The organism is uncultured Algibacter sp. (assembly GCF_947495925.1).
Taxonomy (GTDB): Bacteria; Bacteroidota; Bacteroidia; order Flavobacteriales; family Flavobacteriaceae; genus Algibacter_E.
Window position 1 is genome coordinate 634,387 of the sequence record NZ_CANMAU010000001.1, and the last position, 57,671, is coordinate 692,057.

The 57,671-nt window shown below is 33.7% G+C and carries 38 protein-coding genes (2 of these 38 only partly in view); 21 read left to right on the forward strand and 17 right to left on the reverse strand.

Translation table 11 applies throughout. The features are described from left to right. Window positions 1-69, reverse strand: partial view of a MoxR family ATPase gene (locus Q0857_RS02795; protein WP_298532168.1) — the 5' end (the start) only. It extends 933 nt beyond the left edge of the window; 69 of the gene's 1,002 nt are visible here — the first part of the coding sequence; the start codon lies at window positions 67-69; the stop codon falls past the left edge of the window. Between the two features lie 259 nt (window positions 70-328). On the opposite strand from Q0857_RS02795, the gene Q0857_RS02800 reads away from it, so the two are divergent. Both Q0857_RS02800 and Q0857_RS02805 read left to right on the forward strand, forming a co-directional pair. Next, window positions 329-1,078, forward strand: a complete 750-nt coding sequence (locus tag Q0857_RS02800) for an SDR family NAD(P)-dependent oxidoreductase (RefSeq protein WP_298531804.1) — start codon at window positions 329-331, stop codon at window positions 1,076-1,078. Between the two features lie 22 nt (window positions 1,079-1,100). Beyond that, window positions 1,101-2,234: an ATP-binding protein gene (locus Q0857_RS02805; RefSeq protein WP_298531807.1), complete on the forward strand. Its 1,134-nt coding sequence runs from the start codon at window positions 1,101-1,103 to the stop codon at window positions 2,232-2,234. 149 nt (window positions 2,235-2,383) lie between these two features. Here the strand turns inward: Q0857_RS02805 and Q0857_RS02810 are convergent, their stop codons facing one another. The 3 genes from Q0857_RS02810 to Q0857_RS02820 all read right to left on the reverse strand — a co-directional run bounded on the left by Q0857_RS02810 (window position 2,384) and on the right by Q0857_RS02820 (window position 6,631). Then, window positions 2,384-3,574: a DUF1501 domain-containing protein gene (locus tag Q0857_RS02810; RefSeq protein ID WP_298531809.1), complete on the reverse strand. Its 1,191-nt coding sequence runs from the start codon at window positions 3,572-3,574 to the stop codon at window positions 2,384-2,386. A gap of 2 nt (window positions 3,575-3,576) precedes the next feature. Then, window positions 3,577-4,953 carry a DUF1800 domain-containing protein gene (locus Q0857_RS02815; protein ID WP_298531812.1) on the reverse strand — a complete coding sequence of 459 codons (1,377 nt, stop codon included), beginning with the start codon at window positions 4,951-4,953 and terminating at the stop codon, window positions 3,577-3,579. Between the two features lie 124 nt (window positions 4,954-5,077). After that, the gene (locus Q0857_RS02820; protein WP_298531815.1) at window positions 5,078-6,631 is read right to left on the reverse strand and encodes an aldehyde dehydrogenase family protein; all 1,554 of its coding nucleotides are present in this window, start codon (window positions 6,629-6,631) and stop codon (window positions 5,078-5,080) included. A gap of 123 nt (window positions 6,632-6,754) precedes the next feature. On the opposite strand from Q0857_RS02820, the gene Q0857_RS02825 reads away from it, so the two are divergent. After that, the gene (locus Q0857_RS02825; protein ID WP_298531818.1) at window positions 6,755-7,795 is read left to right on the forward strand and encodes an isoaspartyl peptidase/L-asparaginase family protein; all 1,041 of its coding nucleotides are present in this window, start codon (window positions 6,755-6,757) and stop codon (window positions 7,793-7,795) included. 64 nt (window positions 7,796-7,859) lie between these two features. Here Q0857_RS02825 and Q0857_RS02830 read toward each other — a convergent pair whose 3' ends face one another. Then, the gene (locus tag Q0857_RS02830) at window positions 7,860-8,351 is read right to left on the reverse strand and encodes a CAP domain-containing protein (protein ID WP_298531820.1); all 492 of its coding nucleotides are present in this window, start codon (window positions 8,349-8,351) and stop codon (window positions 7,860-7,862) included. Window positions 8,352-8,623: 272 nt separating this feature from the next. Between Q0857_RS02830 and Q0857_RS02835 the strand changes: the two genes are divergently transcribed. After that, window positions 8,624-14,200: an Ig-like domain-containing alpha-2-macroglobulin family protein gene (locus Q0857_RS02835; RefSeq protein ID WP_298531823.1), complete on the forward strand. Its 5,577-nt coding sequence runs from the start codon at window positions 8,624-8,626 to the stop codon at window positions 14,198-14,200. A 70-nt stretch (window positions 14,201-14,270) separates the two neighbouring features. Then, complete coding sequence (locus tag Q0857_RS02840; RefSeq protein WP_298531826.1) at window positions 14,271-14,576, forward strand: hypothetical protein; 306 nt, start codon at window positions 14,271-14,273, stop codon at window positions 14,574-14,576. Window positions 14,577-15,011: 435 nt separating this feature from the next. Here Q0857_RS02840 and Q0857_RS02845 read toward each other — a convergent pair whose 3' ends face one another. Beyond that, window positions 15,012-16,901, reverse strand: coding sequence for a T9SS type B sorting domain-containing protein (locus Q0857_RS02845; protein ID WP_298531829.1), 1,890 nt, complete (start codon window positions 16,899-16,901; stop codon window positions 15,012-15,014). 113 nt (window positions 16,902-17,014) lie between these two features. Between Q0857_RS02845 and pbpC the strand changes: the two genes are divergently transcribed. Next, entirely contained in the window at window positions 17,015-19,366 is a 2,352-nt protein-coding gene (gene pbpC, locus Q0857_RS02850) for a penicillin-binding protein 1C (RefSeq protein WP_298531832.1), read from the forward strand. Here the strand turns inward: pbpC and Q0857_RS02855 are convergent, their stop codons facing one another. Genes Q0857_RS02855 through Q0857_RS02865 form a run of 3 tightly spaced genes read right to left on the reverse strand, consistent with a single transcriptional unit; the run spans window position 19,367 to window position 21,245 of the window. Then, window positions 19,367-20,176: an endonuclease/exonuclease/phosphatase family protein gene (locus Q0857_RS02855; RefSeq protein WP_298531835.1), complete on the reverse strand. Its 810-nt coding sequence runs from the start codon at window positions 20,174-20,176 to the stop codon at window positions 19,367-19,369. Between the two features lie 51 nt (window positions 20,177-20,227). Next, window positions 20,228-20,761 (reverse strand): YciI family protein, encoded by a 534-nt coding sequence (locus Q0857_RS02860; protein WP_298531838.1) that lies wholly within the window; start codon window positions 20,759-20,761, stop codon window positions 20,228-20,230. 10 nt (window positions 20,762-20,771) lie between these two features. Next, window positions 20,772-21,245 (reverse strand): CYTH domain-containing protein, encoded by a 474-nt coding sequence (locus tag Q0857_RS02865; RefSeq protein WP_298532171.1) that lies wholly within the window; start codon window positions 21,243-21,245, stop codon window positions 20,772-20,774. Between the two features lie 67 nt (window positions 21,246-21,312). Between Q0857_RS02865 and dinB the strand changes: the two genes are divergently transcribed. Beyond that, on the forward strand, window positions 21,313-22,413 hold the full coding sequence (gene dinB, locus Q0857_RS02870) for a DNA polymerase IV (protein WP_298531841.1): 1,101 nt from the start codon (window positions 21,313-21,315) through the stop codon (window positions 22,411-22,413). Between the two features lie 17 nt (window positions 22,414-22,430). Here the strand turns inward: dinB and Q0857_RS02875 are convergent, their stop codons facing one another. Further along, a complete protein-coding gene (locus tag Q0857_RS02875) occupies window positions 22,431-25,007 on the reverse strand; it encodes a glycoside hydrolase family 3 C-terminal domain-containing protein (protein ID WP_298531845.1) in 2,577 nt (858 codons plus the stop codon). A 252-nt stretch (window positions 25,008-25,259) separates the two neighbouring features. Here Q0857_RS02875 and Q0857_RS02880 point away from each other — a divergent pair, with 252 nt between their 5' ends. Continuing rightward, window positions 25,260-26,432: a helix-turn-helix domain-containing protein gene (locus tag Q0857_RS02880; protein WP_298531848.1), complete on the forward strand. Its 1,173-nt coding sequence runs from the start codon at window positions 25,260-25,262 to the stop codon at window positions 26,430-26,432. 151 nt (window positions 26,433-26,583) lie between these two features. On the opposite strand, the gene pyk is transcribed toward Q0857_RS02880, so the two are convergent. The 5 genes from pyk to Q0857_RS02905 form a co-directional block, all read right to left on the reverse strand. Then, window positions 26,584-28,026, reverse strand: coding sequence for a pyruvate kinase (gene pyk, locus Q0857_RS02885; RefSeq protein ID WP_298531849.1), 1,443 nt, complete (start codon window positions 28,024-28,026; stop codon window positions 26,584-26,586). Further along, window positions 28,026-28,511: an IPExxxVDY family protein gene (locus tag Q0857_RS02890; RefSeq protein ID WP_298531852.1), complete on the reverse strand. Its 486-nt coding sequence runs from the start codon at window positions 28,509-28,511 to the stop codon at window positions 28,026-28,028. The genes pyk and Q0857_RS02890 overlap by 1 nt, the downstream gene beginning before the upstream one ends. A 121-nt stretch (window positions 28,512-28,632) precedes the next feature. Next, complete coding sequence (gene rnc, locus Q0857_RS02895; protein ID WP_298531855.1) at window positions 28,633-29,373, reverse strand: ribonuclease III; 741 nt, start codon at window positions 29,371-29,373, stop codon at window positions 28,633-28,635. A 98-nt stretch (window positions 29,374-29,471) separates the two neighbouring features. After that, complete coding sequence (gene fabF, locus Q0857_RS02900; RefSeq protein ID WP_298531858.1) at window positions 29,472-30,722, reverse strand: beta-ketoacyl-ACP synthase II; 1,251 nt, start codon at window positions 30,720-30,722, stop codon at window positions 29,472-29,474. 23 nt (window positions 30,723-30,745) lie between these two features. Then, window positions 30,746-30,979 (reverse strand): acyl carrier protein, encoded by a 234-nt coding sequence (locus Q0857_RS02905; RefSeq protein ID WP_008269813.1) that lies wholly within the window; start codon window positions 30,977-30,979, stop codon window positions 30,746-30,748. A 188-nt stretch (window positions 30,980-31,167) separates the two neighbouring features. Between Q0857_RS02905 and Q0857_RS02910 the strand changes: the two genes are divergently transcribed. The 4 genes from Q0857_RS02910 to Q0857_RS02925 all read left to right on the forward strand — a co-directional run bounded on the left by Q0857_RS02910 (window position 31,168) and on the right by Q0857_RS02925 (window position 35,400). Beyond that, on the forward strand, window positions 31,168-31,734 hold the full coding sequence (locus tag Q0857_RS02910; protein ID WP_298531861.1) for a phosphoribosylglycinamide formyltransferase: 567 nt from the start codon (window positions 31,168-31,170) through the stop codon (window positions 31,732-31,734). Further along, entirely contained in the window at window positions 31,727-32,368 is a 642-nt protein-coding gene (locus Q0857_RS02915) for a ribonuclease H family protein (RefSeq protein WP_298531863.1), read from the forward strand. The genes Q0857_RS02910 and Q0857_RS02915 overlap by 8 nt, the downstream gene beginning before the upstream one ends. A 101-nt stretch (window positions 32,369-32,469) precedes the next feature. Beyond that, window positions 32,470-33,396: a PfkB family carbohydrate kinase gene (locus Q0857_RS02920; protein WP_298531866.1), complete on the forward strand. Its 927-nt coding sequence runs from the start codon at window positions 32,470-32,472 to the stop codon at window positions 33,394-33,396. Between the two features lie 105 nt (window positions 33,397-33,501). Then, window positions 33,502-35,400, forward strand: a complete 1,899-nt coding sequence (locus Q0857_RS02925; protein WP_298531868.1) for an amidophosphoribosyltransferase — start codon at window positions 33,502-33,504, stop codon at window positions 35,398-35,400. Window positions 35,401-35,893: 493 nt separating this feature from the next. Here Q0857_RS02925 and Q0857_RS02930 read toward each other — a convergent pair whose 3' ends face one another. After that, window positions 35,894-36,502 carry a superoxide dismutase gene (locus Q0857_RS02930; RefSeq protein WP_298531872.1) on the reverse strand — a complete coding sequence of 203 codons (609 nt, stop codon included), beginning with the start codon at window positions 36,500-36,502 and terminating at the stop codon, window positions 35,894-35,896. A 122-nt stretch (window positions 36,503-36,624) separates the two neighbouring features. On the opposite strand from Q0857_RS02930, the gene Q0857_RS02935 reads away from it, so the two are divergent. From Q0857_RS02935 to Q0857_RS02950, 4 genes are all read left to right on the forward strand, one after another. Continuing rightward, window positions 36,625-39,762 carry an exodeoxyribonuclease V subunit beta gene (locus tag Q0857_RS02935; RefSeq protein WP_298531873.1) on the forward strand — a complete coding sequence of 1,046 codons (3,138 nt, stop codon included), beginning with the start codon at window positions 36,625-36,627 and terminating at the stop codon, window positions 39,760-39,762. A 277-nt stretch (window positions 39,763-40,039) separates the two neighbouring features. Next, window positions 40,040-41,392, forward strand: a complete 1,353-nt coding sequence (locus Q0857_RS02940) for an OmpA family protein (RefSeq protein ID WP_298531876.1) — start codon at window positions 40,040-40,042, stop codon at window positions 41,390-41,392. 77 nt (window positions 41,393-41,469) lie between these two features. After that, on the forward strand, window positions 41,470-44,223 hold the full coding sequence (locus Q0857_RS02945) for a PD-(D/E)XK nuclease family protein (protein WP_298531879.1): 2,754 nt from the start codon (window positions 41,470-41,472) through the stop codon (window positions 44,221-44,223). A 1-nt stretch (window position 44,224) separates the two neighbouring features. After that, the gene (locus Q0857_RS02950; protein WP_298531882.1) at window positions 44,225-45,067 is read left to right on the forward strand and encodes an alpha/beta fold hydrolase; all 843 of its coding nucleotides are present in this window, start codon (window positions 44,225-44,227) and stop codon (window positions 45,065-45,067) included. A gap of 1 nt (window position 45,068) precedes the next feature. Here Q0857_RS02950 and Q0857_RS02955 read toward each other — a convergent pair whose 3' ends face one another. Continuing rightward, window positions 45,069-48,161 carry a glycoside hydrolase family 2 TIM barrel-domain containing protein gene (locus tag Q0857_RS02955; protein ID WP_298531884.1) on the reverse strand — a complete coding sequence of 1,031 codons (3,093 nt, stop codon included), beginning with the start codon at window positions 48,159-48,161 and terminating at the stop codon, window positions 45,069-45,071. Between the two features lie 218 nt (window positions 48,162-48,379). On the opposite strand from Q0857_RS02955, the gene Q0857_RS02960 reads away from it, so the two are divergent. The 5 genes from Q0857_RS02960 to Q0857_RS02980 all read left to right on the forward strand — a co-directional run. After that, a complete protein-coding gene (locus Q0857_RS02960) occupies window positions 48,380-49,396 on the forward strand; it encodes a GntR family transcriptional regulator (protein ID WP_298531887.1) in 1,017 nt (338 codons plus the stop codon). Between the two features lie 175 nt (window positions 49,397-49,571). Beyond that, window positions 49,572-52,586 (forward strand): TonB-dependent receptor, encoded by a 3,015-nt coding sequence (locus Q0857_RS02965; protein WP_298531890.1) that lies wholly within the window; start codon window positions 49,572-49,574, stop codon window positions 52,584-52,586. Window positions 52,587-52,595: 9 nt separating this feature from the next. Further along, the gene (locus tag Q0857_RS02970) at window positions 52,596-54,188 is read left to right on the forward strand and encodes a RagB/SusD family nutrient uptake outer membrane protein (protein WP_298531893.1); all 1,593 of its coding nucleotides are present in this window, start codon (window positions 52,596-52,598) and stop codon (window positions 54,186-54,188) included. Between the two features lie 152 nt (window positions 54,189-54,340). Beyond that, entirely contained in the window at window positions 54,341-56,110 is a 1,770-nt protein-coding gene (locus Q0857_RS02975; protein ID WP_298531896.1) for a glycoside hydrolase family 36 protein, read from the forward strand. A gap of 6 nt (window positions 56,111-56,116) precedes the next feature. Next, a protein-coding gene (locus Q0857_RS02980; RefSeq protein WP_298531897.1) for a solute:sodium symporter family transporter crosses the window boundary here: on the forward strand, window positions 56,117-57,671 show its 5' portion. It continues 101 nt past the right edge of the window; the window shows 1,555 of its 1,656 coding nt (coding positions 1-1,555); its start codon is at window positions 56,117-56,119; its stop codon lies off the right edge, out of view.

The window sequence follows — 57,671 nt, forward strand, 5'->3', positions numbered from 1 at the left end:
TACAAAAGCACTTTCCTTTTCAATTTTCTCGTTAATCGACTTGATATCAATTGTACCTGTTTCTTCCATCATTTTTTATTTTATTAAAAGCCCGAATATACAGTCCTTATTTGAGCATTGCAAATTGTTAAAATTTTTATTGTAATGATGTTAAAAATTGGTTAAAAATATTAAGAAGCCTCAATAGGAATCACATTTAACAAATCATTATTATAAGTTTATCTTAAATGCCCCATGATTAATTAATAATTTTAAAAAGAGCTTCGACTTCCAATTCCTTTTGAGTAGTTTTATAGAGTATTAGTTTATTCATCTCTAAACTTAAAATATGAAAGAAACGGCATTAATTACTGGAGCCACCAGCGGTATTGGAGAAGCAACAGCTTATGAATTTGCAAAGCAAGGCATTCATCTCGTGTTATGTGGGAGACGCTTAGAAAGACTAAACACTATAAAAGCTGCTTTAAATCGCCTTACCAAAGTGCACATCCTTAATTTTGATATTAGAGATAAAGAAGAAACACTAATAGCAATAAAATCCCTTCCGAAGGAATTCAAGTGTATTGATATACTAATTAATAATGCAGGGAATGCTCATGGTTTAGACCCTATTGAAGATGGCAGTATTGATGACTGGGATGCCATGATGGATATTAATGTAAAAGGTTTGCTTTATGTTAGCAAGGCTATTATTCCTCAAATGACTAAACGAAAATCTGGGCATATTATTAATATCGGGTCATCGGCAGGTAAGGAAGTTTACCCAAAAGGTAATGTATATTGCGCTAGTAAGCATGCTGTTCTAGCCTTAACCGAGGGTATGCGTATTGATTTAAATCCATATGGTATAAAAGTAGGAGCGGTTAGTCCGGGATTAGTAGAAACTGAGTTTTCAAAAGTACGTTTTAAAGGTGATGCTAAGGCAGACTTAGCTTATCAAGGCTATAAAGCTTTAGAAGCTAAAGACATTGCTGAAATTATATATTTTGTTGTTTCTAGACCTTACCATGTTAATATTGCCGATTTGCTAGTATTTCCAACCGCACAGGCCAACAGTGTTACATTAAAAAAATTATAAATAAATGTACTAGGGCTTCCCAATGATTAATAAACGTCTACTTATAAAACACCTACTTGCTCATAATGATGAGAACAGTTTTTATGATAAAAAACGTAAAATTAACATTAGCCATAAAGAGGGAAAAGCGAAATTTTTAAAACATGTCTGTGCACTTTCTAATAGCAATCCAAAAAACAACTCCTATATTGTTATTGGAGTTGAAGATACCGATAATAATATAATTGGCGTTGATTTTTTTGATGATAGTAAAATTCAAAACCTGATAAATGCTTATTTAAGCCATCCTCCCATTGTACAGTATGAAAACATTCCTTTTCCACATTTACCAGATGATAAGGTAGTTGGATTAGTAACCATACGTCCAATAGAAGAATTAACCTCATTAAGAAAAAACATTTGGAAATATTATGGCGGTTCCGTTTTTCTTAGAGATGGTAGCATGAGTATGCCTAAAGTTTTCGATATTAAAATTAAAGATGTTAATTCTAAAATCGTAGAGGCTATAGAAAAGCACGCTCAAAATAATATTGAACATACACTTAACGGCGTGTTTGATTTTATGAATAACCGGAAAGACTACAACGCAAAGTACAAAGTATTTAAAGAGTATTTTGTGGTCTGTTGGGCAGGACAAAAAAAAATAGTTAAAGAGAACACCTTTTATTCTAGAGTGGATATTGAATTAATTAATGAACAGGTTCGACTATTCTTTTCAGCATTAGATGAAGTATCCATTGACTACAATGAAAATAGTTTCAAAATAATTGAATACGTGAATTTGGGCCTTCAAGGCTCTAATAAATACTATGAATTAGAGGAGACTAATATCACTTTTGAAGATAATGCCCAGTATAATATTGAAACTAAGCTATTATTTGAAGCCCCTCAATTTGACAAAAGAATATTACACCATATTTATAATAGCAACAATGCAATTCTTGAAAAACTAAAAAAAGGACTATCTCTTACAGAAACGGAAGAACAAGATTTAAAAAACCTTCCTGTAACCTATTTAATTTGCTATTTAAACTTATTCCATGATGCTTTAAGTAAACTAAACGAAGCTAAATCCCATCTAAAACACTATAATACTGAGACTTATAAGCTATACAAAGAAGCTCTTCGAATTTTAAGAAAAGTGAAATACAGTTAACATATGTTAATAAATTTAACTTTAAATTAACCTTAAGGACATCTACTTACAAAGAAATAGATTACATTTGCACTGCTATTAATCTTTTTTAGATATAAACCTTGTCTCTTAATTGAGTTTTCAATTTTGGTCAAGGTTTTTTTTATGTCTTAAATAAAGTCTAGTTGGTTAAAAGATTTATTTAAAATAGTTTGGTCATCTATATCCAGCCATTTATTCAATACTGTGGCATAAATCGTTCTAAAATCTATTTCAAATTTCAAATCACCATTATCATCCAAATTACTCAAACTTGGAGCTTGGTTATATAATCCTTGCTTCTTCAAATGACTGCCTATTACAAAAACATTATTAGCCGTACCGTGGTCTGTCCCTACATTTGCATTTTGTTTTACACGTCTACCAAATTCAGAAAAAGTCAATACTAATGTATCTTTAAAAGAATGATTAGCTTTTAAATCTTCTACAAAACTCTCGATACCATCGGCATATGTTTTCAACAAACGTTTTTGTGTATTTAATTGATTTACATGCGTATCAAAACCTCCTAAAGAGGTGTAAAAAACTTTTGTATCTAATCCAGAATTTATAAACTGAGCAACTGTTTTTAGCTGTTTCCCAAATTTATTATCTGGATATTGCTGTAATGATGTTGCTGTTTTACTAGTCTCATAAATATACTTAGCTGAAGATTGCGCCTCGATCATTGTTTTGTATAAATACCCCAAATTGTGTTCACTTAAATGAGCATCATTTTGATGTCTGCTTATATTTTTAAAATATGGATCCTTTGATAAATTATGAAGAATCGCAGGATTTTGGGTGGCAATGCCATTAAACCTCTCTCCCTTTAGTGCTAACGATAAACTTTCATCTACTTCAATAGCAGAATAAGGTTGTTTTCCATAATGATCTAGGTAACGGCCTAACCAACCACTTTGCGAGAATTTATCAGAATCGGTAACTGTTTGCCAAATATCCATAGACCTGAAATGCGAACGCACCGGATTCGGGTAACCCACGTTATTTATTATAGACAAATACCCATTATCGTATAAGCGCTTTAAAGGAGTTAAGCTAGGATGTAAACCTAATTCATCATTTAGTCTTATCATTTGATTTTTAGGTATCGCTAAAGTAGGGCGCTCTTTGTAATACAAATCATTCCTAAAAGGCACCACTGTATTTAGCCCATCGTTACCTCCTGATAACTGAATAATTACCAAACGTTTAAATCCCAAATCGCTACTCGCTACTTGCTCAAAAGCCTTAACAAAGCTAGGAACAAAAAACAAACTACTTGCGAGCGACGACTGCTTTAAAAATTTTCTTCTATCCATAATTAACACATTTGATATTCTGGTAAGGACATAAGCTGAACACAGTATTCTCGTTTTGATACCTTATCTAAGGTCTTTAAATAATCGGCTGTCCTTTTACTTATTTTACAGCATAGCACATGTTCAGGTAAGTCTTCAATGTCAACATGAGTATAGGTTTTATTAAAACTATCCCATTTAACTTGAGTTTTAAACCGTTTCCCATATTGTTTTTTAAAAGCTTGCTTCTTTATAATCATCTGGTCTGAAGTACCGTTTTTTGCTTTTGATATATAGGCATCATTCAATAGTATTGATGGTAACTTTAAGCGTAAAACAATGGTATTGCTATCAATCCAACTTTTACCACCTTTCCAACCCGCTACATTTGGTGGGTTTAATAATATTTGTCCCAATTGTTTTTGAATAAATAATAATTGCTTTTCATTTTCAAAAGTAATTGGCACAAGCTTTTTCATTCCTACCAAATACTCAATAGGCGATTTAATTTTAGATCCTATATTTTCTTCATGATAAAACCAATCAGACATAAAAACAAATCTCATTAATTTTTCAATGTTATAATCTTCGTAAAAAACCTCCACCATTTTTTTAACATGGTTTTTATTCAAATTATCATTCACAAAATAACGGTATACTTTTTCACATATAAACTGCGCACATTGCTTTTGTTCTAGAATAATATCAATAATATCATCACCACTAAAGTTACCCGTTTTACCAAAAAAAGTTTTAATAGTTTCATCATGTTGACGCTTTCTAAAAACGAAAACGCCTTTTGAATTATGGCTATATCCAGTAAAGGCTTTCGCACTTTCTTTAATATCATTTTCAGAGTAATGTCCTTCTCCCAGCGTGAATAATTCCATAAGTTCCCTAGCAAAATTTTCATTGGGTTTTAACTTTCTATTCTGTTTGGTATTTAGATATTTTGTCATTGCTGCTTCTTTAGACATGTTTTTAACAAAATCGCTAAAGTTCCCCAAAGCATTTTCACGAAGCATGTTATTAAAGTTTTGAATATAAATGACATTGTTGTCTTCACAAACGAAAACATTTGCCCAAAACAACGTCATCTTCTCTCGCAGCATAGCTCTTGAAGAGGTTAATTGATCTATCCATTTTACATTCAATTCAATTATTTTCGCTCTACTTAGCTTTTGAACTTTTCTTCTGCTTTCAGGAGATAATTTCTCCTCATTTTTGATGACAGCAATAATTTCCGAAGTATCAACATCAAGACGCATTGTTTGTTTTGAATTGTCAAACAATTGATTTACTATTTCTTTTCTAGTTTTTTTGGAAAACTCTCTTAATTCGTCTGGAGAGGCTCCAAATCCTGACCTCCAATATAAATGCTGAACGTTATTGCGATTCATAAGAAATAATATTTGACGTGTGATTTTAGACCATCTAGAATCAAAAAGGTTTAACCACGGGTATATTTAAGGCAAAAAAACCGTTTCAAATTACGAAACGGTTTTTCAATAACACTTAACAGCTCTATAAATCAAACTTTATACCCTGAGCCAAGGGCAATTCTGTGGTATAATTGATAGTATTTGTTTGTCTTCTCATATAAACTTTCCAAGCATCAGATCCAGATTCACGACCTCCACCAGTTTCTTTTTCACCCCCAAAGGCCCCTCCAATTTCAGCGCCAGAAGTTCCAATATTTACATTGGCAATACCACAATCGCTTCCAGCGTGGGATAGAAATTGTTCGGCTTCTCTCAAATTATTTGTCATAATTGCAGAAGATAGTCCTTGTGCCACCTCATTTTGAATGGCTATTGCATTTTCAATTGGACCTGTATATTTCAATAAATAAAGAACTGGAGCAAAAGTTTCATGTTGTACAATTTCAAAATCAGGTTTAGCCTCAGCAATGGCAGGTTTGACATAACAACCGCTTTCATAACCTAGCCCCGAAAGCACACCGCCTTCAACTATAATATTTCCGCCTTCCTGTACGACCTTTTCTAAAGCTTCAGTATACATCTTAACGGCATCCGTATCAATTAAAGGACCTACATGATTGTTTTCGTCTAACGGGTTACCAATTCGCAATTGTTTATAAGCATCAACAAGAGCATTTTTAACTTTATCATAAACAGACTCATGAATAATTAATCGACGTGTTGATGTACAACGTTGACCCGCAGTTCCTACAGCACCAAATACCGCACCGATTATGGTCATTTTTATATCCGCATCGGGTGTCACGATAATAGCGTTATTCCCTCCTAGTTCCAAAAGAGATTTTCCTAATCGTCCTGCCACTTCTTTTGCCACAATTTTACCCATTCTAGTAGAACCAGTTGCCGAGATTAATGGCACTCGGGTATCTTTTGTCATCAACTCACCAACTTTATAATCGCCATTTATTAAACAAGAAATACCTTCTGGTAAATTATTTTCAGCAAAAACCTCGGCAGCAATATTTTGACAAGCCACACCACACATTGGTGTTTTTTCAGAAGGTTTCCAAATGCAAACATCTCCACAAATCCATGCTAGCGCAGTATTCCAAGCCCAAACAGCAACAGGAAAATTAAAAGCAGAAATAATACCAACAACACCAAATGGATGGTACTGCTCATACATACGGTGCCCTGGGCGCTCAGAGTGCATGGTTAAACCGTGAAGTTGACGGGATAACCCAACTGCAAAATCGCAGATATCAATCATTTCTTGAACTTCTCCAAGCCCTTCTTGATAGCTTTTACCCATTTCATAAGAAACCAGTTTACCTAGAGCCTCTTTTTTTTCGCGCAACTTATCACCAAACTGACGTACAATTTCTCCACGTTGCGGGGCCGGCATTACTCGCCATACTTGAAATGCAGAAGTTGCAGCAGTCATAACCTTTTTATAATCTGCTTGAGTTGTTGTTTTTACTTTGCCAATTAATTGTCCGTCAACAGGGGAAAAAGACTCAATAATTTCGCCTCCAGAAAAATTATTTGAGCCTGTTGAAGTGCCTTCATTTATAGCTTGAACTCCTAAAATTTGAAGTGCTTCATCTATACCAAAGTTAAGCGCTACTGTACTCATAAATTATTGATTCATTAGATATTTTAACATTATTTGCGAATATAATAATTAAAACTGGTATTTATTAAAATTAACCAATTATAAAATCATTAACTTTAAAGTCAAATTAAATCTATTATTCTCATGGATAAGCTTTTATATTTCATTGCAGTTTTAGTGATTTTCTCATCATGCCAAAATGAACAAAAAACAAAATCTGCATCTACAGAAAAAATACCAGAAGAAGCTAAGTTCTCAATCGTTATCCATGGAGGAGCAGGAACAATAAAAAAAGAAAACATATCAGCAGAGCGTGAAGCAGATTATCGCAAAAAATTAGAAGAAGCAATAAAAGTTGGCTATACCATATTGAAAAACGGAGGTTCGAGTCTAGACGCCGTTGAAAAAACCATTAATGTTTTAGAAGATTCTCCTCTTTTTAATGCTGGTAGAGGAGCGGTACTAACTTATGAAGGCATCAATGAACATGACGCATCCATTATGGATGGAAATAGTTTAAATGCAGGAGCTTCTGCTGGAACAAGAATAGTAAAAAACCCAATTGGTTTAGCCCGTGAAGTGATGGATAATTCACCTCATGTTATGCTTTCAGGAAGAGGTGCAGAAACCTTTGCGCGTAAACAAGGTTTAAAAGTCGTTGAACCAAATTACTTTTTTACGGACAGCAAAAAGAAAGCTTTAGAACGTACTCAAGCCTCAGAAAAAAATAAAACAGTATCATTTTATGACTCAGATATAAAAGACTCTAAATTTGGAACTGTGGGTTGCGTTGCTTTAGATAAAAATGGGAATCTAGCAGCGGGAACCTCAACTGGAGGTATGACAAATAAACGCTGGGGACGTATTGGGGATTCGCCAATAATTGGGGCTGGAACCTATGCAAACAATAAAACTTGTGCGATATCAAGCACTGGTTGGGGCGAATTTTTTATAAGAGGTATGGTTGCTTATGATATTTCTGCTCTTATGGAATACAAAGGCCTATCTTTAAAAGAAGCAGCAAAACTTGTTATTCACAAAAAACTACCTGAATTGGGTGGTGATGGTGGTATTATTGCTGTAGATAGCCAAGGTAACATGGCCATGGAATTCAATACATCAGGCATGTTTAGAGCTACCATGAGCAACAAAGAGAAACTATATATTGGAATGTTTAAAGATTAGTTTATTCAATAATAAACGGGCTTATAATAATATATAGTGCAAAAAAACTAAAAGTTACACCCTCCTATTTTCTTAAAAACAATTGGGTGTAGTAGTATTGTCCAGCATCATTTTTAAGAGCGCTAATTCCAACATGCGTAAAATCTCCTTCTATATTCTTTTTATGTCCACTGCTATTTAACCAAGCTTCCATAACCTTTTCGGCAGTATTATATTTGTAAGCTACATTTTCACCAACTTTATTTGCTTTTTCCTCGTCAAAAAGACGCTCAAACCTTTCATCAGAATTATCATGACTCAGTTTCCCCTGATCAATCATAAATAACGTATGATCCTTAGCTAGTGATGCCGCAAATGAATTTGAAGCTAAAGCTGACTTTCCAATACTTTCTCTGTGTGTATTTACCAATTGAAGTATTTGAGCTTCTATGTTTACAGCATCTTCATTATTAGCTTCCTCCGGAATAGAAGTCTCATCCTTTGAACATGATATGCCAGAAATAATAACTGCAAAACATACCAAAAACATACGTGTTTTTAAATAAGCGGTTTTCATACTTTTAGATTTTGGGTGGTCAAATATACATCTATTTTTTTAAAATATGGATTTTAACGTTTATTTTAAACCTTTTACCGATTAAAATAAGCTTAACTAAACTTTCATTGCCTACCCGTTTACTAACTATTTTACTTCTTCAAAACAAGAAGATTAAGACTAATTTAACATATCTCAAAAGCCTAAGTATCAAATTTTGAACGTACATTTATTAACGAGAAACAACCTACATTTCTTTTTATCAGTTTACAATTTATCTAAATCCGAAGTCGATGTCCATTAAAAATCTCCTAGCATTTGTTTTTCTTGTTTCACTAGCCACATCTTGCCAAAAAAAAACCATAACTCCTGATAACCTATTCAAGTTTAGAGATTATATAAGTTATACCACCTCTGGAATCACTTCTGTAGCAAAACCTATTCAAATTAATTTGGCCAATGATGTAGACGTTTGGGAAATAGGTGAAGAGATTACCGATAACGTGGTTTCCATAAAACCTCATGTTGAAGGTAAATTAACTACTACCAATAAGCACACGCTTATTTTTACACCTGATGAATATCTTGAACCAGATACAGAATATACGGTTACTGTAAAATTGAAAGATATTTATAAAAATATGCCCGATGGTTTTAAAGATTACACCTTCCAGTTTAAAACCATTAAACCTAGTTTTAATATTGAAACCAACCATTTACAATCGTATAGTAAAAATTGGCAATATCTTGGAGGCATTATAAAATCAGCGGATGTAATTACACTAGAAGAAGCAAAAACCCTTATTGAAGCTTCTCAAAACGGTGAAAAATTAGCCTTAGTTTTTAATGAAACCAACACAAGTTCCTCGTATTTTGAATTTAAAATTGATAGCATTCATAGGAAAATTGAAGATGATAAAATCTTAGTAACATGGAACGGCAAGGTAATTAGGGCTGAAAACGAAGGCGAAAACACGGTATTAATTCCTGGGATAAACCATTTTACGATTATTGAAACTGATGTTATACAATCCCCAGAGCAACATCTCTCCATCAACTTTTCAGATCCGCTTAAAAAACAGCAAAATTTTGATGGTTTAGTATCTATTCAAAATGTAAAAAACCAAAAATACGTGGTGGATGGCAATGTGTTAAAAGTTTATCCAGACACTAAATTGGTAGGTAGTGTTCAAGTTGATGTATTTCAAGGCATAAAAAATGCTGAAGGCTATAAGTTAAAGAAGTCTTTTTCTGAAACTATCGCTTTTGAAGACCTAAAACCACAAGTTAAACTAATGAGCAACGGAACAATTCTTCCAAATTCGAAAGAACTAAAATTCAATTTTGAAGCCGTTAATTTAAGCGCCGTTGATGTTCGAGTAATTAAGATTTTTGAAGATAATGTGCTTCAATTTCTTCAAGATAACAACTTAAATAGCAACAATAAATACGATATAAAAAAGGTAGGTCGTCGCATTGCGAAACAAACAATTCAGTTACAAACATCAGCAGAAAATACTGGAAAATGGAAAGCCTATAGCATCGATTTATCTAAGTTCTTTAAAGCAGATATAGATGCTATTTACAGAGTAGAATTAAGTTTTGATAAACGTTATTCTTTGTACGATTGTGAGGCTAACACAGGCATTTCTAACTCTGAAAATGATGATTACGACGACTATTATTACGAGGAACATTATTCTGAAGGCGATTATTCAGCTGCCGAAAGTGAAGATGAAGACTTACGCGAAGAACAATATTGGGACAATCTAATTTACAGGTATAAAAACTACACTTACAACTGGCGCGAAGAACAAAACCCCTGTCATGATGCCTATTATAATGAGCATAAAATTATATCTCAAAATTTATTAGCCTCCAACTTAGGGGTTATCGCAAAGCGAAGCGCAAATAACTCATACTATTTTGCGGTAACTAATATTTTAAATACTGAGCCAGAATCTAATGCCAAAGTTACACTGTATAATTTCCAGCAACAGGAATTAGCTAGTAAAGTTACAGATACAGAAGGGCTCATAACAATTGATACCGATAAACATGCAAACTTCGCCATTGTATCAAAAGGTAATAGCGCCACATATGTAAAACTACAAGATGGAAATTCGCTATCATTAAGTAAGTTTGACGTATCAGGACATCGCTTACAACGTGGCTTAAAAGGTTATTTATATGGCGAACGCGGTGTTTGGCGACCAGGAGACACCTTACATTTAACTTTTATCTTGAATGATAATGCGAATCCGCTTCCAAAACGTCACCCTATAAAACTTGAAATTACAGATCCTAACGGAAAACCGGTTTACAAAAATGTAACCGCCGATAACCTCAACAATTTCTACAAATTCACAGTACCAACATCTACAGAAGATAAAACAGGAAATTACAACGCCAAGGTTTCTGTTGGTGGTGCAACCTTTTATAAGGGTTTAAAAATTGAAACCGTTAAACCTAATCGTTTAAAAATTAAGGTTGATTTTGAAAATGAAATACTTTCAAATAATGAAACATTAAAAGGCGATTTAGATGTAAAATGGCTTCATGGAGCACCTGGTAAAAATTTAAAAGCTGAAATAAAAGCCAAATTTAGTAGTGCTTTTACTGCTTTTGAAAACTATAAAGAATATACATTCAATGACCCGACACGTAAATTTCAAACTGAGGAAATTAACATATTTAAAGGTAAAGTAAATGAAGTAGGTTTAGCCAAGATCAATAAAACACTAAATGTTGGCAAAAATGCTCCTGGAATGTTAAACGTTCAGTTTTTAGTGAGAGCTTTTGAAAATGGTGGTGATTTCTCCATGGATGCATTTACTAAAAAATATGCACCTTACAACTCTTTTATTGGGTTGCGTTCTCCAAAAGGTAATGCGTATGATTCTTATTTTACAGATGAAAAACAAACTTTTGATGTAGTTGTAGTTAATGAAAACGGAAAACCTTTAAAACGCAATAACCTAGAAGTAAAAATTTATAAAGTTGAATGGCGTTGGTGGTGGAATTCCTCTTATGATGATTTAGCGAGTTATGTTTCTAGCAATTATCACAGACCCTACAAATCTTTAAAAATGAATACCGATGCTAACGGAAAAGCCAACTTTAGTATCAATATTCCAGACGATGCTCGAGGAAGATATTTAATACGCGTAGTTGATCCTGTTAGCGGTCATGCTACTGGACGCACCGCTTATTTTTATAAAACCTGGTGGCAAAAAGCACCATCTAGTGATAAAGAAGCCGCTAAAATGTTAGTGTTTTCAGCAGATAAAGAAAAGTACAACGTGGGCGAAACTGCTAAAGTAACGTTTGCTTCAGGTAGTGAAGGTCGTGCTTTAGTTAGTATTGAAAATGGCACTGAAGTGCTAGATTACAAGTGGGTGAAAACCACAAAGGGACAAACTACTGTTGATATTCCAATTGGCATGGAAATGGCGCCAAATGTATTTGTAAACATTTCGTTATTACAACCCCATGCTATTACTGCCAACGATTTACCAATCAGACTATATGGTGTTATTCCTATTATGGTAGAAGATCCAAATACCAAACTGGAACCGCAATTACAAATGCCAGATAAACTAAAACCAGAACAAACGTTTACCTTAAAAGTGTCTGAAAAAAACAAAAAAGCAATGACATATACCATAGCCATGGTTGAAGAAGGCTTATTAGATTTAACACGTTTTAAAACACCAAATGCATGGAAGGAATTCTATAAACGTGAAGCTTTAGGTGTAAAAACTTGGGATATTTTTGATGATGTTATTGGCGCGTATTCTGGAAGTATAGATCAGGTATTTGCTATTGGTGGTGATGGAAGTGCCGCTGGAGGGAAAAACAAAAAAGCCAACCGTTTTAAACCTGTCGTTACTTATTTAGGCCCTTTTAAACTAGATGCGGGAAAAACAAAAACCCATCAAATAAAATTGCCAAACTATATTGGTTCGGTGCGCATTATGGTTGTTGCAGGAAACAACGATAATGAAGCTTACGGAAGTACAGACAAAGCTGTTGAAGTTAAAAAGCCTCTTATGGTTTTAGCTACGTTGCCGCGGAAATTAAGCCCTGGTGAAAAAGTAACACTTCCTGTAACTGTTTTCGCAATGGAACCAAAAGTGAAAAATGTAAATGTAAGTTTGAAATTAAGCAATGGCATTTCTATTGTTGGAGCAACTTCAAAAGTCTTAAACTTTGCAAGACCAGATGAACAAATGGCGTATTTTGAATTGGATGTAAGTAAAGCCAAAGGCATCAATACTGTCGAAGTAATCGCCACTGGAAACGGGGAAAAATCAACTTACAAAGTAGAATTGGATGTTGAAAACACCAACCCAATAACATCTAAAGCTTTAGACAAAACATTAGCAGGAAATGATTCTACAACTTTAAACTTTTCAACATTTGGTGTTGCAGGAACAAACTCTGCTACTGTTGAGTTTTCAACTTTACCTCCAATGGATTTTAGCAGACGATTACAATATTTAATTCGTTATCCGCATGGGTGTGTTGAGCAAACTACATCAAGTGTATTTCCGCAGTTGTTTTTAGCTGATATTTTCGATTTAACCTCTGAAAAAAAGAAACAAATACAAACCAATATTGAAAATGGTATTAAACGCTTAGGCCATTTTCAAAGAGCTCATGGCGGACTAGGTTATTGGATTGGAGAAGCTAATGCTAACGATTGGGGCACAAGTTATGCAGGGCATTTTATGATTGAAGCAGAAAAGAAAGGCTATGTATTACCGCTAACGTTTAAAAGCAATTGGTTACGATATCAAAAACAAGCGGCCAGAAATTGGCGTCCAAGTTACAGAACCTATAATTCTGATTTAGCGCAAGCCTATCGCTTATACACTTTGGCTTTGACTGGAAATGCAGATTTAGCAAGCATGAATAGACTTAGAGAATTCTCTGAAATTTCAAATGAAGCCAAATGGAGATTAGCTGCAGCCTATGCTTTAGCTGGACAAAAGGAAGCAAGTGATAAGATTTCTCAATCGGCAAATATTAATTTTAAACCGGTACGTTATAATCATTACACGTATGGTTCGGTAGATAGAAATCGTGCGATGGCATTAGAAACCATGGTGTTGACTAAAGATTCTAAAATGCGCCCTCTTGCTAAAGATATTGCCAGAGATTTATCAAGTAACCGTTGGATGAGTACACAAACCACAGCCTATAGTTTATTGGCTATGGCAAAAATGGTAAATGCTAATGGCGGAAAATCTTTAAAGGTGAATTATACCATTAACGGAAAAACAGAAAATATAGATACAAAAAGTGCCATTGCGCAACGCCAAATTTCAGTTATTAATGGCGCTAATACTTTAGTTTTCAAAAATGAAAAAGATAACATTGTTTATGTACGGGTTTTAAATTCTGGAAAACTCCCACTTGGACAAGAATTGGTGGAACAACGTGGTTTAAGCGTTTCTGTTCAATACAAAGATTTAAAAGGCAACAAAATTGATATTTCTAAATTGATGCAAGGACAAGATTTTGTGGCTACAGTTAGTGTAAGTAACCTAAAAAACAGTGCTATAAATGATGTAGCGCTGACTGAAATTTTTCCATCAGGTTGGGAAATTGTAAATACTCGTTTTACAGCATTTGGAAGTAATACCTCTGGAGCATCTGCAAGACATACCGATATTAGAGACGACCGTGTGAATTTCTATTTTGATTTGCCTAAAAAAGGAAAGCATAGTACCAAAACCTTTAATGTGATGCTGAATGCATCATATTTAGGAACATATTATTTACCAGGGATACAAGCAGAAGCCATGTATGATAATGAGTTTTTAGTGAGAACTAAAGGAAAATGGGTTGTGGTTGAGAAGTGATAAATTCCTGCAAAAGCAGGAATCTTAAAATAGAATAAGAAATGATTTAAAAGAAAGTCGAATCGATTGATTGGTTATTATAGCGTTTATTACAATTGCGTTTATTACATACCTCTTTCATGAATTTGGGCATTGGGAGCTGGGTGAAATATTGGGCAATAAAATGACACTACGTTTAAATGGTGTAACGCCACAAAATGGTCAATTTATCAATAAACATCATGAATTATGGTCTGCAATTGGTGGACCCGCTTTTACGATAACACAGGCCTTATTGGCTCTATGGATTACATGGAAAGCGAAATCAAGCATTGCGTATTCTTTTGGTTTCTTTGCTGTTTTTATGCGATTCTTTGGAAAAGCAATCAGATTATGAAATTAAATTTTAAAGAAATAGGATATTACATTGTTTTAGGAGTTTTTGCCTCATTGATGATAATTGGAGTTGATGTACTTCTAATAACCTAAAAAAGATTCTCCAGAGCAAGCCATAATCTCTACTTGATTTTGTCAGAAAAAAACGATAACTTCGTTTAACGTCGGATATAAGTCATTAAAACGACGCATATCCGCGAACTATTAAACGAAACTCTTCAAAAAATAAAACTACTTTCAGATAAAAAATATAGCTAGCAAATAAGCCCGCGTTAGGAATTGCAGCGGCATCCTTTTTGGGAGTTTTAAATACTAAAACTCCCATTTGAAACGTAGTGCTAATTAAACTGAAAAACCCCGAAACAAATTCGGGTCTGCTCCGCAGAAAGATATAGTGTAAAGCCCGACCCCTTTTTCGGGGTAACGCCCAAATAATTTATCTTTTTAAGGTGACGTGCCCTGTAAACTTTTGGCCTTCAATAATTATAACATACCAATAATCACCCGTTGGTAAAAGCTTTCCATTAAAAGTTCCGTTCCATGAAAAAGGTGTGTTTAAGCCATTTTTTAATAGTTTTCCGTATCTATCGAAAATAGTTACTTGAGAAAAGCTGTAAAACTCAATACCATTTAGATTAAAAGTATCGTTTACATTGTCTCCATTTGGAGTAAAGAATTTTGGTATGTAAAAGTGAATATGACGTGTGGTAATAAGCTCTGCACAATCGCGATGTTTAACATAAATTGTGTATTGCCCGCCTTGAACATTAAAAAATGTGGGGTTTGATTGAAAAATATTACCATCTATAGAGTATAAAAAATCGCCTGTATTTAGCGTCTTAACAACAATATTACTTTGATCTGAAATAACACTTTCGATAATGGGGATATCAATTTGTGATAATATAATAGTTTTGGTCACACTGCATAAATCATTGGAAACTATAACAGAATATGTACCCGGTGTTGAAACATCTACATCGTCATTTATACTGCCATTATTCCATAAATACGATGTAACAAGACTTGGGCTTGTAGGGTCTGCCCTTAAAATAATAGTCGTGTTTTCACAAAACAAAAGTGACTCATCTGTAACTTCTGGAGTTTCAAAATATTCGATTTGTAGTGCTGTTCTTGAAATTGATAGGCAACCGGCTTCCATTGTTTCTGCTTCTGCGTAATACATTCCCGAAACATTTGGGTTGTACGATGTGCTATTTGCTAATAATAAATTCCCACCCGTAGCAGCATCATACCAATTCACTCTAACCCCCGCCGGCACTGAGACAGATAATGGTGTTGCATCGTTTTTACAAATCATTAAGTCACCATTGCTTATTGGTGCATCTGGAAAGGGTACCACATTAACTTCATATATTTCTGACGACGAATTACAAGAATTATTGTTCACGTTTACAACATCTTCTGCTACCTTAACTCTATAAAAAGTGGTATTATTTATTGAAGATGTGGTATAACTATGACTTGTTTCTCCAGCGATATCTGTCCAATTAATACCATCTGGACTGTCTTGCCATTGATAAAAATGTGATGAAAAAATACTAAAATCTGGGGTTGCTGTTAGTGTGGTTGCGTAAGGCAATTCGTTTTCACATAAGCTTACTGTATTTGTATTTGATACATCTTCAATTAGTATTGAATCACCACAAGATTTAAAAGCAATATCATCAATTGCCAAATCGTTACCACAACCTCCTGGTGCATTGTTTCTCATTTTTAGTATTACTGATGTTTGCCCAGGTTCTGTTTGAAAAACAAGACCAAAATTTTGCCAATTAGGACTTGAACCTCCTCCAATACTTCCTGTATCTCCACTTACTAAATTTATAGAATCAGTGCTATCCCATATTTCAAACCTTACATTAATCGGAATTCCTGAGCCACATTGTGGTGTATTGTCTCTCATTAAATTAATTAACCACGATGAAAACTCATACGAGGTATTCTCACACAGCCCCGTGATTGGAATTCTAAAAAATTCTCCTGGGGTGAAGTCAGCATTTACAATTAACATTCTTCCATTAGTATCACCGTTTGTATGGTCTTGAATATCATACCAGTTAAAATGAGCTGAGAAATTAGATACTGTGTAAAAGCCATCACCAGGCCTACCATTTGCAAATGTATAAGTTGTACTCCCAGAAGGTAATGACACATCACCTGTTCCTGCTCCGAAATCTTCAATAAAAATAGGATCCCCAGAATTCCCTGAGCAAAAACTTAGTTGTGCATAAGAAATGTTTACGATTAAGCATGAAACAAAAAACGCTATAAAACGTCCCTTTTTAGTAAAATTTACAGCCATAGTTTTCAAAAAAACAAACAACATTATTTTATAAATAATATTAAACTCTATTTTTACATAAAGTTATCTTAAAAAACATCTAAATTAAGGCTAATTATAGTATCTAACAATAGATGCAAAAGTTAAATAATTATATAAAGCAGCATAAATTTAAATTTGTAATTCTAGTATTTATTTTAATTGCCTATGTACTCTGTTTACCCAAGCAACTCTTCAATAATCCAACAGCAACCGTAATAACAAGCAGCAACAATGAATTATTAGGAGCACAAATTGCAAAAGATGGACAATGGAGGTTTCCACATAACGATACAATTCCAGAGAAGTTTAAAACCTGTATTATTCAGTTTGAAGATGAATATTTTTACAAACACCCAGGTTTTAACCCTTTTTCAATCTTTAAGGCGTTAAAAAACAATTTAAAATCTGGAAATATAAAAAGAGGAGGTAGTACTATTACGCAACAAGTCATTAGGTTATCCAGGAAAGGGCAAAAACGAACCTATTTAGAAAAACTTAAGGAACTCATTCTTGCCACACGACTAGAACTAAGAGAATCCAAAGACCACATTTTAAGTTATTATTCTAGTAACGCCCCGTTTGGAGGAAACGTTGTTGGATTAGATGCAGCCTCGTGGCGGTATTTTAACAGAGGTGCTTCTGATTTATCTTGGAGTGAAAGTGCCACTTTAGCTGTATTACCTAATGTGCCTAGTTTAATTTATCCGGGGAAAAATCAAGACCAGCTACTAAAAAAAAGAAATCGTTTACTTAAAAAACTTCTTGATCGACATATTTTAGATAGCCTGACTTATGAATTATCCATTGCAGAAACACTCCCGAAAAAACCTTATGCACTGCCCCAAATTGCTCCTCATTTATTACAAAAAATTTCAAAAACGCATTCTGGAAAACATCTAAAAACCACTATTGATGTAGTGCTTCAAAAGCGAATAAATCAAATCGTAAAACAACATTATAGTCAACTAAGTCAGAACGAAATTTATAACGCAGCAGTTCTGGTTTTAGATGTAAACACAAGGCAAGTATTAGCTTATGTAGGTAATACGCCTACCAACAAAACACACCAGAAAGATGTGGATATTATTAATAAGCCTAGAAGTACTGGCAGTATTTTAAAACCCTTTCTATTTGCAGCTATGCTTGATGCGGGTGAGTTGCTCCCAAACACATTGGTAGCAGATGTCCCAACACAGTTTGGAAACTATAATCCAGAAAATTATAACAAAACCTATGATGGCGCAGTCTCTGCAAGTAAGGCTTTATCAAAGTCTTTAAATGTTCCAGCGGTAAGAATGTTACAAAAGTTTGGTTTGAATAAGTTCCATCAATATTTACATGGTTTAAAATTAAAAGATTTAAAATATGACACCAACCATTACGGCTTGTCATTAATATTAGGAGGTGCCGAAAGTAACTTATGGGATTTATGTAAAAGTTACGCCGCTTTATCTTCAACTTTAAATCATTTTTCTGAAAGCTCAAGCGAATATTTTGCTAATGAGTTTTGTGAACCTTTGTTCTTAAACTCACAAACTCTGGACTTTGGAAAAAAGACGCAAGACAAAACACTTTTTGACGCCGCTTCCATATATTTAACATACGAAAGCTTAAAAGAAGTGAATAGACCAGAAAGTGATGAGAATTGGGAGTTTTTTGACGGCTCAAAACAAATAGCATGGAAAACGGGAACCAGTTTTGGGTTTCGCGATGCTTGGGCCATTGGAACGACAAAAAAACATGTGGTTGGTGTTTGGGTGGGTAATGCTGATGGTGAGGGACGTCCAGGTTTAGTCGGTATACAAGCGGCTGCTCCAATTTTGTTTGAGGTCTTTGATTTACTGCCAAATAGCGAATGGTTCGCAAAACCTTTTGACGAAATGCAAGAAGTTTCTATATGTAAACAAAGTGGACATAGAGCATCATCGAATTGTGAGGACACTCAAGAATCATTTATTCAACTAAATGGATTAAAAACCAAACCGTGTCCATACCATATTTTAGTGCACCTTGACCAAACAGAAACCTACCAAGTAAACGCTTCCTGTGAAAATTTAAATGCTATCAAACATAAACCATGGTTTATACTACCTCCTGTAATGGCTCATTATTACAAATACAAAAACCCCTTTTACAAGACGCTTCCTAAATTTAGAAGCGATTGTATAGTTCAAGAAAATGTTTCAATAGAATTTATTTACCCCAATACAAATAATAATGTGTTTTTACCAAAAGATTTCGATGGTCAAACCAATGACCTTATTTTAAAAATTGCCCATTCAGAACCAGAGAATACCGTGTATTGGTATATGGACGAAATGTATATAGGAAGCACTACAGACGTCCATGAAATGGCCGTAAGGCCAAGTCAAGGAAAACATATGATAACTGTTATTGATGAATTAGGGAATGAGATAAAACGTGCTTTTAAAGTTTCAAAATAATTATTTTCTAATAATCGTTTTAATCATACTATGATCACTTTTGGAAGTACTAACTTTTTCAGATTTGATTATCTCTAAATCTCGAGACACCCAAATCTGATCTAAAGACAAAAGCGGCATTCCCAAAAACCATGTTTCTCTAAAACCATTACCTTTTCTAGAAAAGAAATGCACGTAATTCTCTTTTATTTGCTTCAGAAGAATCGATTCATAAGGTACATTAAAATCCCCTAAAACAACTGTATTTTCTTCTTTTTTAATGATTTTATCTAAAAAACCTATTTCCCAAAATCGTGGAACATCAGTACTTCCACTTACATCTACTGCATAAAAATTAACGCTAGCAGTTTCAAAATTAACTATACTAGTTTTAAAATTGCTTGTTGTGTCTTGTTTGATAATAATTGGGAACTTAGAAAAAACTCGTAATTCTCTTTTAGCTTTATAAAAATACGTCTCCTTTAACTCCTCAAAATCTAAATCAATTGATTCTGTAAGCACCAAAACATCTGGCACACCACCATTTATATCAATTGCATTATTAAAGTCATTTTCCCTTGAGGCATTCCAAAAAACAACTTCTAAGTCCGAATCTTTTTCTTCCGAAAAAAAATTTACTCTAAAACTTCTGCCTAACCAAAGCAACATCAATACGCTAGCAAGTTTCAAATTATACTTTCTAAAATTAAATGCAAATACTGATAGACATAGTATAACAACTATGATTACTGGTAAAGGGAATACATAAAACCACAGAGACGATTCAAAAGAAGAATCTTTAATAAAAAAGTGTAATACTAATAATGCCAAAATTATAGCAACATTAATAATACGACAGGTCCATTTAATAAAACTTAACATTTATCTCAAAGGGAATCCTTTTGCAGCCCACCATGGGTGAATTTCTATCTCCAAACGACCCGCAATAACCATGGGGTCTGCCTTTGCTAAACTATCTGCCATCTTAAGAGTAGGTACATTATAGATAGTAACTCCGCGCAGTTCTCCTTCATCACCAAAAGGACCAGAAATATCGGCATAACCCATTTCATACATTTTTGTTAAATGTTCCATATGTAATTGCTGAAGTTCTGCTGTTTCCTCTTCATTTTGTCCTCTTATAGGTCCTGTTTTTAAAAATGCCATAAAATACTGTTGCATTAAAATGGTATCCTTGGTTTTTTCATCGACATAATCAAAGGTTTTAAACCCTTTACTTGTTAGCTCATCTTTAAGCTGCTTTGAAGTTTTTATCGGTTCAATTTCAGGTACTACAGAATCAACTTCTACAAGGACTTCTTCTATTACGTCTTCGACTGGAACTTCTATTTTAGGTTCATTTTTACAAGAAAAAACTATCAATGCTAATAAAAAAGATGTAATAAGTGTTTTCATAATATCATATTTACGAATTCCAACTAGAGAATGGATGTTTGCTTAATAACGAATTGTAATACTCTGTTTTCCCGGTAACTTCCTCTCCCAACCAATCCGGTTTTTCAAACGTTTCGGTTTCTTTTTCCAATTCCACTTCGGCAACTACTAAACCTGAATTATCGCCAAAAAATTCATCAACTTCAAAAATATGTTTCCCGATTTCAACTTCATACCTAATTTTATCAATTATGGTTGGCTCACAAAGAAACAAGAGTGATTCAGCTTCTTCTATCTCAATCTCTTTTTCCCATTCAAAACGTGATAATCCATCTTTAGATGATTTTCCTTTAACCGTAATAAAACCTAAATTCCCTTTTACTCTTACACGAACCGTTCGGTCTTTATGAGTATTAAGAAACCCCTGAATAATTCTGGTTTCTTTAAATGCCTCCTTTTTAAAGGCATTAGATTTTACTAAAAACTTACGCTCAATTTCTATCATCAATAACTTCAAATTAAGTATTGCGAAAGGTACTAATTAAAACACATTTAATAGTTAAATTTACTGTATGTCTGACAAACTGCACATTCGAAAAATTATTCACGTTGATATGGATGCTTTTTATGCATCTGTTGAGCAAATGGATAATCCAGAATTAAAGGGCAAACCTATTGCCGTGGGTGGTGGCGGAAAACGCGGTGTAGTAAGTGCCGCCAGTTACGAGGCTAGAAAATTTGGAGTTAAAAGCGCTATGGCGGGGAATTTAGCTGCAAAACTATGCCCTGAACTTATTTTTGTAAGACCACATTATGAGAGATATACTCAAATTTCAAAACAGATTCGAAATATTTTTTATGACTATACCGATTTGGTAGAACCCCTATCTCTTGATGAAGCCTATTTAGACGTTACTGAAAACAAAAAAGGAAACCAGAGCGCTTCATTAATTGCTGAAGAGATAAGAACACGTATTTTAAATGAAGTTGGGTTAACCGCTTCTGCAGGTATTTCTATCAATAAGTTTATAGCCAAAATAGCCAGTGATTATAACAAGCCTAACGGGCAAAAAACAGTAAACCCTGAAGAAGTTATTCCGTTTCTAGAAGCTTTAGATATTAGAAAATTTTATGGTGTTGGTAAGGTAACAGCAGAAAAAATGTACCAAAAAGGCATATTTACAGGCTTAGATTTAAAGCAAAAGTCAATAGACTTTTTAGATACTCATTTTGGAAAATCGGGACGCTACTATTATGACATCATTAGAGGCATTCACAATAGTGAGGTGAAACCCAATCGTATTAGAAAAAGCTTAGCTGCTGAGCGTACATTTAGCGAAAATCTCTCTTCTGAAATATTTATGCTTGAAAAGCTAGAGCATATCGCCGAAGAAGTTTCTAAACGATTAGCTAAAAGTAAAATTGCTGGAAAAACGGTAACACTAAAAATAAAGTATAGCGATTTTACCTTACAAACAAGAAGCAAAACTTTACCTTATTTTATAAGTGACAAAAGTGTGATCTTAGAAACCGCAAAAGATTTACTTTATCAAGAAAAATTAAATAATTCTGTTAGGCTACTAGGCATTTCCCTATCTAATTTAAACACAGAAAACAAACCAAAAGAAGAGATAAAGAAAAGTATTAGTGTACAATTAAAATTTAAGTTTTAAAATTACAATACTAACTATTATTCTGATTTAGCTACGATATTATTAATGACAAAAGGTTCTTTATTTCCAGGAGGAATAATTTTTATTGACTTATGATTTACCTCACCTTGTAGAGTTTTAATTTTAAGGCGTACAGGTTTTCCGTACTCTGGTGGAATTGGAATTGTAATAGGCAGCACTAATTGCTTATTACGAATTGTATATGAACCTATTCCAGCTCCTGCCATAGATGTTTCTATAATAGCATCCTTAGTAGAGGAAATAAAATTTAACTCTGCTTTCCATGTGTTTACGTAAAACCCCGGATCGACAAATGTAATTTCATATTCAATCCATGCGCTATCATTTTCTTCATCGCTTTCTGAGGTTTGCATATCTGAATTATCCTTATATAAATAGTCCCAATTTTTTCTGCGGTTTTCATCGTCAGCATTAAAATACCCGCTTTTTTGTCCAACTTTAACCTCAGGAACTACACCTCCTTTTACTTCAATAGTTTTAGTAGTTGAGATATTGTTACTTGAATTACCAACTAAAATTTCAAATTTACCCTCTTCAACCATAAACTGTTTTTCTAAAGTATCGTAATAAGAAAAAGCTTCGTAAGGAAGTTTTATTTTAACTGTTTTTGTCGTTCCTGCTGGCACACTAACACGTATAAACCCTTTCAAAGCCTTCTTTGGGGTTTTCTGAGAAGTTTTAATATCTCGAATATAAACCTGAACAACCTCATCGCCATTCACTGCTCCAACATTCGATATGCTTGCTGAAACTTCTACACTTTCTTGTTTCTTTATTTTTTTACTACTCAGTTTTACGTTTTCAATATTGAAGTCCGTATAGCTTAAACCATATCCGAAAGGGTATAATGGTTCTCCTTCAAAATACATATAAGTGCGTCCGGTTTGTACATTGTAATCATTAAATTCTGGCAAATCACTATCCGATTTAAACCATGTTGAATTCAATTTTCCACCAGGATTAACATCTCCAAACAAAACCTTAGCAAGCGCAGTACCTTGTTCTTGACCATTTGGCCATGTACAGATTATTCCCGGAATATTATCCTGTTCCCATGGTATCGCTGTTGGACCACTGGGTACTAGCACTAATATGATGTTTTTATTTACTGCTTGGACTGCTTTAATAAGTTTATGTTGGTTTCCTGGTAATTTTAATGATTCGCGATCAATATTTTCTGTTGAAGTCGTCTCATCATTTCCAACAACCAATATAACCTGCTCTGATTTTTTAGCCAAAGCCACGGCTTCAGCAATTTTTTTATCATCGTCAGCATTAGCCAACACTTCACAACCTTGGGAGTACCTAACTTGCGCAGAGGTTATCTCTTTTAACCCCGCAAATGGGCTCACTTTACTTTTGGGAAAACCAGAGTAAATACCCATCCAACACCTATCTGCAAAAGGTCCAATAACAGCAATACTCTCCATATCCTTTTTAAGTGGTAGCACATCATCATTCTTCAAAAGTACAATGGCTTCTTCAGCGGCTTTAAGGGCTAATTTTTTATGAGCTTCACATTCCAATACACTAGCTGGAATTTTTGAGTACGGATTGAATGATGGGTCATCAAAATCACCAATCATAAAACGCAAACGCAGTAATCTTCGAATAGAAAAATCCAACTCTTTTTCAGTTAATAGTCCTTGCTCAATCGCTGGTTTAAGTGCATTAACCATTGGTGCCTGTTTTTTGTCATTTCGAAAACACTCCTGATCTATCCCAGCTTTGATAGCCATTGCGGCAGACTCCGTCTGACTTTTAGCATATTTCATATTTATTTCTAAACCTTGAACAGCTGCCCAGTCTGCAATGACGTATCCTTCAAAACCCCATTCCTGTCGTAAAACCTCATTCACCAACCAATTATTTGCAGAACATGGTATGCCATTCAAACCATTTAAGGCCGTCATAATTCCAGTTGCTTCTTCATCCACAATACAACTCTTGTACGCAGGGAAATAGTACTCGTACAAATCTTTTTGATTAATTATCGAATGGTGACTTTCACGACCATTGTCAACATTATTAGCAACATAGTGCTTAACTGTTGTTACTGTTTTTAAATACTTTGGGTCGTTTCCTTGCATTCCACGAACATACATTCCCGCCATTTGCGACATTAAAAACGGGTCTTCACTGTAGCATTCACCATTTCGGCCCCATCTTGGGTCACGTGCCATATTTACCGTTGGGGAAAACATCATCACTTCTTTTTCGCCCATATTTTTTAATGCTCTCGCTTCATTTGATATAGCATTAGCTACATCAAACATTAGGTCAGGATTCCATGTAGTTCCCATAGCTATATTTTGAGGGAACTGGGTACAATTCCAACCTATTATACCATGTAAAGCCTCACCATACCATTCAAAATATGGAATTCCTAATCGCTCAATTTCAGGAATCCTTGAGCCACAATAACTAATTTTTTCATCTAATGTCATTTTCGATAAAAGATCCTCTACACGATCGTCAAGCTTTGCCTTTGGATCTTTCCAGGTTTGCCCATTAACAACTGAAACTCCAAACAGAATGAAAAGAAAATAACAGGTTACTTTTTGCTTTATCATAATTAAGTATTTGCACTATTTTAAAGTGTTAAAACTCCTAGCTTACACTTCAATGTTTATGCAATAATACCCTCTACTCAGGTGAAAAACGTATACAAGTAATGATTTTATGTTACAAAACGGTGACTGCAACCGTTATTTAACCCAAGTAAAAAATGAGTAACCTACTAATTTGCTTGCAAAAATAATTTAGGGAACAATTCTATTATGGAGCCTATATTTTATTGAAAAATCGCAGTATTTTTGTTAAGTATGGCAAATAAAATCGAAAGAGGAGTTATTATGGAGGTGTTAAATCGTATTTGCACACACAACCTATTTTCGAATTCACCCACTCATACCGAATTGTTAACATACCTAGTTGAAAAGACTCTTAATGAAGAGGAATTAAATGAAGTTACCATTGGCAGCGACCTCTATCGCATTGACTATTCAGAGAACAAGCGTAATAGTACCGTTCGCTCTTATATGTATAAGCTTCGCAAGAAACTGACAGAGTATTATAATGAAGCTGGAAAAAATGAGCCTGTTGTATTTGAAATTATAAAAGGACAATACACTATAAGTTTTATACCTATTGCCAAATATGCTAAATCTAGTAATAAAGCTAAAGCATCGGTCATAATTCCGATTAACTATATTAAGGGTATTGGCACTGTTTTGCTACTTACATTAACTACTTTTTTTGTTGTTAAAGTAACTCATAAAAAACCTAGTTTTATATGGAAAAACTATTTTGAAAAGAATGCGCCAAATCTAGTTGTTATTTCCGATCAGTATATGGTTTATGAAAAACTGCCCAATGGGAAAATTTATGGCATTTCATATCCAGAAATCAATAACCATAATGATCTCTTTGAGTACACCCAAAAACATCCTGACAAAAAGCTAAAAACAACTGATTATACATTGATGTCGAAAATGGCACCATATACTGTTAAAACGCTTAGTCATTGGTTTGAATCCTATAAAAACGATTTTCAACTTGAATTAGAAAGCAGGCTGAAGTATGAGGATGTACAAAACCACAATATTCTATTTGTGGGACAATATAAAACTATGAATTTGTCAAAGTCCTTATTTTTAAAAGACAGTAAAGTATTTACGACTTTTAACGATGGGTTTAAATACAAAGGCAATGGTACGGAAAAAGTTTATAACACAAAATTTGGCGATAACCAAAAAGTAGAATATGCCATGGTTTCTTATACTTCTTTGAGTACGGGTAAAAGTGCTTTGTATTTTGTATCGAATAACGACATTGGAGTAATGGCAACAGTCAAAAAGTTTACTGACCAAAATTGGCTAGTGGAATTTAGAAAACAATTACATGGAGAATCAAAGCATTTTAATGCACTATTTGAGGTTAATGGCTTACAACGAAATGATGTTAGCTGTAAATTGGTGGAATTAGAACATCTATAATAATATTGAAAAACATATAAGTATACTACAAATGTAGGTTAGAGATTGACATCTAGTAAAAACAAAAAAACTGCTATAATAGCAGTTTTTTTGTTTACAAGATATAAGGCTAACCCTTATTTAAGTCTAACTATCTTTTATTCTAATTTACTTAGAAATTACAATTTTCTATTTCAGTGACACGCAAGGTATTTACCATACCTTTATCCTTCATTGGCATTGCGGCTAAACTAATAAGCATATCTCCAACATCTAGATACCCTTTTTTACAAGCAATACTGTTTACATCTTCGATCGTTTCGTCTGTACTTACAAATTTATCATAGTAAAAAGCGCTAACCCCCCAAAGCAAACTTAACCTTGTTAGTATACGCCTATTCGATGTAAATACTAAAATATGACATGATGGTCTCCATGCTGAAATTTGAAACGCCGTATATCCGCTATTTGTTAAGGTTGAAATGGCTTTTGCACTAATTTCGTTAGCCATATTAGCAGCGTGATAGCATATTGATTTCGTGATATAACGATTGGTACGAATATGCGGTGGTAATTGTGGTACTTGAATTAATGCCGAATTCTCAACACTTAATAAAATATCAGACATTTGTTTGATAACCTGCACTGGATATTGCCCCACAGAAGTTTCGCCTGAAAGCATTACGGCATCAGCTCCATCCATAACCGAGTTAGCCACATCATTCACCTCTGCTCTGGTTGGTGTTAAACTAGAAATCATAGTTTCCATCATTTGCGTTGCAATGATTACTGGAATTCTCGCCTTTTTAGCACGTAATACCAATTGCTTTTGAATAAGCGGAACTTCTTGTGCTGGTACTTCAACTCCAAGATCACCACGAGCTACCATTAAGCCGTCACAATGCGCAACAATTTTATCTATATTTTCAACCGCTTCTGGTTTTTCTATTTTTGCTACAATTGGAATTTTAGAATCGGAATGTTTTGCAATTAAATCGCGTAATTGCATTAAATCTTCTGCATGACGCACAAACGACAAAGCAATCCAATCCACATTTAAGCTTATCGCAAATATTGCATCTTCAATATCTTTTTCAGTTAATGCTGGCTGTGAAATGTCTGTGTTTGGTAAGTTTACTCCTTTTTTTGATTTTAAAGGTCCGCCTTGAATAACCTTAGCTTTAACTTCAGATTCTTTATCTGTAGAAACTACCTCAAAAATTAACTTTCCATCATCTAAAAGAATACGTTCTCCAGGTTTTGCGTCTTGAGGAAACCTATCATAGGTCATATAAACGCGTTCTTTAGTACCTTCAAAACGTTCTCCAGTAGCAAAAATAATTTCATCACCTGGATTTACGACCACTTCTTCTTTCATGACTCCTACACGAAGTTTTGGCCCTTGTAAATCAGCTAAAATTGCGGCTGTGAATCCATATTCCTCGTTAAGCTCACGAATCATTTTAACACGTTCTGCTACGTCTTGATAGTCAGCATGAGAGAAATTTATTCTAAAAACGTTAGCACCCTCATCAAGCATGCCTTTTAAAACTTCCTTTGAGCTTGTAGCGGGTCCGAGAGTTGCTACTATTTTGGTTTTTTTTGTTGTTGACATTAGTTAAAAATTAAATTGTCCTTAGATTTCAATTTGGTAGAATCAACACTGTAAGTGGTCGCTACTTGCGGAATCTTTGATATACTATCTAAAATATATTTTTCCTTACTAAAGCTAAACTCACTTTCTATTTTTAAAAAATAGTTTACAGTTCTGTGTTCCGGCAATAAATGAAATGTTTTTATTATTTTTTCTTGTGTGTCGAATAACGACTTATAATCTCTGCTTTGAAGCTCTTCTGTCTTACATACATTAGACACTAAACTCCATGTTACTAGTTTTTTACGATCTTCCCATTCATAAATTGAGTAAGACACTTGTCCATCATCAAAGTCTAAATCAGATGCCTTACGAATCAACGAAATACCTAAATTTCTATTTATCAAATAAGCTAAGCGATAATCTTCAAGCCTACAATGTATTGCTATTAAGGTGTATAGCGATTCATCAAAAGTGTCATCTAAAATAAACTTATGAACGGCCATAATTTACAATTAAACTCGGTAAATATAGTACATATATACTAGTGTAGTATCACTTAAGTGGCAATGTTAACATGAAAACCAACTAAAACGTTGTAGTTAATAATTCTATTTCTACGCTATTTCATATCATTTGTGACATCCTGCTTTGGAATGCAAAAAAGGCACGCTTGGAAGCTTTTTCCTCGGCTTTTTTCTTTGAAGTAGCTCTGGCTTTAGCCACTATTTTATCGTCAATTGATAGCTTGACTGAAAAATGCCTGACATCATCATTACCTGTATCTTCATAAACATGATACCCAAACGTTTTCTTTTCTTTTTGGCACCACTCAATAAGCAAACTTTTGTAGCTAATAACCTTACCTTCTAAGGTCTCAATGTCGACATAGGGTATTATTACTCTAGTATCGATAAACTTTTCACAGTATTTATAACCCCTGTCTAAAAAAATAGCCCCAACTAAAGCTTCAAATAAATTACCGTGAATATTATCTCCAAACTGACCAGCAGGTATTTTACTCTCAACCAATTTAATGAGTTTTAAATCTTTACCTAACTCATTTAAATGTTCTCTGCTTACTACTTTAGATCGCATTTTTGTAAGATAGCCTTCATCTCCACTAGGAACTTCAAGATATAAGTGAGATGCGATGACTGAACTCAACATGGCATCTCCTAAAAACTCTAAACGCTCATAGTTAAACGCATTACCTTTACTATCCTTAATATTCATGGAACGGTGCGTAAAAGCTCGCTTATAATACTTTATTTCTTTTGGCTTGAACTGCAGAATTTCAGTTAATTGCATAAAAAAATTCCCGTTGCGTTTAAAACGGGAATTTAATATGTTACGAATGTGTTTCATCTGATAATAAATATTCTATTTCAATGTCAGATGTAATAAACCATGTTTCATTTTACTGTAAAATTTAATTTATCATTATGGTTTACTTCATTCGGGATTTAATCTATTTTTTTGAATATTACACAAGCGTTATGACCGCCAAATCCAAATGTATTACTCATTGCTACTTTTACGTCGCGCTTTTGAGCCTTATTTAAGGTTAAATTTAATTCAGAATCAATGTTTTCATCTACTGTAGTGTGGTTTATTGTTGGAGGTACAATACCATTTTCCATAGCCAATATAACCGAAATAGCTTCAATAGCTCCAGCAGCACCTAAGAGGTGACCTGTCATTGATTTTGTTGAATTAATATTTATGTTCTTGGCATGACTTCCAAATACCTCAGCAATTGCTTTTAACTCTGCAACGTCTCCTAAAGGTGTAGATGTACCATGCGTATTAATATGGTCAACATCTTCTGGGTTTAAACCTGCATTTTCTAAACAATTTTTCATTACTGCTATAACACCAATACCATCTGGATGCGGAGCTGTCATATGATAAGCATCAGAAGATAATCCTCCTCCAATACATTCTGCATATATTTTTGCACCTCTAGCTTTTGCATGTTCGTATTCCTCTAGAACTAAAGCTCCTGCTCCTTCTCCTAATACAAAACCATCTCTGGTAGCATCAAACGGACGAGAAGCTGTTTCTGGACTTTCGTTTCTTGTTGATAATGCATGCATAGCATTAAATCCTCCCATACCAGCAATGGTAACAGCAGCTTCACTTCCTCCTGTAACAACAACATCTGTATGACCTAAACGAATAGAGTTTAGAGCATCAAACATAGCATTAGCAGAAGATGCGCAAGCTGAAACCGTGGTATAATTAGGCCCCATAAAACCATGCTTTATGGAGATGTTTCCTGGCGCAATATCAGCAATCATTTTAGGAATAAAGAACGGGTTAAATCGCGGTGTACCATCGCCTCCAGCAAAGTTTAAAACTTCTTGTTGAAAGGTTTCCAATCCACCAATTCCTGCACCCCAAATAACACCTACACGTAATTTGTTTACCTCATCAAGATTAAGCTTTGAATCGTTAATGGCTTCATCTGCAGCTACCATAGCGTATTGCGCAAATTTATCCATTTTACGAGCCTCTTTTCTATCAAAAAAATCAGTCGCGTTAAAGTTTTTTAATTCGCAAGCGAACTTTGTTTTAAACTTTTCGGTATCATAATATGTTATAGGCGCAGCCCCACTTTTACCACTAATTAAACCTTCCCAATATTCATCTTTGGTATTTCCAATTGGTGTTAAAGCTCCTAATCCTGTGACTACAACTCGCTTTAATTCCATAAAGTATTTGCTTGTTTTTTAGCTTATTTTGCTTCTTCTATATAAGAAATAGCTTGACCAACTGTTGCGATATTTTCAGCTTGATCATCTGGTATTTGAATATCGAATTCTTTTTCGAACTCCATAATTAATTCTACAGTGTCTAAAGAGTCTGCTCCTAAATCGTTTGTGAAGCTAGCTTCTGTAACAACTTCGTTCTCATCTACTCCTAATTTGTCTACGATAATCGCTTTTACTCTTGATGCAATGTCTGACATAATCTTTTAATTTTAAGTTTTAATTAGTTGGCAAAAATAAAAAACTTTATTTTTAAAACACATCTTTAATATAAAAATGTGTTTGTAATTTACTAAAATTACTTTTAAGTATTTATAACTTTGCCTTATAATTGTTAATAATTATTCTTTTTTTTGTTCGAATTAATTTTAACACTATAGTCTGTAAAATGAAACGTATTGTAATTTTTGCGTCCGGAAGCGGAAGTAATGCTGAAAATTTGATTAAGTTTTTTCACAACAGCGATAATGCGTCTGTTATTCAAGTACTATGTAACAATCCTCATGCCAAAGTTTTAGATCGGGCAAAAAAACTTAAAGTTAGCAGCTTAACTTTCAACAGGATAGCGTTTGATGAAACTGATGATGTTCTAAATATTTTAAAAGCCTCAAAACCAGACTTGATTGTTTTAGCTGGTTTTTTATGGAAGTTTCCTGAACATATATTAAATTCATTTCCTTACAAAGTAATTAATGTTCACCCTGCACTTTTACCTAAATTTGGCGGTAAAGGCATGTACGGCATGCATGTGCATGAGGCTGTAGTAGCCAATAATGAGACTGAAACGGGCATTACTATTCATTATGTAAATGAAAATTATGATGAAGGCGCAACAATTTTTCAAGCGAAATGCGCTATAAAACCAACCGATACTGCTGCAGATATTGCAGCTAAGATTCATGAATTAGAGATGGAACATTTCCCAAAGATAGTCGATAACCTGTTGAATGGGTAAAAAGAAAAAAAAATATTATACAGTTTGGAAAGGACATCACACAGGTGTTTTTGAATCTTGGAACGATTGTAAAGCTCAAACAAAAGATTACCAAGGTGCACAATACAAATCGTTTTCAACTTTTGAAGCTGCAAAAAAAGCTCTAAAGGGGAATTATAAAGACTATATAGGTAAAAGCAAAAAATTTACAAGTGAGCTCTCAGACATGCAACTTAAAAAAATAGGGTTGCCAAATTATAATTCTATTTCTGTTGATGCTGCATCAAGTGGCAACCCCGGCGTAATGGAATACAGAGGAGTAGATACAAAAACTAAAAAACAATTGTTTATCCAAGGTCCTTTTCAAGAAGGCACTAATAATATTGGAGAGTTTTTAGCCCTTGTACACGGTTTAGCTATTCTTAAAAAAAACAACAGCAAGCGTATACTTTATACAGACTCCAAAATAGCCATGAGCTGGGTTAGAAAAAAAACATGCAATACAAAATTAGAGCTAAATAATAAAAATAAACCTGTTTTTGATTTGGTCGATCGGGCTATTGACTGGTTAAAAAACAATGACTACAGCACTGTAATAGTAAAATGGGAGACCAAAGCATGGGGTGAAATCCCAGCTGATTTTGGGAGGAAATAGAGACCCAACACTGTAATAATTCCTTTTGTAAACTTGAAAAAATATAATAGAGGTAATCTCTAAAAAGACGTATATTTGCAGAAAATTATCAGGTCTCTTTTATGAGTAAATTAGTTATTGTAGGCACAGTTGCATTTGATGCTATTGAAACGCCTTTTGGTAAAACCGATAAAATATTAGGTGGAGCAGCCACATTTATTGGTCTTGCCGCTTCACATTTTGATGTAGATTCTGTCGCTGTTTCCATTGTTGGAGATGATTTTCCAGAAGAATATTTAAACTTACTATCCGAAAAACACATCGATACCTCTGGCATTGAAGTGGTAAAAGGAGGTAGAACATTTTTTTGGAGTGGACGTTATCATAATGATATGAATACTCGAGACACTTTAGTTACCGAGTTAAATACATTAGCTGATTTTAACCCTGTTGTTCCTGAAAATTATAAAGATGCAGAGGTTGTTATGCTAGGTAACTTGCATCCTTTAGTTCAATCCAGTGTTTTAGATCAGATGTCAAAAAAACCAAAAATGGTTATTTTGGACACAATGAATTTTTGGATGGATTGCGCTTTAGAAGATTTATTGAATGTAATTAAGCGCATAGATGTTATAACTATTAATGACGAAGAGGCAAGACAGTTAACTGGAGAATATTCTTTAGTTGTTGCAGCCAAAAAAATTCATGATATGGGACCTAAATATGTCGTCATCAAAAAAGGTGAACATGGTGCATTACTATTTCATGATGACCAGGTGTTTTATGCACCAGCTTTACCATTAAAAGAAGTTTTTGATCCAACAGGAGCAGGCGATACATTTGCTGGAGGGTTTGCTGGATACTTAGTCAAAACAAACGATTTCTCCTTTGAGAACATGAAAAGTGCTGTTATATATGGATCAACATTAGCATCATTTTGCGTAGAAAAATTTGGAACCGAGCGTATGCAGAATTTAACAAGTGAGCAAGTCCATAAGCGACTGCTGCAGTTTAAGCAACTAACACAATTTGAAATAGAAATAGGATAATCAAGCGCGCTCTAAGGGAGCGCGTTTTTAATTTGAACATTTTTTATTCTCTTGAAAAGGAAATAAAAAAATATAATTAATGAGTAAAGCGAAAACATTTTTAATATGAGTGATGCCTTAAAACACGAATGTGGAATAGCTGTTATTAGACTTTTAAAGCCCTTAGAATACTACAAAAAAAAATACGGCACTGCATTTTATGGTGTAAATAAAATGTACTTAATGATGGAAAAACAGCACAATCGTGGTCAAGATGGTGCTGGACTTGCTAGTATTAAGTTAGACACAAAACCAGGAGAACGTTACATAAGCAGAGTTCGATCTGTAGCACAACAACCTATTCAAGATATTTTTGCTCAAATTAATGACCGTGTTAATAAGGAATTTGAAGAGCACCCAGAATATAAAGACGATGTTGCCGCCCAAAAAAGAAATATCCCTTATATAGGAGAGTTGCTTTTAGGACATGTACGCTATGGTACTTTTGGAAAAAACAGCGTAGAAAGTGTACACCCGTTTTTAAGACAAAACAACTGGATGCACAGAAATCTAATTATGGCTGGAAACTTTAACATGACAAATGTTAAAGAACTTTTTGGCAACCTGATTGAATTAGGGCAGCATCCTAAAGAGTATACCGATACCATAACTATTATGGAGAAAATTGGTCATTTCTTAGATGATGCGGTTAGTAAAATATATAAAGACTTAAAAAAGGAAGGTTATAACAAAAGAGAAGCTTCTCCACAAATTGCAGAACGATTAAAAGTTGGCAAAATATTAAAACGTGCTGCGAAAAACTGGGATGGTGGTTATGCAATGGCTGGACTTATAGGACATGGGGACTCCTTTGTGTTAAGAGACCCTGCTGGGATTAGACCTGCTTTTTACTATAAAGATGATGAAGTAGTGGTGGTCGCCTCTGAGCGCCCTGTTATTCAAACCGTTTTTAATGTCAATTTTGAAGACGTTAAAGAATTAGAGCCTGGACAAGCAATTATTACCAAAAAATCTGGAGAAGTTAGACTTAAACAAATTTTACAACCTTTAGAAAAAAAGGCTTGTTCTTTTGAACGTATTTATTTCTCCAGAGGAAGTGATGCTGAAATTTATCAAGAACGTAAAATGTTAGGTAAATTATTAATGCCTAAAGTTCTTGAAGCCATTAATAATGATACGAAGAACACCGTGTTTTCGTATATTCCAAATACTGCAGAAACTTCATTTTTTGGAATGATTGAAACGGCTGAAGCTTTTATTAATAAAAGAAAAACACAAGCCATCTTAAATGGTCAACGTTCACTTTCTGCTGCTAAAGTCACAGAGATTTTATCTGAACATGCAAGAGTTGAAAAAATAGCAATTAAGGATGTTAAGCTTAGAACTTTTATAACCGAAGACAGTAGTAGAAATGATTTAGTTGCTCATGTTTATGATGTTACTTATGGCGTAATTAAGCCAAATGACAACCTTGTTATTATTGATGATAGTATTGTAAGAGGAACCACTTTAAAGATGAGTATCCTTAAAATGTTAGATCGCTTAAATCCGAAGAAAATCATTGTAGTATCATCTGCACCACAAATTCGATATCCAGATTGTTATGGTATAGACATGGCCAACCTAGAAAGTTTAGTTGCTTTTAGAGCTGCCTTAGAATTATTAAAGGAGGCCAACACATACCACATTGTTGAAGAGGTTTATAATAAGTGTTTGAAACAAACCAATTTGGACGACAAACATGTTCAAAATTTTGTTAAGGAAATATATAATCCATTTACAGACGAGCAGATTTCTGATAAAATTTCAGAATTACTAAGTGATGATTCCATAAAAGCAGAAGTAAAAATTATTTTTCAACCAGTTGAAAACCTACATAAAGCCTGTCCAGACCATTCAGGGGATTGGTATTTTACAGGAAACTACCCAACTGTTGGAGGTAACCGTGTGGTAAACAGAGCATTTATTAATTTTTACGAAGGAAATAAAGAACGTGCATATTAATTACGAAATTCATAATTAATTACTGATAAACCGCAAATAATGTATTTCATCCTATAAATGCGTTATTCGTCTAATAAATATTCAGGTTATCTAAAATACATATAACTTGCTCTCACCATAACATAAGTAGGTTAAGTTCATGGTAGATTTGGGGCAAAAAAAGGTGAACGCTTGTTCGCCTTTTTTTATGCGTTTTAGTTTCCTTTAATATATCCAATCATTTATTTGCATTTCACCTGTAGTAATACCCTAGTACTCTGTTAAGCCAATAATTGAGCCGTTTAACTAAAAAATTTTAGTAGCACCTATTACAATCCTATATTTGAACCACCATAACATAAGTAGGTTAAGTTCATGGTAGATTTGGGGCAAAAAGGTGAACTCTCGTTCACCTTTTTCATTTTATAAACTTTCCTTAAAAATTTTCAAAAAAAATCGCCTGAAAAATTAATTCTCAGACGACTTATTTCTATTAGGTATTTTTTGAAACTAATTACTTTGCCTCCGCATAACGCTTCTCAACTTCATTCCAATTAATTACGCTAAAAAACGCATTGATATAATCAAGACGACGGTTTTGATAGTTTAAGTAGTAAGCGTGCTCCCACACATCTAAACCTAAAATTGGCGTCCCTCCACAGCCTACTCCTGGCATTAAAGGGTTATCTTGATTAGGTGTAGAACAAATTTCAATTTTACCTCCTTTATGTACACATAACCATGCCCATCCTGAACCAAAACGTGTTGCAGCGGCTTTACTAAACGCAGCAATAAACTCATCTTTAGAACCAAAAGCAGCTTCAATTGCATCCTTTAATTCTCCCGATAAATAACCTCTATCTTCAGGATTCATAACTGTCCAGAATAATGAATGATTGTAATATCCTCCCCCGTTATTTCTAACAGCTCCATTTTCCAAATCTAAATTCGTTAAAATATCTTCAATAGTCTTTCCTTCTAAATCTGTACCAGTAATGGCATTATTTAAATTGTTAGTATATCCTTGATGATGTTTAGTATGATGTATCTCCATAGTTCGCGCATCCATATGAGGTTCTAAAGCATCGTACGCATATTCTAATTTCGGTAATTCAAAAGCCATAATTATTTGTTTTTTATTAATATTTAAATTCATTCAAATTTACACATAAAACAAGTCAATTAAAAATAATAAATTGTTATGAAACCATTGATAGTTTTTATCTTGTAAGCAAATTATCATAGATGCCAAAAGCACAACCTTTTACCATATATAATGCCTCTGCAGGTAGCGGAAAGACTTATACTTTGGTAAAAGAATATTTAAAACATTTATTTCAATCTGATAACTTATTTCACTTTAAACAAATTCTGGCTATAACCTTTACAAACAAGGCCGTTGCAGAAATGAAAGAGCGGATTATTGATGCGCTCGTAGTATTCTCAAAGCCTAATGTAATAAATGAAAAGGATAGCATGTTTGAATCCATTGCTGTTGAACTAGATATAGAACCTGAGAAACTTCAGAGAAAATCTAAATTATTACTAGACACTATTATTCATAATTACGCAGCTTTTGATATCTCAACAATTGATGGTTTTACACATAGAATAATAAGAACTTTTGCTCACGACTTAAAACTACCTTTAAACTTTGAGGTTGAGCTTGACCAAAATACGTTGCTTAATGAAGCCGTAGACAGCCTAATTGCTAAAACAGGAACACATAAAGAACTCACTAAAGTCTTGGTTGACTTTGCAATTGAAAAAGCAGACGATGATAAAAGCTGGGACGTTTCTTATGATTTCAATAAAATAGCAAAACTACTGGTAAATGAAAATGATAAACCTTTTATTGACTCTTTAAAGGATAAAACTCTAGCCGATTTTGAAGCTCTAAAAAATCATCTGTACAAAGAAATTTCAAACTCAAAAAAACAAATCATAAATAACGCTCAAGACGTTTTAACTTTAATTGATAAAGCTGGTTTAGAGTATACTGATTTTACGCGAGGCACTTTACCTAACCATTTTAAGAAAATTAAGAAATTAGATTTAAATGGTCTTTACAACAACAAACTAGAGGAAAATATTTCTGAAAGAAAAGGTATCTACAATAAAACAATAAGTTCGAATTTAGCAGATACTATTGATGCTTTACTACCCGAAATTGAAGTGTTTTATAAAAACATTAAACGTGAAGTTTTTAATCTAAAATTTCTCAAAGTCTTTTATAAAAATGTCACGCCACTTTCAGTTTTAAATGCCATTAACAATGAACTTATACAGCTAAAAGAGGAGCAAAACAAGATGCTTATTTCCGAATTTAATGCTATTATTAGTAAGGAAATCTCCACACAACCAACTCCATTTATTTATGAACGCTTAGGTGAAAAATTCAAGCATTATTTCATTGATGAATTTCAAGACACCTCAGTTATCCAATGGAAAAACTTAGTCCCTTTATTGGCTAACGCACTAGCTTCTGAAGGAGGGAGCGTCATGCTTGTTGGAGATGCAAAACAAGCTATTTACCGCTGGCGTGGTGGTAAAGCAGAACAGTTTATAAGTTTATTTAATAAAACAAGTAAACCATTTCATGCTGAGCAAGACATCAGAGATCTTGAAGAAAACTATAGAAGTTTTAAAGAAATAGTAAATTTCAATAATGGGTTTTTCACGTTTTTGGCTAACCATGTTTTCAGTAATGCTGATTACCAAGATCTTTACCAAAATGGAAGTCAAAATATCATTAAGAAAAATGATGGATATGTGGAGTTATCATTTTTAGAAATAGACAAAGATGATGATCGAAACTCTATTTTCCCTGAAATCGTCTTAAATAAAATTAAAGAGTGTTTAGAAAACGGATTTAGACTAGATAATATTTGTGTACTTATTAGAAAGAAAAAAGAAGGTGTTGCTATAGCCAACTACTTAAGCCTTCAGGGTATTCCAATAATATCCTCTGAAACGCTATTACTAGAAAATTCTCTCGAAGTTAAATTTATAAATGATCTATTAGCATTTTTAATACAGCCAAAAAACAATGAAATAAAGATTAAGGTTCTCAATTATCTTACAAATCTTTTTAATATCACAGATAAACATGATTTTTTTACAAATCATATAAACCTAGATACGTCGTCCTTATTTAAAAGTTTCGCAAAATACAATGTTCACATTTCAACTGAAAGATTAACTCAACTGCCGCTATATGATTTAGTTGAAACCATGGTTAGAAGCTTCAATCTAGTTTCCCAATCTAATGCCTACATTCAATTTTATTTAGACGTGGTTCTAGATTTTTCAGAAAATAAAGGCTCAGACATTCAAGGTTTTCTAAATCATTTCGAAAAGAAAAAAGAAAACTTAAGTATTATCTCTCCGGTAGGGCAAAATGCGGTTCAAATTATGACTATTCATAAATCGAAAGGCTTAGAATTTCCCGCAGTTATTTTCCCCTATGCTGATATCAATATATATGAGGATATTGATCCTAAAGAATGGTACGCTCTAGATAATAAACTATATAATGGTTTTACTCAAACCTTATTAAATTATAATAAGGATTTTGAGTTTTATGGAGAGCAAGGGAAAGCGATATATAATAAACATCAATCTGAGCTTGAATTAGACAGTATTAATTTACTATATGTTGTGTTAACACGGGCTGTAGAACAACTCTATGTTATTTCAGTTAAAGATATAACTTCTAAAGGTGTTGTTAATAATAAAAAATATTCTGGCCTATTTATTAGTTACCTGCAACATTTAGGAATTTGGAATGACTCCCAGTTAGTTTTCTCCTTTGGTAATTCAAAAAAATATTTCGATAGATCTGATTCTGAAAACAATACTATTTTAATGACTGAATTTATTTCTACAGCCAAGGAAGATCACAATATCAAAGTCATCGCAAAATCAGGCTATTTATGGGATACTAATCAGCAAGAGGCCATTGAAAGAGGTAATTTAATTCATAATATAATGTCTCAAATAATCACTTTTGATGATGTAAATGGGATAATCAATAACTTTATTAACACGGGCTTAATTAGTCAACAACAATCCATTTTCTTAAAACAGACTATCCTTCAAATAGTTACTCATAAAGAGCTTAAAAACTATTTTATTTCGAAAAATAAGGTATATAATGAACGTGATATTATTTCAAAAGAAGGTATCATTTTAAGGCCAGATAGAATTGTCTTAAATTCTGAAAACGAAGCTGTCATTTTGGATTATAAAACAGGCCTGCCTGATAAAATGCATCAACAGCAACTACAATCTTATCAAGATGTTTTAGAGGACATGAATATTAGTGTTAAAAGGAAGATTCTTATTTATATTAATGATGCTATTGATGTTAAAATATTTTAGATCCCTTTTAATGATAGAATTGAGTTTCTTTAACCTCAAAGAATCTCAAAATAATGCAAGAATTAAAGTACAAACATAGGTAAAATAAGAAACCCCCATTAAGCAAAGCTTCAGAGGCTTTTTCAGAGCTTAGAAGCACTTAAATTTTATCTAAAATCATTCTGAACTACCTATAGACAAAGAGAATCTTCAATATTTTTATATATTTGTCTTTGTTAATAAAATTTAACAACTTACTTTTGTTTACAATTAACACTTAAAAATTAAACTTTTGAATATGAAAAATCTTAGCAGATTATTAGCCGCTATGTTGCTCGTACTTGTTTGCAGTAACGTTAACGCACAAGACAAAAACAATCCATGGCAGATTTCCATTGGTGTAAACGCAGTTGATTTTTATCCTGTTGGAGAAGATTTTCCACAAGGAGATTATTTTGACGAATTTTTCAATGCTACAGATCACTGGAACATTTTACCTTCTTTATCCGTACTTTCTGTTTCTAAACACATTAATAACGGGTTTTCTTTTGGAATTTCGGGATCATTAAACAAAATCGACAAATTTGGTGAAGCTGATGCTGCCGATTTATCTTATTATGGTTTAGATGGTACTATTAAGTACGCCTTTACTGAAGGAACAACTATAACACCTTTCGTTGGTGTTGGTGGTGGTTACACTTGGGTTGATGAAGTTGGTGCTGGTACTTTAAACGGAACAGTTGGTTTAGACATATGGCTTAGCGAAAATGTTGGTTTAACTTATCAAGCCACTTATAAACATGCTTTTGAAGATTACTTATCTAAACATTTCCAACACAGTTTAGGTCTTTCTATTAAATTTGGTGGAACTGATACTGATGGAGATGGTATATACGACAAAGATGATGCTTGTCCAGAAGTTGCTGGTTTAGAAGCATTCAACGGATGTCCTGATACTGACGGTGATGGTATAGAAGACAGCAAAGATGATTGCCCTAACGAAGCTGGTATTGCAGAGTTAAATGGTTGTCCTGATACTGACGGTGATGGTATTGCTGACAAAGATGATAAATGTCCTACTGTTGCTGGTTTAGCTTCATTAAACGGATGTCCAGATGCTGATGGTGATGGTGTTGCTGACGGAGATGATAAATGTCCAGATGTTGCTGGTCCTGCTGCAAATAACGGTTGCCCTTGGCCTGATACTGACGGCGATGGTGTTATTGATAAAGATGATCAATGTCCAGATGTAAAAGGTACTGTTGCAAATAACGGTTGTCCTGAAGTTACTGAGGCTGTTAGAAAAGCATTAAATGCTTACGCTAAAACCATCTTATTCGATACTGGTAAAGCATCTATTAAAAATCAGTCAGCTGAAGTTTTACAAAACATTATTGATATCTTAAAAGAATATCCTAATGCTAAATTTAACATTGAAGGTCATACTGATAGTGTTGGTAGCGAAACTTTAAACCAAAAATTATCTGACTCTAGAGCTAACTCTGTTAAAGATTACTTAGTTAAAGGTGGTATTGACGGTGGTAGACTTTCTGCTGCAGGTTATGGAGAGTCTAAACCTCTTGATACTAACAAAACAAGAGCTGGAAGAAGAAATAACAGACGTGTTGAAATTAACTTAAACAAAGACTAATTACGAGTTAGTTTAAGTTTAAAATAAATATATTTAAAAACGCTTCGGATATCCGAAGCGTTTTTTATTTTTATAACATGACGACTTTCATTCTTGATGTATTAAACGATTTAAAAAAACAAAATACCGATTTCTCCAAATTAACCTTTATACTACCAAGCAAACGTGCTGGTGTCTTCTTAAAACATCAACTTCCTAAAGTAATAAAACAAACGATCTTCTCTCCCAATATAATTAGTATTGAAGAGTTTGTAGAGGACCTATCCCAACTAAAAAACATCTCGAATACAGAGCTTCTTTTTGAGTTTTACTCCTCTTACTGCACTGTAACAAACCAGTCCGAGCATGATTCATTTGAATTATTTTCAAAATGGGCGCAAATTTTACTTCAGGACTTTAACGAAATAGATCGCTACCTCATTCCTCAAGAGCAGATCTTCGATTATCTAAGTGCTATTGAAGATCTAAAACATTGGTCTTTAGAAGAACCAAAAACAGATTTTGTTAAAAACTACCTTGCTTTTTGGAATAAACTCTACTTGTATTATGATCATTTTACAAAACATTTAAAAAACAAACAAATAGGATACCAAGGATTGATTTATAGAGAAGCTGTAAATCAAATAAATTCTTATATCAAAAATTCAAACAAACAACATGTATTCTTAGGTTTTAATGCATTAAACAACGCCGAAGAAACCATAATTCAAAAACTTCTTGAAACCAACTTAGCTAACATTTATTGGGACACTGACACTGTTTTTATCGAAAATGAAAAGCATGATGCTGGCTTATTTTTAAGACACCATAAAAAGAACTGGAACTACTTTGAAAAAAACTCATTCAACTGGATCTCACAAAACTATTCAAAACCAAAACACATTTCGGCATTTGGGATTCCTAAAAATATTGGGCAAGCCAAATATATTGGTTCTTTATTAAAAAAGTTACAAGAAAATAATACTACACTGCAAAACACTGCTGTTATTTTAGGTGATGAAAGTCTATTAATACCTGTACTAAATTCAATTCCCAATACTATTAACTCCCTGAATATAACCATGGGGTTTCCTCTAAAATCTATTCCATTAGCGTCCCTATTTGATGCCTTACTTAACTTGCATAAGCAACCTTCAAACACATTTTATTTTAAAGAAGTTATATCCATAATATCACATCAATATATTCGCCCTTTATTTCTTAATAAAAATATAGACTGGGCAACTAAACTTATCGAATCTATTGAAAACAACAACCTTATTTATATTAGCTTATCCCGTTTAAAAGAGATAGCCAACGAATCAAATCATATCATTGACTTACTTTTTTCAAACTGGAATGTTTCCATCGATAAAACTTTAGAAACTTGTTCCAAATTAATCCTAGAAATAAAAACATATTTAGATCAGGATAAAAATTCAAACTTACTTTCCTTAGAATATCTTTTCAGATTCAATGAGTTATTTAACCAAATCCATAGGTTAAATTCAGAACATCAACATTTAAAAGACATCAAAGGACTATATAGTATTTATAAAGAACTCTTAAGCTCGGAATCTTTAGATTTTCAGGGAGAACCATTACAAGGTCTTCAAATCATGGGTATGCTTGAATCTCGTGTACTAGATTTTGAAACTGTTATTATTTCATCAGTCAACGAAGGTATTTTGCCATCTGGAAAAAGTAATAATTCTTTCATCCCATTTGATGTAAAATTAGAAAATAACTTACCCACATATAAGGAAAAAGATGCTGTTTACACCTACCATTTTTATCGACTTCTACAACGTGCTAAAAAAGTATTTATTCTATATAATACTGAAGCCGATGTATTAACAGGTGGAGAAAAAAGTAGATTTATTACACAACTTGAATTGGAAGACATACACCAAATTAAACATCAAATTGTTACTCCTCAGGTTCCAATTATTGAGACAAAGCTAAATAGTATTCACAAAACTCCAGAATTACAGAAAGCATTAGTTAATTTAGCTAATGAAGGATTTTCACCATCCTCCCTAACCAATTATATAAGAAACCCCATTGACTTTTATTATCAAAAAATATTAAAAATTAAAGATCATAATGAAGTAGAAGAAACCGTTGCAGCGAACACCTTAGGAACCGTTGTACATAACACTTTAGAAGATTTCTATAAACCTTTGACAGGAAAAACTCTAACCATTGAGATCATTAAACAATTGAGGTTAAATATTGATGAACGAGTTAGCTATCACTTTCAAAATGAATATAAAGAAGGGGATATTAACAAGGGAAAGAACCTAATCATTTATGAAATAGCTAAGCGCTATGTTTCTAATTTCTTAGATTATGAAGTTAAAGCAATAAGTTCAGGAAATACAATAAAAATCATGGCCATAGAAGCTGATAATCAAGTTTCGATTAGTATTCCAGAATTAAATTTCCCAATTGTTTTAAAAGGAAAAGTAGATAGAGTTGATGAATATAATGGTATCACAAGAATTATAGACTACAAAACAGGAAGTGTACTACCCAATCAGGTAGAAATTGTTAATTGGGAAGATATAACAACCGATTACAAAAAGTATAGTAAAAGTTTTCAAGTGTTATCTTATGCATATATGATGCAACAATCAAAAATATTAAACTCACCATTTGAAGCAGGAATCATCTCCTTTAAAAATTTAAGTTCAGGGTTTATGAAGTTTTCTAAAAAAGAAAGTACTTATTCTAGATCCAAAGACTCATTAATTACAGAAGAGACTTTAAATGCCTTTAAAATTGAACTAACAAAGCTTATTCGCGATATTTGTGATCCAAAAATTGACTTTATAGAAAAAGACGTTTAAAATGACGATAACCAAAAATATAATTGTTCCAGGAAAGCACGAAAAATCAATACTTGCTGATGTTTTTTATAATGATAAGGAACATGAAAAACCAGTAATCATATTTTGCCATGGTTATAAAGGTTTTAAAGATTGGGGAGCCTGGGATTTGATGGCTAAAACATTTGCCGAATCGGGGTTCTTTTTTATAAAATTCAATTTTTCGCATAACGGTGGGACCATAGAACATCCTATTGATTTCCCCGATTTAGAAGCTTTTGGGAACAACAACTACTCTATAGAATTAGATGATTTAAAAGCAGTTATTGATTGGGTTTCCTCCAATTCTGATCTAAAAAAAGATGTAGATTTAAACAACATTATCCTAATAGGCCATAGTAGGGCCGGTGGTATTGTAACCATTATAGCCGAAGAAGATAACAGAATTAAAAAAGTAATTAGTCTTGCTGGCGTATGCGATTATGGCAAACGCACCGCAACAACAGGAGAATTAGAATCATGGAAAAAAGATGGAGTAAAATATGTTTTAAACGAGAGAACAAAGCAGCAGATGCCTCATTACTATCAGTTTTATGAAGACTTTATAAAAAATGAAGAACGACTCACCATCAAACGAGCCGTATGTAACCTACACATTCCATACTTAATTATTCATGGTGATGATGACTCGAGTGTTTTAGTTGATGAAGCTAAACAACTCCATCAATGGAATCCTGAAAGCCATTTAAAAATAATTTGTGGAGCAAACCATGTTTTTGGGGCAAAACATCCCTACACGAAACAAAAACTACCCAAGCATTTAAATGAAGCTATAAATGAAATGATTCACTTTATTAACGCATAAGTTATTCCAAAACAGGCTCAATCAAAAAGGTATACTTCATAGGCTCAGGAAATATCAAATATTCTTGATACGGCAAAAGTCCCCAACTCGTATCTCCTCCTACGCCCATTTGTTTGTAATCGATATTTACATTAACATGGTTACGAGGAACAATATCTGTAGTATGCCGATTTTCTCCTGTGGGCTCAAAATCTTCATTATTAAAATGATTGATATTAAAATTAAGATACTGAGCACTTGAAAACTTCAGCCCTCGATTTTCTTTATTCTTAATCGTTATCCACCTTGTATCTGTTCTATACCCATTTTCTTGAGGTCTGATATAAGGCACATAAAACTCTTCTACTTCGGCTTTATAAACTCCTAAAAATGCAGATTCCTTACGATCTGGATAATTTTCATGAGGTCCTCTTCCATAATAAGACACTTGATTCATATTATCTTTTAACTTAAGATTCATACCCATACGAGGTATTAAGCCACTACCGCCTTCCCTTTCAAAAACATACTGAACTTTTATTTTTCCCGTACTCTCGATAGTATAGTTAATAAAGAAATTTGCAATAGCTTCATTTGACTTTTGAACACTTATCATGACATTATTATTCTCCAATACGTTCCAAGAGGTTCGTTTTAATTCTAACTTAGATTCAATAGCTTTCCAATCTGAAGATTTACTGGTCATTTTATATCCTAAATCATTGTCAATTGGTGCTCTCCATGTGTTTAAAGTGAGCGGAGCAGCCATCCAGTTTTGATTATTCATTTCATAAGCAAATAAATTTCCTTTTAACTTATCAAACTTGATAACAATGCCCTGACTGCAGATAACTTCAATTTGGGTATCGGACTCTTGAACTTTAATCTTTTTATCTAGTTTAGGTTCTACAGAATTGTATTTTGGTTTTTGAATATTAAACTGACTCTTAGCAACCTCATGCCCTTTACCTAATAGATGCTTTGGTTCCTTAAGCTTCCAACTAAAATTAACTAAATATTCATGATTCACATTTAAGTTTAAAATTTCTTCCTTTAAACTTAAAGTCTGTTTTGATAAGGGGGCTCCATCAACAGGTAAGACTCCTTTAGAAATTCGAATACCGTTATCTAGCAGTTCCCAATCTAAATTAAATTCAGATAAATTGGTAAAAAAGTTTTCATTAAAAATTTCAAAGGTTAGTTCTTTCGAATCTAACATTTTCATGTGAATATTTTGATACTGCTTTTTAACTTCCCAAAGCGCAGGCTGAATACTTCTATCTGGAAAAATCAAACCATTTAAACAAAAGGCCCCCGAATGTTGTTTCCCTTCTGGTTCAAAATCACCTCCATAAGCCCAATATGATTGTCCTTCGGTATTTTTAACAGCAATCCCTTGATCTACCCAATCCCAAATAAAGCCACCTTGAACACGAGGTTCTTCCCTAACAAAATCCCACAATTCTTTAAGATTTCCTGTGCTGTTCCCCATAGAATGTGCGTATTCTACCCAAATAAAAGGGCGCTCTGGATTTGTGGGTAAATGCTCTTTTTTAATATCTACAATAGGGGCATACATATAGCCAATGATGTCCGTATGGCGAATATGGTCAAAGTCCGGGTCAACTTCCGCTCTATCATAAGAAACCAAACGCGAATTATCCATCTTTTTTAACCAATTATAACTATCAATAAAAGGTTGACCTGTTCCGGCTTCATTTCCCATAGACCAAATAACTACCGAAGGGTTATTCTTATCTCTATAAAATAAACGTTGAATTCGATTTGTAATGGATTTGTAATAGCTTGGATCTCTTGCTACTTCATTAACAATCCAGCCATATCCATGCGCTTCAATATTGGCTTCGTCAATAACATAAAGCCCATATTTATTACATAATTTATACCAATAAGGATCGTCGGGATAATGCGATGTCCTTACCGCGTTGATATTGAATTGTTTCATTAACTCAATATCTTTTAGCATCATCTCTTTAGTCATAACATGTCCTAGTTTAGGATCATGCTCATGGCGATTAACCCCCTTAAATAAAACAGGTTGACCATTAATTAAGAGTTGACCATTTTTAAGTTTAATAGTTCTGAACCCTACTTGGTGCGATGTGCATTCTAATAACTTATCCTTACTATCTTTTAAAGAGATAATTAGGGTGTAAAGACTTGGGGTTTCTGCAGACCAAGGACTTACGTTTTTAATGGTAGACTCAAAATTAAGTGTCTTATACGCTCCTTTTTTTACAGTTATATCTTGGCTTGAATTATAAACAACCTTATTGGCATCATAAAGCTGCACAGTTACTTTTGCTAATTCTCTAAAGGTCCTATTCTTAAGATCAACAGACAAATTTAAAAGACCATTTTCTAAAGACTCATCCAAAGTTGTTTTGGCAAAAAAATCATGAATCATTAGCTTTGGTCTGGCATGTAAAAACACATCTCGCTCTATTCCCGCTAAACGCCAAAAATCAATATCTTCAATATAACTAGCATCAGTAAACTTATAAACTTCAACAGCTATTTCATTCTTTCCTGACTTTACAAATGAGGTAATATTAAACTCTGCTGGTAACTTACTCCCTTGACTGTACCCTACTTTTTCACCATTAACCCATATATAGAAAGCACATTTTACAGCTCCGAAATGAATATGAATTTCTTTATCTTCCCAAGATGCATCGATATTAAATGTTCTTTTATACTGCCCTACAGGATTATAGTCATGAGGCACAAAAGGTTTGTTCTTGGGGAATGGATAGGTAATATTGGCATAAAAAGGATACCCAAATCCCTGCAATTCCCAGTTAGAAGGAACAGTAATTTCATCTTTTAAATCATTACTATTTAATTTATAGAAATCTTTGATGCGTTTATCGGCATTCTCACTCCAATTAAACTGCCAAACACCGTTTAACGATTTATAATGTTCAGTATTTAATTCATCTTTTAAAGCATTATCCACTGCATTATAAGAAATAAAATAGGCGTGAGGTGCTTCTTTATTCACTCCAATAACTTCAGGGTTTTCCCAATCCAGAATTTGAGAAAATGACATAAGATTACTAAGAAAGAATAATACGATGATGTTATATTTCATTTGATGTTGTTTTTAGTTCAGCCATTCAAAACAATTATGCTTTAACCGTAGCCTGCTCAAATATAAGTTTTCTTGCTAAAATTTGTAGTAGTTTATTTTATTCTTAACGATCTTAAAAAAGATTCTAAATATATTTTAGCCTCTTTTTTATTTTTAATACTTTACAAAGAAATTTCAGTTATAAACTATTATAAACAAGGTTTAGATAGCCTATATATATGAGCGTACTATTCGAAAACATTGAAAAACTAAAAGAAGTTGTAACATTAACCAAGCATGAAAAACTTATTAATGCTATTATTGCTGCCATAGAATCTAAAGATTTAGTAAAAGGAGACCGCTTGCCCTCAATAAATAAAATGGTAGCCGAAGTGGGTTATGCACGAAAAACAATAGTGAAAGCTTATGAAGATTTAAAAGGTCGGGGCATTGTAGAGTCTAAAAATTTCAAAGGGTATTATATTGCCGATGAAAATACCAAAACAAAACTTCGTGTTGCCTTAGTTCTCTTTGCTTTCCATGCTTTCCAGGAAGATTTTTATAATAAATTCAGAGAAGAATTGGGTGGGAAATACATTATTAATGTATTCTTCCATCATAATAACCTCGATGTTTTTAAAGATATTTTTGCACGTATTTCGGGGAGATATGGCATGTATGTGGTTGCCCCTATTCAACACCCTGACATCAAGACTTTATTGACTAAATTCCCTTTTGATAAGCTATTAATTGTTGATAGGCAACTTGCAATGCCTCAAGATTATTCTTATATCACGCAAGAGTTTGAAAATTCAACTTATAACCAATTGCAAAAACTAATTTTTGAAATAAAAAAATACAATAAATTCATCCTATTTTTTAAGGAAGATTCAGACTATCCTATAGGCATTCTAAATGCTTTTAATGAGTTTGTTAAAGAAAATAAGATTAGTGCAAAAGTTGAGAAACAATACAAAAAAAACAGTATTGTAAAAAATACATTATACTTCTTTATTGATGACACAAATTTGTGGGAAATTCTAAGAGACGGTAAAACCAAAAACTATACAATAGGAAAGGATATTGGTGTTCTTGCACATAATGACAATGCCATAAAGGAAATTATATTTGGTGGAATAACAACTATTTCGACAGATTTTAAAAAAATGGCAATAGAATCGGCAAATTTTGTAAAAACCAGAGAACATACTAGAAAAATAATACCCTCAGAGCTTATCCATAGAAGTTCATTATAGCAATAAATCACGTCATTTTATTCATATATGTTAATATTTTGAGTGATTTTTTTGCAAATTATTAGTTTTTTGAAATATTTTTATATATTTGCACTGTAGCATAGTGTAGCACACTTGTATATTTTTTACAAAGTAGCATACTATAGCATACTTAAACTAACTTAAATACAGACTTATGAAAAAAAACGTACTTAGACTATTTTTTGGCTTTCTCTGCTCCATGATGTGGGTTGGAGGTCACGCTCAAACTCAGTCAGTTTCGGGAACGGTAACAGATGATCAGTTTCCTCTTCCAGGAGTGAACATTATAGTAAAAAATACCACTAATGGTGTTACTACCGATTTTGATGGAAATTTTACTTTAGACGATGTAAGTGCATCAGATATTCTTGTTTTTAGCTATGTTGGCTATAAAACAATAGAAGTGCCAATTGGAGACCAAGCAACCTTAACCGTAGTAATGACTGAGGATGCAGCAGCTTTAGATGAAGTAGTTATTGTTGGTTATGGTACATCCAACAAAAGGGAGCTTACAGGTTCTGTAGGAACAGTAAAAGGAGAGGCGTTAGCTACTACCGTTGCAGGTAACCCAACTGCTGCGCTTCAAGGACAACTTACAGGTCTTCAAGTGGAGAATCCTGGGGGAAAACCTGGAGCTAAAGGAAATGTGTTTATTAGAGGGGTAAACTCTTTAAGTAATGCAGACCCTTTATACATAGTTGACGGTTTATTTGTTGACGATATGAGATATGTTAATGCTACAGATATCCAAAATATATCTGTTTTAAAAGATGCTGCCGCTGCTGCCATTTATGGTTCTCGGGCTGCTAATGGTGTAATCTTAATAAAAACAAAGCATGGTATAAAAAATAGAGATTTAGAAGTTAATGTCAATACTAGAATAGGTTTTGACACACCAAGTAAAAAATTAGACTTCATTAATGGTCAACAATACACAAACTACCTAAACCAAAGGTTTGCTAATGATGGAAGTTCAACAAATGTAAATTGGAATAATGTTGACACCAACTGGCAAGATGAAAATTTGAAAAATGGATTAGTTGAAGATTACGGCTTCTCTTTATCAGGTGGTGGTGAAAAATCGACCTATTTTTCATCTATAAATTACTTTAATCAAGAAGGTATTTTAATAGGCTCTGGATTTAGAAGGTTAAACGCAAGATTTAATAGTACACACGAATTCGGGAAATTTAAACTAACCGAATCTGTTGGTTTAGCAGAAGGAAAATTACAAGATAACAACTGGTATGGTTTTGATGGAACTACGGCACCAACCGTAAGATTAAGAAACTCAAATAATGAAGGTGGTTTTGAAGCACCATCTACAGATGTTCAAGGTCCTGGTGGTGTAAATCAATTCGGGTTAGCTTCTCTTGAAGACAACTTAGAAACTACACGTACTTTATTTGCAAGCTTAAAGCTTGATTATAATATTACCGAAAACTTAAAAGCGGGTTTAAATCTAGGAGTTGATTACCGAAATGTAAAACGTTATCAATTTACACCAACATATTTTATGAGTGATGTAGATGCTGTTAGAAATGTAAATGATCAAAATGATCTTACAGATTTTAGAATTGAAGACATTAATCTACTTTTAGAACCAACAATAAGTTATGAAAAGTCATTTAATGAAGTTCATAAAGTCTCTGCTGTTTTAGGTTACACGAGATTTATTGAAAACCAAAACAGTAGTGGAGTTTACGGCCAAGGTACTCCGGCGAATAGTATTAGAGTTGTGGGCGCATTACCAGCAAGCGATCAAAATAACCTTTTAGGAGAAACTAATAAAGCTGGATTAACATCTTACTTCGGAAGACTTAATTATAATTATGATGACAGATACATCTTTTCTGGAACTATGAGACGAGATGCTTCTTCCAGGTTTGCAAAAAACAACCAGGTTGGTTATTTTCCAGCAGTTTCAGGAGCATGGAATATTAGTAATGAAGAATTTTGGAAATCTGAAACAATCAACTTCTTCAAAGTAAGAATGTCTTATGGTGAGCTGGGGTCTTATCCTGATGATTTTTATCCTACACAAGCTGTTTTCATTGCTAATCAATCAAACACAAGTTTTAACGATAAAATTGCAAATGGCCTAGCTCAAACTACTTTGGCAGATGAGAATTTAGTATGGGAGACTACTAAAACTTTCGATATTGGTGTCGATATGTCGTTCTTAAATAGCGCCTTAACATTTTCAGCAGATTACTATACAAAGGATGTGGAAGATGCCTTAGTTCCAATAGCAGTGCCTTCAACAGCAGGTGTAAGTTTACCAGTAGTAAGAAATGCAGGTACTTTAGTTAATAACGGTTTTGAATTTGACCTGACTTACAGAAAATCTGAAGGTGAATTCACATACACAGTTGGCACGAATTTCTCATTCAACCTTAAAAATGAGGCCAAAGATATACCAACAACCATCTTAGGACCGGGGGTAGATGAAGATTTAAGAGTTGTTAATAGAACAGAATCTAATGGTCCCGTTGGTGCCTTTTATGGTTACAAAGTAGAAGATAAAGTAGATCCAGCAACTGGTGATTTTGTTAGAATCGACACAGATGGTATTCCCGGAATAACTTCAGACGATCAAACCATTATTGGAGATCCTACGCCAGATTTTACATATGGTATTAACTTTAATGCTAATTATAAAAAATTCGATTTTACAGTAAACTTTAATGGTGTATCAGGAAATGAAGTTTATAACTTAAGTAGATATTACAATATTCTTTGGCAAGATGGCGGAAAATTAACAGAAGTATTAAACTCTTGGACGCCAACAAATACAGACACTAATATTCCTAGAGCTTCGGTTGATGATGAGGCCGGAAATAAAGAACCTTCATCTTTCTTTGTTGAAAAAGGATCTTATTTCAGATTGAGAAATCTTGAAATTGGATACAATTTTGGAGAAAGCATATTTGGAGCTGAATGGATTAAGAAAACAAGATTATCCTTGAACATACAAAACGTTTTTGTTATCACTGATTATACAGGTTATGACCCAGATGTAGCATCCACAAATAGTGGTAGAGCCAATCTAAACTCAGGTGTTCCTGGTGTAAGAGCTAATGTAAATTCTTTACTTGGTAGAGGGTTAGATCAACGTGCATATCCAAATGCAAGAACTTTCATGTTAGGACTTCAAGTAACTTTTTAATAAATCATTATGAAAAAAATATTTAAAATAAAATCATTATTCGGTATAGTGTGCTTGTCGTTAGTACTCACATTCTTTGCCTGCTCAAATGACATTTTAGACCAAGAAAATAACAATGCCACATCTACGGCTAATTTCGGAACCTCTGAAGAACAAGTTAATTCGGCAATAAATGGAGCCTTTCACCCTGTAACAGGAACATTTTTCTGGGGAAGAATTATTCATACAGGGGCCTTATTAAGATCAGATGAATTTAACGTATTCCCTTTCGGGTCGAATACAGCTATGTCAACATTTTTAGGAAACCCAGGAGATCGTTGGGCAACTGAGCCATGGCAAGAACTTTATAAATCTATTTTTAGATGTAACAATATTATAATAAATACTAAAATTGATGCTCCAGAACTCGTAGGTCAGGCTTATTTTTTACGAGCCTTTGATTATTGGTATCTTTTAAACCTTTATGGTAATGTAGGTTCTGGTGAGCAAGGAGGTATTCCTTTAATAACAGAAATGCCCGATTTAGATAATCTATTAGTATCTCAAGCTCCAGCCGCTGATGTTTGGGCTCAAATTATTGCCGATTTAGAAATGGCAGAAACTATGTTACCACCATCATGGTCTGGCGATGATTTAGGTAGAGCAACTTCAGGAGCTGCAACAGCTTTAAAAGGAAAAAGTTACTTATACATGAAACAATATGGTCCTGCAGCTACTGCTTTAGAGAGTTTAGTGGGCAAGTATAGCCTATTGCCTTCAAGTAGTTATGGTGAGAATTTTTCAATTACAAACGAAAATAACAATGAGTCTGTTTTTGAATTACAATACTTAGGACAAGAAACATTCGTATGGGGAACAGATATTCCAGGTACGGGAACTATGGGTAATTACCATATTGATTATGCGCCACCAACAAAATCTCCAGATAGAAGTCATGTAGTGAACCCATGGTTAAAAGTTTTATTTGAAGCGAATGGAGATATGGTAAGAAGAAATGAAACCTTAGCTTATGATTATCCTGGCTCAACAGGTTATGGGGGTATTGATTTTGCTACCGACATGGCAGAAGATATTACCGTTGCAAATGATGCTGGCATGGAACCTATTTTTTCTAAAAAATATTCTGGAATGGATTTAGGTCCAAGAGACGCTGTAGACTTCTTAGGTACTAATGTTGGAAACAATTGGAGAGTAATTCGTTATTCAGATGTCTTATTAATGCTTGCAGAAGCTTTAAACGAAAACGGAATGACCTCTCAAGCCATTGGACATATAGATGAGGTTAGAGAAAGAGCCGGATTGAACTTAATCGCAGATACTAATCCTGGGATTGATCAAGCGGCAATGCGTCAAGCCATTATTGAAGAACGCGCTATGGAATTAGCAGGTGAAGGTCACCGTTTCTTTGACTTGGTAAGATGGGGCCTTGCTGATGAATATTTGGGAACAACGTCAATGCACGTTGCCAATGGATCACAAACTTATCACCCAAAATCTTTAAGTGGAGGAACATTCCAAAGTGGGAAACATGAATTAGTATGGATACCTAACTCTGAAAGAGACGCTAATCCTAATCTAGATCAAAATCCTAATTATAATTAAGAGATTAATAGCACACATATTATTTGTTTAGTTTGGTTTTTTTTGATTGAATAATAGTCGAGGTGGTGGTAAACCTCGACTTTTACTCAATCGTATCGAAAAATCCTTCCCTAAACTAAAACACTTTTTGTTTCCATTTCAACAAGCATAAAATGATAATAGACAATTATATCATCACTGAGGAAGACATCATATTTGATGGTATTATGGGTGATTTCAAAACCGAAATAACGACAAAGTTAAAAGATTCTGAAACCTCTATTTTCAACATTAATATTTCGGCCGAAACACCCGTATTACCTCAACCTATTACTATTAAATGGAAAATCCCAGCCCATAATATAAAAGGAGTTTGGAAACCAACCACCGATTTTGCCAAACGTATACAGGCAGATTGGGAAATGGATCATATGGAATCTCGTATATCTATTGATGCACCGGTAATCAGTTTATTTGGTCATGATGATAACAACGCCATAACATTCGCTTGTTCAAATGCCATAAACAAATTAGAATTAAACGCTAGAATAAGAGAAGAAAACGATTTTTTCTTTTGTCATGTAACCCTATTTCTAGAACAACAATCTAAAATAGACAACTACAATATTCAATTAAGAATTGACCAGGAAAAGAAACATTTTTCTGAAGCTTTGAAAGCCGTTTCACAATGGTGGGAAGGGTTTGATAATTTAAAACCTGCATCTGTACCCGATATTGCCTTAACTCCGCTTTATTCTACATGGTATAATTTTCATCAAAATTTAGATGAAAATATACTCATTAAAGAATGTGAAATAGCTTATAATTTAGGCTACAAATCTGTAATTATTGATGACGGTTGGCAAACCAATGATGACAACCGAGGTTATGATTATACGGGCGACTGGCATCCAGAGCGTATTTCAAAAACAAAAGAATTTGTAAATGCTATTCACAATACTGGAATGAAAATTGGTTTCTGGTATTCTGTACCTTTCTGCGGAAAAAAATCAGAAGCCTATAAACACTTCAAAGGGAAATTTTTAACTGAAGATCATCGATGGGCACCAGTTTTTGATCCCCGATATCCAGAAGTACGTGAGTATCTTATCAATATTTATAAAAACGCTTTATTAGATTGGAATTTAGATGGTTTTAAACTTGACTTTATAGACGATTTCAGACTTTACAATGACACGCCAAGCGTGAATTCTCACATGGATTATGGTTCCATTAATGCAGCTGTAGATAGGCTTTTAACAGATGTTAAAACAACGCTTACAGAATTAAATCCTGATATTTTTATCGAATTCAGGCAGAAGTATGTAGGACCAGCAATGCGTAAATACGGCAATATGTTTCGTGCCTTTGATTGTCCTGGAGATGCTACTATGAATCGTACAAGAATTGCAGATATAAGAATGTTGGCGGGAAATACAGCGGTACACTCAGACATGATTACTTGGCATAATGATGAGCAATTAGAAGTTGCCGCATTACAAATGGTTAATACGCTTTTTGGAGTACCACAAATCTCAGTCATTCTTGATGAAATCCCTAAAGAGCATTTAGAGATGGTTAAGTTTTACACCAATTATTGGAATAAAAACAAAGATATTATTACAACCGGGCATTTCACTCCACATAAACCTCTTGCAAACTACCCTATCCAAACGGTAATCAAAAATAACCTAGCCATTATAGGTTTGCATGATGATCATGCGGTTCAACTTGACGACAGTATTGAAAGCATAGATATTATTAATGCAAAACTTTCAACAAGTGTTATTGTTAAAACCACATCTAATTTAGGCAATTATAATTGCCGTATATTTAATTGCAAAGGAGACATAGTAAATGATGAAAGTCTTACTCTATACCAAGGCTTAGCAGAACTTAATGTTCCTGCTTGCGGTTTAGTACAATTAACCTTAAAAAAATAACTACGCATGGATACGCTATCAATTGTTTCATTTCTTGGATTCACCCTGTTGGTAGCCTTTATTGCTTGGTTTGCCACCCGTAAAACAGATGAGAATTCTGCCGATGGCTATTATCTTGGAGGAAGAAGTCTAGGTGCTATTACAATAGCGGGCTCACTTCTTTTAACCAATCTTTCTGCTGAACAAATTGTGGGTCTTAATGGTCAATCATTTGCTCAAGGCGTTTTGGTTATGGCCTGGGAAACATTGGCTGCTATTTCAATGATTGTAACCGCTATATACTTACTACCAAAATATATGCGCTCGGGAATTACAACTATACCAGAGTTTATTCAAGAACGTTTTGATGCACAAACAAAGTCGATTTTATCAATATTGTTTTTGGTCGCCTTTGGTATTGTGCTATTACCAACCATCTTATATTCAGGCTCCTTAGCATTTAGCACCATGTTTGATTTACCAAACACTTTAGGCATATCTCAATCCGCTGTGATATGGGTTTGCGTATGGTCAATAGGGATTATAGGTTCTATATACGCCATTTTTGGTGGACTAAAAGCTGTTGCCGTATCAGATTTGGTAAATGCGATTGGCTTATTAATTGGAGGGCTTTTGATTCCCATTTTTGGATTGATGCTTATTGGCAACGGAAATGTTTCAGAAGGTCTAAGTACCCTATGGGAAGCTAATCCTGAAAAATTTAACGCCAAAGGAGAAATTGACTCCTTCATTCCATTCAGCACTATTTTTACGGGTATGATGATTGCTCAAATGTATTATTGGGGCACCAATCAATCCATATTGCAACGTGTTTTCGGTGCTAAAAGTTTGGCAGATGGTCAAAAAGGAATGATCCTAGCTGGTTTTGTGAAATTCATGATTCCAATCATAGTAGTTTTACCAGGTATTATCGCATGGCATGTTTTTGGTAGTGATTTAGATAATGCAGATCAAGCTTACCCGGCATTAGTTAGAAAAGTGTTACCTGGAGCATTCTTAGGATTCTTTGCTGCCGTACTATTTGGGGCTATTTTAAGTTCTTTTAATAGTTTACTAAATAGTAGCTCAACTTTATTTGGAGTTGATCTTTACCGTCAATTTTTTAACAAAGATGCTTCCGAACTTAAAATGGTAAAGGCAGGAAAAGCTTTCGGTATGTTATTAGCAATTATATCAATGAGTATCGCGCCTTTCATTGCTAACGCTCCCGATGGCTTGTTCTCATATATTCAAGAATCTCTAGGTAGTTTAAGTGTTCCTATTCTTGCAGTAGTGGTAGTTGGTATGGCCACTAAAAATGTTCCTGCATTAGGCGCTAAAATTGTTTTAACTGTAGGTGTATTAATGTATTTAGTAAGTCAGTTCATATTAGCGCCTCATTTTGTAGAAACGGCGCTTACCGAAGCAGCGGCTAACGGTATTACAGACCTCAAACAGTTGAGTGTTATAAAAGCAAAAGCCTACCCGCATTTCTTACATATTATGGGTATTCTTTTTGTTATGAATGTTGGTTTCATGTTAATAATGGGCAAACTGTTACCTAACCAAAATATTTACACTC

Excerpts from the sequence above, each read along its gene's own strand:
- Q0857_RS02800 (WP_298531804.1), top strand. The coding sequence starts at position 329 with ATGAAAGAAACGGCATTAATTACTGGAGCCACCAGCGGTATTGGAGAA.
- Q0857_RS02805 (WP_298531807.1), top strand. The coding sequence starts at position 1,101 with ATGATTAATAAACGTCTACTTATAAAACACCTACTTGCTCATAATGAT.
- Q0857_RS02810 (WP_298531809.1), bottom strand. The coding sequence starts at position 3,574 with ATGGATAGAAGAAAATTTTTAAAGCAGTCGTCGCTCGCAAGTAGTTTG.
- Q0857_RS02815 (WP_298531812.1), bottom strand. The coding sequence starts at position 4,953 with ATGAATCGCAATAACGTTCAGCATTTATATTGGAGGTCAGGATTTGGA.
- Q0857_RS02820 (WP_298531815.1), bottom strand. The coding sequence starts at position 6,631 with ATGAGTACAGTAGCGCTTAACTTTGGTATAGATGAAGCACTTCAAATT.
- Q0857_RS02825 (WP_298531818.1), top strand. The coding sequence starts at position 6,755 with ATGGATAAGCTTTTATATTTCATTGCAGTTTTAGTGATTTTCTCATCA.
- Q0857_RS02830 (WP_298531820.1), bottom strand. The coding sequence starts at position 8,351 with ATGAAAACCGCTTATTTAAAAACACGTATGTTTTTGGTATGTTTTGCA.
- Q0857_RS02835 (WP_298531823.1), top strand. The coding sequence starts at position 8,624 with ATGTCCATTAAAAATCTCCTAGCATTTGTTTTTCTTGTTTCACTAGCC.
- Q0857_RS02845 (WP_298531829.1), bottom strand. The coding sequence starts at position 16,901 with ATGGCTGTAAATTTTACTAAAAAGGGACGTTTTATAGCGTTTTTTGTT.
- pbpC (WP_298531832.1), top strand. The coding sequence starts at position 17,015 with ATGCAAAAGTTAAATAATTATATAAAGCAGCATAAATTTAAATTTGTA.
- Q0857_RS02860 (WP_298531838.1), bottom strand. The coding sequence starts at position 20,761 with ATGAAAACACTTATTACATCTTTTTTATTAGCATTGATAGTTTTTTCT.
- Q0857_RS02865 (WP_298532171.1), bottom strand. The coding sequence starts at position 21,245 with ATGATAGAAATTGAGCGTAAGTTTTTAGTAAAATCTAATGCCTTTAAA.
- dinB (WP_298531841.1), top strand. The coding sequence starts at position 21,313 with ATGTCTGACAAACTGCACATTCGAAAAATTATTCACGTTGATATGGAT.
- Q0857_RS02875 (WP_298531845.1), bottom strand. The coding sequence starts at position 25,007 with ATGATAAAGCAAAAAGTAACCTGTTATTTTCTTTTCATTCTGTTTGGA.
- Q0857_RS02880 (WP_298531848.1), top strand. The coding sequence starts at position 25,260 with ATGGCAAATAAAATCGAAAGAGGAGTTATTATGGAGGTGTTAAATCGT.
- pyk (WP_298531849.1), bottom strand. The coding sequence starts at position 28,026 with ATGTCAACAACAAAAAAAACCAAAATAGTAGCAACTCTCGGACCCGCT.
- Q0857_RS02890 (WP_298531852.1), bottom strand. The coding sequence starts at position 28,511 with ATGGCCGTTCATAAGTTTATTTTAGATGACACTTTTGATGAATCGCTA.
- rnc (WP_298531855.1), bottom strand. The coding sequence starts at position 29,373 with ATGAAACACATTCGTAACATATTAAATTCCCGTTTTAAACGCAACGGG.
- fabF (WP_298531858.1), bottom strand. The coding sequence starts at position 30,722 with ATGGAATTAAAGCGAGTTGTAGTCACAGGATTAGGAGCTTTAACACCA.
- Q0857_RS02905 (WP_008269813.1), bottom strand. The coding sequence starts at position 30,979 with ATGTCAGACATTGCATCAAGAGTAAAAGCGATTATCGTAGACAAATTA.
- Q0857_RS02910 (WP_298531861.1), top strand. The coding sequence starts at position 31,168 with ATGAAACGTATTGTAATTTTTGCGTCCGGAAGCGGAAGTAATGCTGAA.
- Q0857_RS02915 (WP_298531863.1), top strand. The coding sequence starts at position 31,727 with ATGGGTAAAAAGAAAAAAAAATATTATACAGTTTGGAAAGGACATCAC.
- Q0857_RS02920 (WP_298531866.1), top strand. The coding sequence starts at position 32,470 with ATGAGTAAATTAGTTATTGTAGGCACAGTTGCATTTGATGCTATTGAA.
- Q0857_RS02925 (WP_298531868.1), top strand. The coding sequence starts at position 33,502 with ATGAGTGATGCCTTAAAACACGAATGTGGAATAGCTGTTATTAGACTT.
- Q0857_RS02930 (WP_298531872.1), bottom strand. The coding sequence starts at position 36,502 with ATGGCTTTTGAATTACCGAAATTAGAATATGCGTACGATGCTTTAGAA.
- Q0857_RS02935 (WP_298531873.1), top strand. The coding sequence starts at position 36,625 with ATGCCAAAAGCACAACCTTTTACCATATATAATGCCTCTGCAGGTAGC.
- Q0857_RS02940 (WP_298531876.1), top strand. The coding sequence starts at position 40,040 with ATGAAAAATCTTAGCAGATTATTAGCCGCTATGTTGCTCGTACTTGTT.
- Q0857_RS02945 (WP_298531879.1), top strand. The coding sequence starts at position 41,470 with ATGACGACTTTCATTCTTGATGTATTAAACGATTTAAAAAAACAAAAT.
- Q0857_RS02950 (WP_298531882.1), top strand. The coding sequence starts at position 44,225 with ATGACGATAACCAAAAATATAATTGTTCCAGGAAAGCACGAAAAATCA.
- Q0857_RS02955 (WP_298531884.1), bottom strand. The coding sequence starts at position 48,161 with ATGAAATATAACATCATCGTATTATTCTTTCTTAGTAATCTTATGTCA.
- Q0857_RS02960 (WP_298531887.1), top strand. The coding sequence starts at position 48,380 with ATGAGCGTACTATTCGAAAACATTGAAAAACTAAAAGAAGTTGTAACA.
- Q0857_RS02965 (WP_298531890.1), top strand. The coding sequence starts at position 49,572 with ATGAAAAAAAACGTACTTAGACTATTTTTTGGCTTTCTCTGCTCCATG.
- Q0857_RS02970 (WP_298531893.1), top strand. The coding sequence starts at position 52,596 with ATGAAAAAAATATTTAAAATAAAATCATTATTCGGTATAGTGTGCTTG.
- Q0857_RS02975 (WP_298531896.1), top strand. The coding sequence starts at position 54,341 with ATGATAATAGACAATTATATCATCACTGAGGAAGACATCATATTTGAT.